The 56,237-nt window shown below is 64.6% G+C and carries 54 protein-coding genes and 1 other RNA gene (2 of these 55 cut by a window edge); 17 read left to right on the top strand and 38 right to left on the bottom strand.

The window, feature by feature from the left end:
- The 9 genes from murD to rnpB all read right to left on the bottom strand — a co-directional run.
- Positions 1-1,120 carry the 5' portion of a UDP-N-acetylmuramoyl-L-alanine--D-glutamate ligase gene (gene murD, locus RBA40_RS21165; protein ID WP_306649721.1) on the bottom strand. Its footprint begins 431 nt before the window's first position, so 1,120 of the gene's 1,551 nt are visible here — the first part of the coding sequence; the start codon lies at positions 1,118-1,120; its stop codon lies off the left edge, out of view.
- Positions 1,120-2,289: a phospho-N-acetylmuramoyl-pentapeptide-transferase gene (mraY, locus tag RBA40_RS21170; protein ID WP_306649723.1), complete on the bottom strand. Its 1,170-nt coding sequence runs from the start codon at positions 2,287-2,289 to the stop codon at positions 1,120-1,122. Before mraY ends, murD begins: the two co-directional genes overlap by 1 nt.
- A gap of 1 nt (position 2,290) precedes the next feature.
- Complete coding sequence (locus RBA40_RS21175) at positions 2,291-3,676, bottom strand: UDP-N-acetylmuramoyl-tripeptide--D-alanyl-D-alanine ligase (RefSeq protein WP_306649724.1); 1,386 nt, start codon at positions 3,674-3,676, stop codon at positions 2,291-2,293.
- Entirely contained in the window at positions 3,676-5,217 is a 1,542-nt protein-coding gene (locus RBA40_RS21180; RefSeq protein WP_374710526.1) for a UDP-N-acetylmuramoyl-L-alanyl-D-glutamate--2,6-diaminopimelate ligase, read from the bottom strand. The genes RBA40_RS21175 and RBA40_RS21180 overlap by 1 nt, the downstream gene beginning before the upstream one ends.
- On the bottom strand, positions 5,217-7,001 hold the full coding sequence (locus tag RBA40_RS21185) for a peptidoglycan D,D-transpeptidase FtsI family protein (protein ID WP_306649725.1): 1,785 nt from the start codon (positions 6,999-7,001) through the stop codon (positions 5,217-5,219). Before RBA40_RS21185 ends, RBA40_RS21180 begins: the two co-directional genes overlap by 1 nt.
- The gene (ftsL, locus tag RBA40_RS21190; RefSeq protein WP_099874440.1) at positions 6,998-7,270 is read right to left on the bottom strand and encodes a cell division protein FtsL; all 273 of its coding nucleotides are present in this window, start codon (positions 7,268-7,270) and stop codon (positions 6,998-7,000) included. The genes RBA40_RS21185 and ftsL overlap by 4 nt, the downstream gene beginning before the upstream one ends.
- Entirely contained in the window at positions 7,267-8,229 is a 963-nt protein-coding gene (gene rsmH, locus RBA40_RS21195) for a 16S rRNA (cytosine(1402)-N(4))-methyltransferase RsmH (protein WP_306649809.1), read from the bottom strand. Before rsmH ends, ftsL begins: the two co-directional genes overlap by 4 nt.
- A gap of 12 nt (positions 8,230-8,241) precedes the next feature.
- Positions 8,242-8,670 (bottom strand): division/cell wall cluster transcriptional repressor MraZ, encoded by a 429-nt coding sequence (gene mraZ, locus RBA40_RS21200; RefSeq protein WP_054266448.1) that lies wholly within the window; start codon positions 8,668-8,670, stop codon positions 8,242-8,244.
- Positions 8,671-9,421: 751 nt separating this feature from the next.
- Positions 9,422-9,774: RNase P RNA component class A (gene rnpB, locus RBA40_RS21205), an RNA gene on the bottom strand.
- Between the two features lie 166 nt (positions 9,775-9,940).
- On the opposite strand from rnpB, the gene RBA40_RS21210 reads away from it, so the two are divergent.
- On the top strand, positions 9,941-11,377 hold the full coding sequence (locus RBA40_RS21210) for a pectate lyase family protein (protein WP_306649726.1): 1,437 nt from the start codon (positions 9,941-9,943) through the stop codon (positions 11,375-11,377).
- 58 nt (positions 11,378-11,435) lie between these two features.
- Here RBA40_RS21210 and RBA40_RS21215 read toward each other — a convergent pair whose 3' ends face one another.
- Positions 11,436-12,761: a hemolysin family protein gene (locus RBA40_RS21215; RefSeq protein WP_306649727.1), complete on the bottom strand. Its 1,326-nt coding sequence runs from the start codon at positions 12,759-12,761 to the stop codon at positions 11,436-11,438.
- A gap of 191 nt (positions 12,762-12,952) precedes the next feature.
- On the opposite strand from RBA40_RS21215, the gene RBA40_RS21220 reads away from it, so the two are divergent.
- Positions 12,953-14,656: a thiamine pyrophosphate-binding protein gene (locus tag RBA40_RS21220; RefSeq protein WP_306649728.1), complete on the top strand. Its 1,704-nt coding sequence runs from the start codon at positions 12,953-12,955 to the stop codon at positions 14,654-14,656.
- Between the two features lie 107 nt (positions 14,657-14,763).
- Here the strand turns inward: RBA40_RS21220 and RBA40_RS21225 are convergent, their stop codons facing one another.
- From RBA40_RS21225 to RBA40_RS21265, 9 genes are all read right to left on the bottom strand, one after another.
- Positions 14,764-14,991: a hypothetical protein gene (locus tag RBA40_RS21225; protein ID WP_099874436.1), complete on the bottom strand. Its 228-nt coding sequence runs from the start codon at positions 14,989-14,991 to the stop codon at positions 14,764-14,766.
- Positions 14,992-15,093: 102 nt separating this feature from the next.
- Entirely contained in the window at positions 15,094-15,528 is a 435-nt protein-coding gene (locus tag RBA40_RS21230; RefSeq protein ID WP_306649729.1) for a nuclear transport factor 2 family protein, read from the bottom strand.
- Positions 15,525-16,292, bottom strand: a complete 768-nt coding sequence (locus tag RBA40_RS21235; RefSeq protein WP_306649730.1) for an SDR family NAD(P)-dependent oxidoreductase — start codon at positions 16,290-16,292, stop codon at positions 15,525-15,527. The genes RBA40_RS21230 and RBA40_RS21235 overlap by 4 nt, the downstream gene beginning before the upstream one ends.
- A complete protein-coding gene (locus RBA40_RS21240; RefSeq protein WP_306649731.1) occupies positions 16,289-16,843 on the bottom strand; it encodes a DUF3833 domain-containing protein in 555 nt (184 codons plus the stop codon). Before RBA40_RS21240 ends, RBA40_RS21235 begins: the two co-directional genes overlap by 4 nt.
- Positions 16,844-16,861: 18 nt before the next feature.
- On the bottom strand, positions 16,862-18,097 hold the full coding sequence (locus tag RBA40_RS21245; protein ID WP_306649732.1) for an MFS transporter: 1,236 nt from the start codon (positions 18,095-18,097) through the stop codon (positions 16,862-16,864).
- On the bottom strand, positions 18,094-18,618 hold the full coding sequence (locus tag RBA40_RS21250; protein ID WP_306649733.1) for a chalcone isomerase family protein: 525 nt from the start codon (positions 18,616-18,618) through the stop codon (positions 18,094-18,096). Before RBA40_RS21250 ends, RBA40_RS21245 begins: the two co-directional genes overlap by 4 nt.
- Positions 18,619-18,631: 13 nt before the next feature.
- Positions 18,632-19,864, bottom strand: a complete 1,233-nt coding sequence (locus tag RBA40_RS21255) for an SAM-dependent methyltransferase (protein ID WP_306649734.1) — start codon at positions 19,862-19,864, stop codon at positions 18,632-18,634.
- Entirely contained in the window at positions 19,861-20,667 is an 807-nt protein-coding gene (locus RBA40_RS21260; protein WP_306649735.1) for a DUF1365 domain-containing protein, read from the bottom strand. The genes RBA40_RS21255 and RBA40_RS21260 overlap by 4 nt, the downstream gene beginning before the upstream one ends.
- On the bottom strand, positions 20,654-21,952 hold the full coding sequence (locus tag RBA40_RS21265; protein ID WP_306649736.1) for an NAD(P)/FAD-dependent oxidoreductase: 1,299 nt from the start codon (positions 21,950-21,952) through the stop codon (positions 20,654-20,656). The genes RBA40_RS21260 and RBA40_RS21265 overlap by 14 nt, the downstream gene beginning before the upstream one ends.
- Positions 21,953-22,255: 303 nt before the next feature.
- Here RBA40_RS21265 and RBA40_RS21270 point away from each other — a divergent pair, with 303 nt between their 5' ends.
- From RBA40_RS21270 to ftsX, 4 genes are all read left to right on the top strand, one after another.
- A complete protein-coding gene (locus tag RBA40_RS21270) occupies positions 22,256-23,197 on the top strand; it encodes a MerR family transcriptional regulator (RefSeq protein WP_306649737.1) in 942 nt (313 codons plus the stop codon).
- 134 nt (positions 23,198-23,331) lie between these two features.
- On the top strand, positions 23,332-24,495 hold the full coding sequence (ftsY, locus tag RBA40_RS21275; protein ID WP_306649738.1) for a signal recognition particle-docking protein FtsY: 1,164 nt from the start codon (positions 23,332-23,334) through the stop codon (positions 24,493-24,495).
- Positions 24,496-24,501: 6 nt separating this feature from the next.
- On the top strand, positions 24,502-25,176 hold the full coding sequence (locus RBA40_RS21280) for a cell division ATP-binding protein FtsE (protein ID WP_306649740.1): 675 nt from the start codon (positions 24,502-24,504) through the stop codon (positions 25,174-25,176).
- Positions 25,173-26,093, top strand: a complete 921-nt coding sequence (gene ftsX / locus RBA40_RS21285) for a permease-like cell division protein FtsX (RefSeq protein ID WP_306649741.1) — start codon at positions 25,173-25,175, stop codon at positions 26,091-26,093. The genes RBA40_RS21280 and ftsX overlap by 4 nt, the downstream gene beginning before the upstream one ends.
- 47 nt (positions 26,094-26,140) lie before the next feature.
- Here the strand turns inward: ftsX and RBA40_RS21290 are convergent, their stop codons facing one another.
- Entirely contained in the window at positions 26,141-26,758 is a 618-nt protein-coding gene (locus tag RBA40_RS21290) for a hypothetical protein (RefSeq protein WP_306649742.1), read from the bottom strand.
- A 604-nt stretch (positions 26,759-27,362) separates the two neighbouring features.
- On the opposite strand from RBA40_RS21290, the gene rpoH reads away from it, so the two are divergent.
- The 5 genes from rpoH to ggt all read left to right on the top strand — a co-directional run bounded on the left by rpoH (position 27,363) and on the right by ggt (position 32,239).
- Positions 27,363-28,262: an RNA polymerase sigma factor RpoH gene (rpoH, locus tag RBA40_RS21295; protein WP_306649743.1), complete on the top strand. Its 900-nt coding sequence runs from the start codon at positions 27,363-27,365 to the stop codon at positions 28,260-28,262.
- A 245-nt stretch (positions 28,263-28,507) separates the two neighbouring features.
- A complete protein-coding gene (locus RBA40_RS21300; RefSeq protein ID WP_306649744.1) occupies positions 28,508-29,002 on the top strand; it encodes a PEP-CTERM sorting domain-containing protein in 495 nt (164 codons plus the stop codon).
- 179 nt (positions 29,003-29,181) lie between these two features.
- Positions 29,182-29,916: a PEP-CTERM sorting domain-containing protein gene (locus RBA40_RS21305; RefSeq protein ID WP_306649745.1), complete on the top strand. Its 735-nt coding sequence runs from the start codon at positions 29,182-29,184 to the stop codon at positions 29,914-29,916.
- A 142-nt stretch (positions 29,917-30,058) separates the two neighbouring features.
- Positions 30,059-30,484, top strand: coding sequence for a hypothetical protein (locus tag RBA40_RS21310; RefSeq protein WP_306649746.1), 426 nt, complete (start codon positions 30,059-30,061; stop codon positions 30,482-30,484).
- Positions 30,485-30,490: 6 nt separating this feature from the next.
- Positions 30,491-32,239 carry a gamma-glutamyltransferase gene (gene ggt / locus RBA40_RS21315; protein WP_306649747.1) on the top strand — a complete coding sequence of 583 codons (1,749 nt, stop codon included), beginning with the start codon at positions 30,491-30,493 and terminating at the stop codon, positions 32,237-32,239.
- A 46-nt stretch (positions 32,240-32,285) separates the two neighbouring features.
- On the opposite strand, the gene RBA40_RS21320 is transcribed toward ggt, so the two are convergent.
- From RBA40_RS21320 to RBA40_RS21340, 5 genes are all read right to left on the bottom strand, one after another.
- Positions 32,286-37,445 carry a RecQ family ATP-dependent DNA helicase gene (locus RBA40_RS21320; protein ID WP_306649748.1) on the bottom strand — a complete coding sequence of 1,720 codons (5,160 nt, stop codon included), beginning with the start codon at positions 37,443-37,445 and terminating at the stop codon, positions 32,286-32,288.
- A gap of 244 nt (positions 37,446-37,689) precedes the next feature.
- On the bottom strand, positions 37,690-38,271 hold the full coding sequence (locus RBA40_RS21325; protein WP_306649749.1) for a TerD family protein: 582 nt from the start codon (positions 38,269-38,271) through the stop codon (positions 37,690-37,692).
- 17 nt (positions 38,272-38,288) lie between these two features.
- Positions 38,289-38,984 (bottom strand): TIGR00266 family protein, encoded by a 696-nt coding sequence (locus tag RBA40_RS21330; protein WP_099874417.1) that lies wholly within the window; start codon positions 38,982-38,984, stop codon positions 38,289-38,291.
- Between the two features lie 54 nt (positions 38,985-39,038).
- Positions 39,039-39,614 carry a TerD family protein gene (locus tag RBA40_RS21335; protein WP_099874416.1) on the bottom strand — a complete coding sequence of 192 codons (576 nt, stop codon included), beginning with the start codon at positions 39,612-39,614 and terminating at the stop codon, positions 39,039-39,041.
- Between the two features lie 107 nt (positions 39,615-39,721).
- Positions 39,722-40,762: a DUF475 domain-containing protein gene (locus tag RBA40_RS21340; protein ID WP_306649750.1), complete on the bottom strand. Its 1,041-nt coding sequence runs from the start codon at positions 40,760-40,762 to the stop codon at positions 39,722-39,724.
- 106 nt (positions 40,763-40,868) lie between these two features.
- On the opposite strand from RBA40_RS21340, the gene RBA40_RS21345 reads away from it, so the two are divergent.
- Positions 40,869-41,777 (top strand): LysR family transcriptional regulator, encoded by a 909-nt coding sequence (locus RBA40_RS21345; RefSeq protein ID WP_099874414.1) that lies wholly within the window; start codon positions 40,869-40,871, stop codon positions 41,775-41,777.
- A gap of 58 nt (positions 41,778-41,835) precedes the next feature.
- The gene (locus RBA40_RS21350; RefSeq protein ID WP_306649751.1) at positions 41,836-43,176 is read left to right on the top strand and encodes a hemolysin family protein; all 1,341 of its coding nucleotides are present in this window, start codon (positions 41,836-41,838) and stop codon (positions 43,174-43,176) included.
- Positions 43,177-43,301: 125 nt separating this feature from the next.
- On the opposite strand, the gene RBA40_RS21355 is transcribed toward RBA40_RS21350, so the two are convergent.
- Genes RBA40_RS21355 through RBA40_RS21380 form a run of 6 tightly spaced genes read right to left on the bottom strand, consistent with a single transcriptional unit; the run spans position 43,302 to position 48,313 of the window.
- Positions 43,302-44,363, bottom strand: a complete 1,062-nt coding sequence (locus RBA40_RS21355) for an AI-2E family transporter (protein ID WP_306649752.1) — start codon at positions 44,361-44,363, stop codon at positions 43,302-43,304.
- A 27-nt stretch (positions 44,364-44,390) separates the two neighbouring features.
- Positions 44,391-44,978, bottom strand: a complete 588-nt coding sequence (locus RBA40_RS21360; RefSeq protein ID WP_306649753.1) for an SCO family protein — start codon at positions 44,976-44,978, stop codon at positions 44,391-44,393.
- Entirely contained in the window at positions 44,975-45,868 is an 894-nt protein-coding gene (gene cyoE, locus RBA40_RS21365; protein WP_306649754.1) for a heme o synthase, read from the bottom strand. The genes RBA40_RS21360 and cyoE overlap by 4 nt, the downstream gene beginning before the upstream one ends.
- Positions 45,865-46,998: a COX15/CtaA family protein gene (locus tag RBA40_RS21370; RefSeq protein ID WP_306649755.1), complete on the bottom strand. Its 1,134-nt coding sequence runs from the start codon at positions 46,996-46,998 to the stop codon at positions 45,865-45,867. The genes cyoE and RBA40_RS21370 overlap by 4 nt, the downstream gene beginning before the upstream one ends.
- Before the next feature lie 3 nt (positions 46,999-47,001).
- Complete coding sequence (locus RBA40_RS21375) at positions 47,002-47,607, bottom strand: SCO family protein (protein WP_374710527.1); 606 nt, start codon at positions 47,605-47,607, stop codon at positions 47,002-47,004.
- Positions 47,585-48,313 (bottom strand): SURF1 family protein, encoded by a 729-nt coding sequence (locus tag RBA40_RS21380; protein WP_306649756.1) that lies wholly within the window; start codon positions 48,311-48,313, stop codon positions 47,585-47,587. Before RBA40_RS21380 ends, RBA40_RS21375 begins: the two co-directional genes overlap by 23 nt.
- Positions 48,314-48,349: 36 nt before the next feature.
- Between RBA40_RS21380 and RBA40_RS21385 the strand changes: the two genes are divergently transcribed.
- On the top strand, positions 48,350-48,550 hold the full coding sequence (locus tag RBA40_RS21385) for a twin transmembrane helix small protein (RefSeq protein ID WP_167088374.1): 201 nt from the start codon (positions 48,350-48,352) through the stop codon (positions 48,548-48,550).
- A gap of 136 nt (positions 48,551-48,686) precedes the next feature.
- Here the strand turns inward: RBA40_RS21385 and RBA40_RS21390 are convergent, their stop codons facing one another.
- The 7 genes from RBA40_RS21390 to RBA40_RS21420 all read right to left on the bottom strand — a co-directional run bounded on the left by RBA40_RS21390 (position 48,687) and on the right by RBA40_RS21420 (position 54,734).
- Positions 48,687-49,547 carry a cytochrome c oxidase subunit 3 gene (locus RBA40_RS21390; protein WP_306649757.1) on the bottom strand — a complete coding sequence of 287 codons (861 nt, stop codon included), beginning with the start codon at positions 49,545-49,547 and terminating at the stop codon, positions 48,687-48,689.
- Between the two features lie 73 nt (positions 49,548-49,620).
- A complete protein-coding gene (locus RBA40_RS21395; protein ID WP_306649759.1) occupies positions 49,621-49,845 on the bottom strand; it encodes a DUF2970 domain-containing protein in 225 nt (74 codons plus the stop codon).
- 9 nt (positions 49,846-49,854) lie between these two features.
- Complete coding sequence (locus RBA40_RS21400) at positions 49,855-50,409, bottom strand: cytochrome c oxidase assembly protein (protein ID WP_306649761.1); 555 nt, start codon at positions 50,407-50,409, stop codon at positions 49,855-49,857.
- Positions 50,410-50,415: 6 nt separating this feature from the next.
- The gene (locus tag RBA40_RS21405; protein ID WP_229413311.1) at positions 50,416-50,520 is read right to left on the bottom strand and encodes a cytochrome oxidase small assembly protein; all 105 of its coding nucleotides are present in this window, start codon (positions 50,518-50,520) and stop codon (positions 50,416-50,418) included.
- A gap of 69 nt (positions 50,521-50,589) precedes the next feature.
- The gene (gene ctaD, locus RBA40_RS21410; protein WP_099874403.1) at positions 50,590-52,185 is read right to left on the bottom strand and encodes a cytochrome c oxidase subunit I; all 1,596 of its coding nucleotides are present in this window, start codon (positions 52,183-52,185) and stop codon (positions 50,590-50,592) included.
- A 13-nt stretch (positions 52,186-52,198) separates the two neighbouring features.
- Positions 52,199-53,383 carry a cytochrome c oxidase subunit II gene (coxB, locus tag RBA40_RS21415; RefSeq protein WP_306649762.1) on the bottom strand — a complete coding sequence of 395 codons (1,185 nt, stop codon included), beginning with the start codon at positions 53,381-53,383 and terminating at the stop codon, positions 52,199-52,201.
- A gap of 415 nt (positions 53,384-53,798) precedes the next feature.
- Positions 53,799-54,734, bottom strand: coding sequence for a methyltransferase domain-containing protein (locus tag RBA40_RS21420; protein ID WP_306649763.1), 936 nt, complete (start codon positions 54,732-54,734; stop codon positions 53,799-53,801).
- A 94-nt stretch (positions 54,735-54,828) separates the two neighbouring features.
- On the opposite strand from RBA40_RS21420, the gene RBA40_RS21425 reads away from it, so the two are divergent.
- From RBA40_RS21425 to RBA40_RS21435, 3 genes are all read left to right on the top strand, one after another.
- Positions 54,829-55,563: a ComF family protein gene (locus RBA40_RS21425; RefSeq protein WP_306649765.1), complete on the top strand. Its 735-nt coding sequence runs from the start codon at positions 54,829-54,831 to the stop codon at positions 55,561-55,563.
- Positions 55,564-55,583: 20 nt separating this feature from the next.
- Positions 55,584-56,054 (top strand): tRNA (uridine(34)/cytosine(34)/5-carboxymethylaminomethyluridine(34)-2'-O)-methyltransferase TrmL, encoded by a 471-nt coding sequence (gene trmL / locus RBA40_RS21430; RefSeq protein WP_099874399.1) that lies wholly within the window; start codon positions 55,584-55,586, stop codon positions 56,052-56,054.
- Between the two features lie 87 nt (positions 56,055-56,141).
- On the top strand, positions 56,142-56,237 hold the 5' portion of the coding sequence (locus RBA40_RS21435) for a hypothetical protein (RefSeq protein WP_306649767.1). Its footprint extends 204 nt past the window's final position; the window shows 96 of its 300 coding nt (coding positions 1-96); its start codon is at positions 56,142-56,144; its stop codon lies off the right edge, out of view.

Genomic DNA, 56,237 nt, shown 5'->3' on the forward strand with positions numbered 1-56,237 from the left:
CGATGGCGGCCACCAGTTCGACCCGGTGCGGCTCGCCCTGGTAGTCGCGCAGGCCGTGCAGCAGCGGCGCGAACGGCAGGCCGATGGCGCGGCACAGGGCCAGCGCGGCCAGCGCGTTGGTGGCGTTGTGCAGGCCGCGGATGCGCAGCGCGTCGACCGGCATCAGGCGGCTGATCGTGCACGGCACGACTTCGGCCGGTTCATTCTTCTTGCGCTTCTTCTCGCTCTCTTCGCCGGCCACGGCCACGGTCAGCCACAGCACGCCGCGTTCGTTGTGCAGGCCGAAGCTGTCGGCTTCTTTCGGTTCGCCCGTGCCGAAGGTGCACACGTCGGCGCCCGGCGCGGCCATGCGCGCGACCAGCGCGTCGTCGCGATTGAGCACGCGCACCGTCGATGGTCCGAAGATGCGTTCCTTGTCGGCGCCGTAGGCGGCCATGTCGCCATGCCAGTCCAGGTGATCCTGGGTGATGTTCAGTACCGTGGCGGCATCGGCGCGCAGGCTGAAGGTCGAATGCAGCTGGAAGCTCGACAGCTCCAGGATCCAGGCTTGCGGCAGCAGGGTCTGATCGAACACTTCGTCCGCGCCCTCGGCCTGATCGAGCATTTCGCGCAGCACGTCGAGCGCCGCCGGGCTGATATTGCCGGCCACGCGGGTCGACAGGCCGGCGCGCTGGCACAGCAAACCGGTCAGGCTGGTGACGGTGGTCTTGCCGTTGGTGCCGGTAATGGCGATGACTTTCGGCGCATAGGCGCGTTCTTCCTTGAGCGCGGCCAGGCCCTGGGCAAACAGTTCGATCTCGCCCCACACCGGAATGGCGCGCGTGGCGGCGGCCGGCACGATGGCGGCCAGTTCGCGCGCGGGCGCCAGGCCCGGGCTGACGGCGACGAAGTCGATGGTGTCGAGCAGGGTCTCGCTAAATTCCGCATCGAGTCCGCCGCCGATGAATTCGGCGCCCGGCAACGCGTCGCGCAGCGCCTGCAGGCGTTGCGGCGCTTCGCGCGTGTCGGCCACGCGCACGCGCGCGCCGCAGCGCGCCAGCCACTGGGCCATCGCCAGGCCGGATTCGCCCAGTCCGAGGACCAGGGCGTGCTTGCCGGCGTATTGTTCGAGGTGGTTCATCAGCGCAGCTTCAGGGTGGACAGGCCGACCAGCACCAGCATCATCGTGATAATCCAGAAACGCACGACGACCTGGGTCTCTTTCCAGCCTTTTTGTTCAAAGTGGTGGTGCAAGGGCGCCATCAGGAAAACGCGGCGCCCGGTGCCGTAACGCTTCTTGGTGTACTTGAACCAGCTGACCTGGATGATCACCGAGACCGTTTCGGCCACGAACACGCCGCCCATGATGAACAGGACGATTTCCTGGCGCACGATCACGGCGATGGTGCCGAGCGCGCCGCCCAGCGCCAGCGCGCCGACGTCGCCCATGAACATCTGGGCCGGATGCGCGTTATACCAGAGGAAGGCCAGGCCCGCGCCGGCCATCGCACCGCAGAAGATCAGCAGTTCGCCCGCGCCCGGAATGTGCGGAATCAGCAGGTATTTCGAGTAGGTGGCGCTGCCGGTCAGGTAGGCGAACAGGCCCAGGGCCGAGCCGACCATCACGGTCGGCATGATCGCCAGGCCATCGAGGCCGTCGGTGAAGTTGACCGCGTTGCTGGTGCCGACGATGACGCAGTAGGTCAGCGCGATGAAGCCCCACACGCCGAGCGGATAGCTGATGGTTTTCACGAACGGCACGATCAGGTCGGCCTTGGGCGGCAGGTCGAGCGAAAAGCCGGACTGCACCCACGCATAGAACAGGTCCCAGACCTTGCCCGGGGTCGGCGCCGACACCGAGAACGCCAGGTACAGCGACGCGGCGATGCCGATCAGGGACATCCAGAAGTATTTTTCGCCCGAGCGCATGCCTTCCGGATCCTGGTACACCACCTTGCGGTAGTCGTCGGCCCAGCCGATGGCGCCGAAACCGAGGGTCACGACCAGCACCGGCCACACCAGGCGGTTCGACAGGTCGCACCACAGCAGGGTCGACACGCCAATGGCGATCAGGATCAGCACACCGCCCATGGTCGGCGTGCCGTGTTTTTTCAGGTGCGTCTGCGGACCGTCCTGGCGCACTGCCTGGCCGACCTTGAGCGAGGTAAGTTTGCGGATCACGGCGGGACCGGCGACAAGGCCGATCAGCACCGCCGTGATTGTGGCGAACACCGCACGAAACGTGATGAAGTTGAAGATTCGCAGAGGACCGAGTTGGTCCTGGAACATTTGTGCGAGCCAGAGCAGCATGTTAGTGGGCTTCCTTACTTGTGTTGATTGATCCGACCAGATGCTGGACGACCCGTTCCATCTTCATGAAACGCGAGCCCTTCACCAGTACAGTTGCGTCAGATGTGCTGCCCAATTGAGTATCGAGTGCTGCCAATAATTCGTCGAACTGCGTGTAATGCCGTGCGCCCGCGGCGGCCATGTGGCGCGTCAGTTCGCCGGTGACGAGCACCGTGTCGATGCCGCGCGCCGCCGCGTAGGCGCCGATTTCTTCGTGAAACTCGCGCCCCTGCGTGCCCACTTCGCCCATGTCGCCCAGTACCAGGATGCGCGGCGCGTGCGCCTGCGCCAGCACGTCGATGGCGGCGCGCACCGAATCCGGATTGGCGTTGTAGGTGTCGTCGATGACGGTGGCGCCGCCGGTAGCCTGTTTGCGCTGCAGGCGGCCGCTCACCGGTTCGAACGCGGCCAGGCCGCGCGCGACGATGTCGGGATTGACGCCGGCGGCCATGGTGCAGGCGATCGCGGCGAGCGCATTGCGCACATTGTGCAGCCCGGCCGCGGCCAGCCTGACGACGAACATGCGCAGCGCAGTGCCGTCAAGGCGCACGGTCACATCGAGTTCGCTGCCGAAATCGGCGACGCGGTGCACGCAGCTCACGTTCGATGCGGCGTCAAGGCCGAAGGTGACCGTGCGGCGGCCGGCGGCGATGCCCTGCCACAGCGGCGTGTACTCGTCGTCGCCCGGGAACACGGCCACGCCGTCTTGCGCCAGGCCGGCCAGCACGGCCCCGTTTTCGCGCGCGACCGCTTCGACCGTGTGCATGAATTCCTGGTGCTCGCGCTGGGCGTTGTTGACCAGGCCAATGGTCGGCGCGGCGATGGCGGTGAGGCGCGCGATTTCGCCCGGGTGGTTCATCCCCAGCTCGACCACGGCTGCCTTGTGCGCGGCGGTCAGGCGCATGAGCGTGAGCGGCACGCCGATTTCGTTATTCAGGTTGCCGCGCGTGGCCAGGCGCGTCTCGTCGGACAGGCCGGCCGCCAGGATCGCGGCGATCATTTCCTTGACGGTGGTCTTGCCGTTGCTGCCGGTGACGCCGATCACGGGAATGGCGTATTGCGCGCGCCAGTGATGGGCGATGCGGCCCAATGCGGCCAGTGTGTCGGGCACCACGATGGCCGGAAGCGTCCAGCCCTCCGGCAAACTCTCCACCACCACCGCGGCGGCGCCGCTGGCGGCCACCTGCTCCAGGAAATCGTGGGCATCGAAGGTCTCGCCGCGCAGGGCGACAAACAGCGCGCCGGCGCCGGCGCTGCGGCTGTCGGTCGAGACGCTCTCGAAGGAAGCGTCGGCCGTCATGCGCGCGCCGGGAATGGCCGCGACCAGTTGTGCGAGCGAGCCGCGCATCAGTTAGTCCTCATCATGGTCACGCGCGCGGCCAGCGCCAGCGCGGCGTGGTCGGCGTCGGAAAACGGCATCTTGCGGCCCTTGATTTCCTGGTACGGCTCGTGGCCTTTACCGGCCAGCAGGATCACATCCGGCTTGGCCGCGTGCTTGATGGCCGACAGGATCGCGGCGGCGCGGTCTTCGATCGCCTGGAAGCGCGATGTCGGATGGGCCGCATCCATGCCCGCGACGATCTGGGCGATGATGGCGGCCGGTTCTTCGCTGCGCGGATTGTCGCTGGTGACCAGCACGTGTTCGGCGATCTGCGCGATGGCGCCCATTTGCGGGCGCTTGCCCGGATCGCGGTCGCCGCCGCAGCCGAACACGCACCACAGCTGGCCGCCGCGTTCGTGCGCGACCTGGCGCAGCGCGCCCAGCGTCTGCTCGAGCGCGTCCGGCGTGTGGGCATAATCGATGACCACCATCGGCGCGTCCTGGCCGCCGATCTGCTGCATGCGGCCAGGGGCCGGAGTCAGTGCTTCGATGGCGTCGAGCGCAGGGCGCAGGACCACGCCCTTGGCCAGCAGCGCGCCCAGTACCGCCAGCGCGTTGCTGATGTTGAAGTGGCCCACCAGGCGCGTCTTGACCTGGGCGCTGCCGAGCGGCGAATCGAGATGGAATTCGGTGCCCGCATGGCGGCTGCGGAACTGCGAGGCGCGCAGCATGGTGACGCCGGCGATGTCGGGCTGGGCCGCAACGCCGCGCAGAGTGTAGCCAGTCACGGAAGGTGCGCCGCCAGGCTGGGAAATCAATTGGTTGACCAGGCGCTGTCCAGCCGGGTCGTCGAGGTTAAGCACTGCTGTTTTCAATCCTGGCCACGCGAACAGCTTGGCCTTCGCCGCTTCGTAGCATTCCATGGTGCCGTGATAATCGAGGTGGTCGCGCGTCAGGTTGGTAAACAGCGCAACGTCAAAATGCATGCCCAGGGTACGGCCTTGCCCGAGCCCGATGGAGCTTACCTCAATCGCGAGCGCGGTGGCGCCCGCGTCGCGCACGGCAGCGAGTTTTTCGGCCAGCAGCACCGCGTCCGGGGTGGTGTAGCCGGTGACGTCGTACTCGACCTCGCCGCGGCCGTTGAACAGGCCCACGCCCAGGGTGCCGATGACGGCGGCGGTCTGGCCCAGGCGCGCAAAGGCCTGGCCGAGCCAGACCGCGCACGAGGTCTTGCCGTTGGTGCCGGTCACGCCGACGGTGAACATGGCGGAGTCGGGCATCTGGTAGCAAGCGTGGGCGATCGGACCGGCGTTCGCCTTCAGGTCGGCCACGGCCAGGTGCGGCACGTTCCAGGCCGGGGTCCAGGCGAAATCGTGCTCGTCGTAGACAACGGCGGCGGCACCCTGCGCGATGGCCTTGCCGATGTAGGCACGGCCGTCGGCGGCATCGCCCGGATAGGCGAAAAACACATCACCCGCCTTGACGCGGCGCGAGTCGGAGACCACCCTGGCGCCCGGCGCCGCCTGGGCGATCCAGGCGCAGATTTCCTGTGGATTCATAGGCAGCATTACATGACCTCCCCGGAGCCATCGTACGGCGCGACGATTTCGGTCACGTCCGAATCGGGCGGAATATTAAGCGCGCGCAGCGCGTTGGCGGCCAGCGCGGCGAAAGTGGGCGCCGCCACGATGCCGCCGAAGTGGCCGAGCGCGGTCGGTTCGTCGATCATGACGGCGATGATGAAGCGCGGATTCGACATCGGCACCATGCCCACGAAACTGCCGATGTACTTGCGCGGCATCGCGTACTTGCCGTTTTCGACCTTATAGGCGGTGCCGGTCTTGCCGCCCACGCGGTAGCCGGCGATCTGCGCCTGCTTGGCGGTACCGTGCTGGCCCGAGACCGCGCGTTCGAGCATCTCGCGCATGTCGCGCGCGGTTTTCGGCTTGATGATCTGGCGCCCAACTGGCAGCTCGGTCACCTTCTGGAACGACAGCGGAATGGTGTCGCCATCGCGGGCGAACATCATGTAGCCGCGCGCCAGCTGCAGCAGCGAGACCGAGATGCCGTTCCCGTAGCTCATGGTGGCCTGTTCGACCGGACGCCACGATTTGTACGGACGCACGCGCCCCGCCACCGCGCCGGGAAAACCGAACTTGGGCTGCTGGCCGAAACCGACTTCGGTAAACATCTCCCACATTTCGCGCGGCGGCATGGAGAGCGCAATCTTGGAGGTGCCGATATTGGACGACATTTCGATGATTTCGGCGACCGAGATCACGCCGTGCGGCTTGGTGTCGGAAATCGGCGCGCCGTTGATCACCAGGCGTCCGGCGCCGGTATCGATGCGGGTGTTGGGCGTGACGCGCCCGGTGTCGAGCGCCAGCGCCACGGTGAATGGCTTGAGGGTCGATCCCGGCTCGAAAGTGTCGGTGATGACGCGGTTGCGCAGCTGCGCGCCGGTCAGTCCCTTGCGGTCGTTCGGGTCGTACGTCGGCCAGTTGGCCAGCGCCAGCACTTCGCCGGTTTTCACGTCCAGCACCACGGCGGCGCCGGCCTTGGCCTTGAACTTGGCCACGGCTTCCTTCACCTGCGTGAAGGCGATGTACTGCAGCTTGCTGTCGACCGACAGGGTCAGGTCGCGGCCGTCGTGCGGCTCTTTCGACAAGCCCACGTCTTCGACGATCTGGCCGAGGCGGTCCTTGATCACGCGGCGGCTGCCGGTGGTGCCGACGAGGGTCTTTTGCTGCGCCAGTTCCATGCTTTCCTGGCCGGCGTCTTCGACGTTGGTGAACCCGACCAGGTGGGTCGCGATTTCGCCCTGCGGGTAGAAGCGCTTGTATTCCTTGCGCGTGTCCAGGCCCTTGATGTCCAGTTTGGCGATCTGGTCGATCACCGGCATTTCCACCTGGCGCTTGAGGTAGACGAAGGTGCGGTCGGAATCGAGTTTTTTGCGCAGCTCGGCGTCGCTCATCTTGAGCAGCGCGGCCAGGGCGCGCAGTTTTTCCGGCGGCGAGGCCAGCACGTCTTCGGGGATGGCCCATACCGCCTTGACCGGCACCGAGGATGCCAGCACCTGGCCGTTGCGGTCGAGGATGCGCCCGCGCGTGGCGGGCAGTTCGATGGTGCGCTCGTAGCGCTGCTTGCCGTAGCTGATCAGGACCTCGTCGGTCACGGTTTGCAGCCACACGGCACGGCCGGCCAGCGCGACAAAGGCCGCGAACAGCACGAACAGCACGACGCGCGAACGCCAGGTCGGCAGGCTGACCGCCAGGACCGGGCTTTTCGAGAACGATACGCCTTTCGAGGCCGCTACTCGCGCGCCTGCCGCACCATTGCTACCGCGTTTCATTGCGCCCCTTCCGTCAGGTACTGCGTACGCGCCGGGGTCAGCGGCGTCATGTCGAGCTTGTCGCGCGCGATCTGTTCGATGCGCGCGTTGGTGCCCAGGGTCGACTGGTCCAGCTGCAGCTGCGACCAGTCGATGTCGAGCTGGCGCGCCTGCTGTTCCAGCTTGCCCAGTTCGATGAACAGGTTACGCGCCTGGTACTGGGCATTGACCAGCGACAGGGCGCAGCCGACCAGCAGCGCGGCCAGCACGATGTTGATCTTGCCGTTCACGGCGCGCTCCGGGCGGGCAGGCGTTCGGCTACCCGCATCACGGCCGAACGGGCGCGCGGATTGCCGTCGATTTCCAGGTCGGACGGCTTCATCTTGGTTACCAGCTTCATCAGCGGCTGCGGCAGGTCGACCGCGCGGATCGGCAGGCGGCGGTCGGGCTGCTCGACCTTGACCTTGCTCGCCAGGAACTGCTTGACCATGCGGTCTTCCAGCGAGTGGAAGCTGATCACGGCCATGCGCGCGCCGGGCGCGAGCATGGCGTAGGCGGCGCTCAAGCCTGTTTCAAGGTCTTCAAGCTCTTTATTGATGAAAATCCGGATAGCCTGAAAGGTCCGGGTGGCCGGATCCTTGCCCTTCTCCCGAGTTTTGACCGCGTTTGCCACGATGCCGGCAAGCTGTCGTGTGCTTGAAATTGGTTCGACTGCCCGGCGAGCAACAATCGCCTTTGCAATCTGAAAAGCAAACCGTTCTTCCCCATAATCGCGAATGACCCTTTCCAATTGTTGTTCTGTCTCGCTGGCCAGCCATGCGGCGGCGGAAACGCCGCGCGTGGTGTCCATGCGCATGTCGAGCGGACCATCGTTGCGGAAACTGAAACCGCGCGCGGCGTCGTCCACCTGCGGCGAGGAAATACCCAAGTCGAGCAGGATGCCGTCGACCTGCGCCACGCCGCGCGCGGCCAGCGCCTGCTGCATGGTGGCGAAACTGTCGTGCACGATCTCGAAGCGCGGGTCGTCGATCTGTCCCGCCGTGGCGATGGCCTGCAAATCCTTGTCGAAGGCAAACAGGCGCCCTTTCGGGCCCAGGCGCGACAGGATCAGGCGGCTGTGTCCACCGCGACCGAAGGTCCCGTCTATATAAGTGCCATCGGCACGCGCACCCGTCAGATCGAGCGCATCGACCGCTTCGTCCAGCAACACCGTCCGGTGCTGAAATTCCGGCACCGCCACCACGTTCATCATCGGCGCGCCTTAGAAAGAAAAATTAGATAACACATCGGGCATGCCACCGGCGACGGCGGCTTGCTCGTCTTCGGCCAGCTTGGCGGCATCCCAGATCTCGAAATGGCTGCCCATGCCCAGCAGCATGACTTCGCGGGTCAGGCCGACGGCACTGCGCAGCTCGGGGGAAATGAGGATGCGGCCGGCGGAGTCGAGCTCGACATCGCAAGCGTTGCCGAGGAAAATACGCTGCCACGCGCGGGCCGACATCGGCCAGGCGGCAATTTGCTCGCGGTGCGATTCCCACACCGGACGCGGAAAAAACAGCAGGCACCCGTGCGGGTGGCGGGTAAGCGTGAGGCGGCCTTCGCACTGGACTGCGAGTGCGTCGCGATGCTTGGCGGGAATGGACATCCTGCCTTTCGCATCGAGATTGATTGCGGACGCGCCTTGAAACACGAGTTACCTACTTGGAAAAGTTATTATGAAGTCGGTGTTTTGGCGCCAGGAGCATCATTTTTCTCCCACAAAACTACACTTTTTCACACAGTTGCCCACTTTAGATGAAGCCATCTGGACGGTCAAGCGCTTTCAATCGTGCTAAAAGGGAATTTTGTTAATGAAGTCAAGGACTTAGCGCATTACCTTGAAGGATCTTCAAAGTAAAATATGTCGAAAAATTAGAGACTTAGACAAGACACTGAATGTTCAACCTCATCTATACACATGGGTTTGCGAGACACAACAAAGCTTAAAATAATTACATCTGCTTACTTTTACGCAACGGATGAGTGATTTGTCCGATACGCGGGCCGGACTGTGGTAGACAGGCTGCGCGGGAGGTAAAACGCGGCCTTGCGCGGCCCGGCTGGACGCGACGCGCGCTGACGCGGCCCCGCCTGGCCTGGCCCAAGTGGCGCGGCCTGACGTGGCCCGGCCTGACGTGGCCCGGCCTGACGTGGCGCGGCCTGACGTGGCGCGGCCTGACGTGGCCCGGCCTGACGTGGCGCGGCCTGACGTGGCCCGGCCTGACGTGGCCCGGCCTGACGTGGCCGGGCCTGACGTAATTACGCTGCTGCGCGAAAACGCGCTCAGTAGCGCAAGGATCGGAATATGCGGGAAATGATTGCAGCCTACCGCCACTGGGGTGCGCGCGCCCTGACAGCGGGCGCGGCATGATTGCGTCGGCGCATTGCGCGCCGGATGTTCAATGTGAAGCAGGCCGATAGGCCGGATTTTGTTACGGCGACTACCCTTGCAGGCATTCGCTATGACAGCCATTCCTCTAGGCGCCGAATTACTCCGGCGCTCAAGCTCCCTACCCGCACGCTCCGCGAGCCGCCTCAACGCGTGCCTATTTGGGATTGCTCCAGGTGGAGGTTACCGCGTTTCACCGTAACTTAATACGCTCGTCTCTGTGGCCCTATTCCTCGCCTTATACTCCCCGGCTTGCGCCGGTCGGCTTTCAGCGGACGGCCATTAACCGTCACCCTGCTCTATGGAGTCCGGACCTTCCTCCCGCCGACGCATTACGCGCCAGCCAGCGACTGTCTGGCCTGCTTCACCCCTCCATTGTACCGCGCCCCGCCCATCACGGCCAAGTTTCCGGCGATCATCGCGCCACTGATACCGATTTCGATATCAATCCTGTAAAAAATGTGATCGCAGCCGAGTTACCCACCGTACATACATACAATTACAATATCGAAAATTTATAAAAAGGAAACAAATGAAATTATTGCCCCTCGTCGCACTGATCAGCACCACCCTGTTCGCCAGCGCCACCGCCCATGCTGCGGACTGGCCGGAAGGTTTCTCGAAATGCGCCGCCCAGGGCGGAACTTGTGACGTCGGCGCCAGCAAACGCAAGGTGTCATTCGGCATCAAAAACAAATGGGTCGTCAAATCGCTCAGCGGCAAAGTTGCCTGCACCGTCGCCACGTTCGGCAGCGATCCTTATCCGAGCCTCGACAAGAAATGCGCGCTAGGCCCGCTCGATGGCGGCACCACGCCGCCGACCACCCCGCCAACGACGCCGCCAACAACGCCGCCGACCACCCCGCCAGCGGACACCGATCCGGTGACGCAAGCAGCCCCGCCAACCGGATGGGCCAGCCACGGCACTGGCACCCGCGGCGGCGCGGCGGCGGCACAGAAGGATGTCTTCCTGGTCAGCACGCCATCGCAACTGCTGGCCGCACTCAAGACCGAGGGCGGCAAACCGGTGCAGATCAAGGTCTACGGCACCATCGACATGGCCGCCGACGGTCCGTTCAAGAGTGTCGCCGACCAGGGCGTGCGCAGCCTGATTTCGCTGCCGTCGAACAGCACCCTGATCGGCGTGGGTCCGAATGCGGGCATCGTCAACGGCCGCATCATGATCAAGGGCGTGGATAACGTCATCGTGCGCAACCTGACCATCGCCAACCCATGCGACATCGCCCCGGTATGGGACCCGAAAGATACCAGTACCGGCAACTGGAACTCGCGCTATGACGGCATGAACGTCGACAAGTCGACCCACGTCTGGATCGACCACAACACCTTCACCGATGCGCCGCGCACCGACGACCAGTTCCCGAAAGAGAATGGCAAACTCAAGCAATGCCACGATGGCTCGCTCGACATCAAGAACGGCGCCGACTACGTGACCGTGTCCAACAATGTGTTCAAGCTGCACGAGAAAAACACCCTGGTCGGCTCGTCCGACGACACCACCACCGACGATGGCCACCTGACGGTGACTTTCCACGGCAATCATTATCTGGACATCACCGGCCGTTCGCCGCGCGTGCGTTTCGGTAAGGTTCACATCTACAACAACTACTTCCAGGGCGACCGCGATGCCAAGCTGTACCCGCACAACTACAGCATCGGCGTGGGTTACAAGGCCAAGATCGTGTCGCAGCACAATGCCTTCGACGTCATCGGCGCCAAGGAATGCGGCGATGTGGTCCAAGCTTCGGGTTCGTCCAGCAAAACCGGTGCCATCGTCGACAGCGGCTCCCAGCTGAACGGCGCGGCACTGGGCATGGGCGGCGAAAGCTGCAAGTTCAGCAACGCGATCGGCTGGACCCTGCCGTACACCCCGGCCGTGATCGATGCGTCGAAAGTGCGCGAATCGGTCCTGCGTAACGCAGGCGCCGGCAAGCTCAGCGTCAGGTAATCCCCGCAATGCCGCGGCCCGCCCCCGGCCGCGGCGTTGTGAACATGAGCCTCGCGCGCTAGCGCGGCTGGGCCGGCGCAGCGCCGCCGGCCTCCCCCAGCTCAGACACCAGCACCCGGTCGATCCGGTGCCGGTCCATATCCACCACCTCGAAACGATAGCGTTCCCACACAAAACGGTCGGACGCAGCGGGCACATGCCCAAGTTGCTCCAGCACAAACCCGGCCAGGGTCTGATAGGCCCCGCTCGCTTCGCCGGGCAGCGCTGGGCCAATTGCGAGCAGCTCGCGCAGGCGCGCCAGCGGCAGGTCGCCATCGAGCAGCCAGCTGCCATCGTCGCGCCGCACGGCGTCCGGTTCGCGCGCCTCGTTCCCGGGCAGCACGCCGATCAGCGCCGCCATCAGGTCGTTCAGGGTGACCATGCCCTTGAGCTGGCCGTGCTCGTCGACCACCAGCGCCAGCTCGGCGTGCTGCTGGCGCAACTGTTCCAGCAAGCCGCGCGCGCTGACCGTGGCCGGCACCAGCAGCGCCGGATGCATGGCAGCGCCGATATCGATGGCGTCGAGCGCCCGCTGCCGGATCGCCTGGGCGAACAGCTCGCCCGCGTCGACCACCCCCAGCACGTGCGACGGGTCGCCGCGCACCACCGGAAAGCGGCTGAACGGGCTGGCCGCGATGCGCGCCAGGTTGTCGCCGCGGTCGCCATCGAGGTCGATCAGCTGCAGATCGGCGCGCGGGGTCATCAGCGCATCGAGACGCTGGTCGTCCAGGCGCAGGGCGCGCTCGGCGATGTCCGATTCGGTCTTGTCGAGCACGCCGGCGTCCGCGCTTTCCCTGAGCATGCCGCTGATTTCATCGGCGGTCGGGGCGCTGTCGGGCGCTCGTCCCATGCCCAGAACGCGCATGATCAGGTCGCTCAAGGCCGACAACAGGCGCACCAAGGGCGCCATCGCCCGCGACAGCGCGTGCAGGGGCGGCGCGATGACGGAGGCCACGAATTCGGGATACTGGATCGCGATGCGCTTGGGGACCAGCTCGCCGAGCAGGATCGAGACCAGCGTGATGCCGGCCACCACCACGGCCAGCGCCAGCGGACGTGCATACGGCGCCAGCACCGGCACCGCGGCCAGTTGCGGCGCCAGGCGTTCGGTCAGCGAGGCTTCGCCGAAGGCGCCGTTAAAGATGGAAATGACGGTAATGCCGATCTGGACCGTGGAGAGGAAGGCGCTGGGATCGTCGGCCAGCTGCATCGCCGCGCGCGCGCCGCCGCGCCCCTCCCCGGCCATTTTCTCGAGCCGCACCCGCTTGGCCGACACCAGCGCCAGCTCGGACATGGAAAACACGCCATTGAGCAAGATGAGGACGAGGATGATCAGCAATTCCATGGAAGGTAGCTTGCGCGGACGGTGAATCCATCCAAGTTAGCCCTGCCATATCGCCGGGGTTTGAGGCAGGCCAATGTCGCGCGCCCTTCGCCCGGGATAGTAATTCTGATATTTAATGTCGTAATTTCAAAAGCTTGCGAGAATCGGCTCGCATAGAATGGCGCATACTCAACCATCAAGGCAGAGACGACATGACGCACCCTTCCCGCAGTGGCGGCCAGATCCTGGTCGATGCGCTCAACATTCACGGCGTCGACACCGCCTTCGGGGTTCCCGGCGAAAGCTACCTCGATGTGCTCGACGCCCTGCACGATTCCGACATCCGTTTCATCATCAACCGCCAGGAAGGCGGCGCCGCGTTCATGGCCGAAGCCTACGGCAAGCTGACCGGCAAGCCCGGCATCTGCTTCGTCACGCGCGGCCCGGGCGCCACCAACGCCTCGATCGGCGTGCACACGGCCTACCAGGATTCGACCCCGATGATCCTGTTCATCGGCCAGGTCGGCAACGATTTCATCGACCGCGAAGCGTTCCAGGAGATCGACTACCGCCGCATGTACGGCCAGATGGCCAAGTGGGTCACCCAGATCGACCGCGCCGACCGCATTCCGGAATACATTGCGCGCGCCTTCCAGGTCGCCACCAGCGGCCGACCGGGTCCGGTGGTGCTGGCGCTGCCGGAAGACATGCTGATCGACACCGCCAGCGTGGCCGACACGCGCCGCTACCAGCCGGTGCAGGCGTCGCCGTCAAGCGAGCAGATCGCCTCCCTGCGCGAGATGCTGGCCGGGGCCAAAAGTCCGGTCGTGCTGCTTGGCGGCGCCAGCTGGAACGCCCAGGCCTGCGCCGACCTGCAACGCTTCGCCGCAGCCAACGCCCTGCCGGTCGGCTGCACCTTCCGCTTCCAGGACCTGCTCGACAACGCCCACCCCAACTATATAGGTGACGTAGGCATCGGCATCAATCCGAAACTGGCCGCGCGCGTGAAAAACGCCGACCTGGTGATCGCCATCGGCCCGCGCCTGGGCGAAATGACGACCGGCGGCTACACCCTGCTGGCCTCGCCTGTCCCGGCCCAGCGCCTGGTGCATTTCCATGCCGACGCCGAGGAACTGGGCAGCGTCTACCAGGCCGATCTGATGATCAACAGCGGCGCCGCGCAAGCCTGCGCCATGCTGGCCGCGATGGAACCGGTCGATGCGTCCGCCTGGCGCGCCAGCGTGGCCGAGGCGAAAGCCGAGCTGGCCGCCTACCAGGAACAGCCGCCGATCTTCAAGGATGGCAAGGCTCCGCTCGACCTGTGGCAAGTGGTGCAGGAATTGATGGCGCAAGTGCCGCGCGATACCATCATCACCAATGGCGCCGGTAATTACGCATCATGGGCGCACCGCTTTTACCGCTATGGCGGCATGCGTACCCAGCTGGCGCCGACGAATGGCGCGATGGGTTACAGCGTTCCATCGGGAATAGCCGCAAAGATTGTCGATCCGACACGTACTGTGGTGACCTTTGCCGGCGATGGCGAATTCATGATGAACGGCCAGGAGCTGGCCACGGCGGTGCAATACAAAGCCGGCGTGATTATCATCGTCTTTAATAATGGCATGTTCGGCACCATCCGCATGCACCAGGAGCGCGATTATCCGGGCCGGGTGTCGGGCACCAGCTTGCATAACCCGGACTTTGCCGAACTGGCCAAGGCTTACGGCGCCCATGGCGAGGTGGTCAATGCGACAGCGGAGTTTGGCCCGGCCCTGGCACGCGCGCTGGCGCACACGCGCGACAAGTCGCTGCCGGCGGTGATCGAACTGCGCTACGACGGGAATTTGATTACGCCGAATGCGACGCTGGAAACCATCAGGAAGACGGCTGAAGCTGCAAAGGCCGCCAAGTAAGGGAAGGTTAGCCCGCTAACGATACCAGTGGTATCGTTAGCGAGCACAAGAAGGAGCGCATGCCGGACAGGCCATGCGCTTTGTCTTGAAAATCGGGAAAGAACGAGTTACTGCGGACTGAGCAGCTGCGCTTGCGGCAGCAGTTCAAGACCAAGCTCGGCTGGCATAGGCAGCGGCCGGTCGTAGGCGCTTGGCGCTTCGGTCACGGGCGCCGTAAAGAAACAAGCCACCGTGGCGATAAACGCCAATCCGATGACGTTGCGTATCCACATCGACCCCGCCACATGAATCGTCTCCGGCGAAATCAACAAGCTGAAATTGTCTGGGCTTTTCACACTGCCTCCTGTCATCGTTTTGTAATAATTTATACCCTTTTCCGATAAAAGCATAGCGAATCTTGAGTCGGATTGATGCATATGTGTGCCACTTCATACAGCCTAATTATTTGTCGCACGTTTGAGCCAGCGCATGACGTTTCCTATTAATGGCAGCTTTTCATATAACTCCTCGGCGGCATCCCAATAATCGCGATGTGTCATTACAGCCCCGCCCGCATCGAAGCGGATCCGGGTAGCGCCGCGGATGCATTGCGGCGCTTTGGAAAAGCGCTTCATCCGGAACAGAAACTCCCATGTCAGGAAGGCGTCGTCGCCCTGCAGCACGGTCGACGTCACCACGAAGCGCGGCTGCTCGACCTGTGCGAACATGTGCACGAAAATGTCGATGATCGGCTCAATTCCGCACACCTCATTGAACGGGTCCTTGAACTGCGCATCGGGCGCGTAAATCCGCGTCAGCTGCGCACGCATCGAGGCGCGCTCGATATTCTCGTAGAAGTGCACCAGCCGTGCCAGTTCAGGCGCGCGGTTCATAACCCCGTCACCTTGTGAATCAGCCAGAAATACAGGCGATACGGCAGCAGCCGCGCCAGGCGCATGCTGTTGGTGAAGCGCTTGGGGAAATGAATGTGGAAGTCCCCGCGCTCGATCCCCTCCACCATCGCATACGCGGCATCGGCGGCGCTCATCAGGGCCGGCATCTTGAAGTCGTTCTTCGCCGTCAGGGGCGTGTCGACGAAGCCCGGATTGATCTGGTACACCGCGATCCCGCGCGCACGCAAATCGAGGTACAGCGACTCGAACAGATTGATCAGCGCCGCCTTGGTCGGCCCGTACACCAGCGCCTTGGGCAGCCCGCCGTAGCCAGCCACCGACGCCACAATGCCGATTCCGCCCGCGCCCTGCTTGATCAGCAGCGGCAGCGCCACGTCGAGGCAATTGAAAGCGCCGCGCAGGTTCAGGTCGATCATCCGGTTGGCCGCCGCCAGGTCGATCGCATCGGCCCGCATTTCGTTGTAGCCGCCGGCCGCGATCAGCACCAGGTCGATGCCGCCCCACGCGGCCACGATGCGCTGGCAGGCCGCGTCGACGCTGGCACGGTCGGTCACGTCCAGCGCCAGCGCCAGCGCGTGCGGCTTGCCCGCCACCGTCAGTTCCAGCTTGTCGGCGCTGCGCGCGGAAAACGCCACGCGCGCACCCAGGTCGAGCAGCAGGTGCGCGGCCGCTTCGCCGATGCCGGTCGATGCGCCGATCATCCACACGCGCCGCCCGCGCCACTCTTTGATGCGCGGATTCATTGCGGCGCCACGCCCGTGGCGGGACGCTTGCTGAACGACAGGGTCACGCTGCCCAGGTTCACGCCGAACTTGCTCATCGCCGTGCGGTTCAGCATGACCTTGTCGTCGATCAGGAACATCCAGTCGTCCATGTCCATGTTGATCACCTTGCCGTCGACCGGCAGCGCCAGCACATACTGCCAGCGCAGCGCATTGCCCGACACCGTGCCGCGCGCGGTGCCGACGACGTCCGCCGCCGTGGCCGTGAAGGTTCCCGGCCCGGTTTTGGTCAGCGTCCAGACGCGCTTCTGGCGCGTGCCATCGGAGTACACGAAATCTTCATCGAGCACGCCCGTGTCGCCATTCCACTGGCAGCGCATCACCACCACGAAGCGTTTGATGACTTCACCGGAGCGGTCCTGGAACATGCCGTGCGCGTCCAGCGTGCCGTTGAAATACCGGGTGATGTCGAGGCTCGGCGACTGTTTCGCGTAGGTTTCGGGGGTGGGCGTGCTGCAGCCGGCGATGGCCAGCGCCAGGGCGCCGGCGGCGAAAATTTTTGAGAGTGTCATCGTTCAATCCTTTATAAGTTAACAGTGGCGCAGGGGCGCGCGCCACAACATGGCGGCGGCCAGCAATTTAAGTGCGCACGGCAGCAGCGCGTAGGCGGCCGCCAGCGCGGTGGTTCCGCCCCCGGCGCCGGGCACGTAGCCGAGCCACGCCAGCAGCGGCAAGGCGATGCCGGCGGCCAGCGCCAGCGTCATTTGCACGCCCCAGTTCCATACGCCGAAGTAGGCCGCTTCGCGCCCGCCGGCATGCCCGGCCGCGCCGATCACGCCGGCCAGCAGCGCCGGCGGCAGCGCCAGGTCGGCGCCCAGCGCCAGTCCGGACAACAGGCAGATCACGCCGAAGGCGATGCCCGACCCTGCGCCCAGCCCGAACGCCCAGACGAAAACGGCGGCCGCCAGCAGCATGCCGGCGGCCCAGGCGCGCGCCTCGCCGAAACGGGCGGCGGCGCCGATCCACAGCGGCATGGAGGCCGCCGCCGCGCCGAAGTACACAATCAGGAACAGGCCGGACATGGCGCCCAGCTGCAGCCGGTCGGCCGCAAAGAACAGGAACAGCGTGGCCGGAATCGCGGATGCGATGCCGTTGACGATCAGGACCGCGAACAGGGCCCGGAACGGCGCCTCCCGAAACGGCGCCGTCATGGCGCGCCAGCCGGGCCGCGCCGCGGGTGCCCCGCCGATGGTCGGACGCGCGGCCCTGGCCAGCAGCAACGCGCCGCCCACGGCCAGGGCGACGGCGAAGGCCACGCTCAGGGCGCCGTAGCCCGCCTGGCCCGTCACCGCCGCCGCCAGCACCACGCCCACCAGGCCGCAGGCTTCGCGCACGCCAGTCACGCGCGCGCGCTCAAGCGGGGCCTGGGTCAGCGCCGCGCCCCAGCTCTGGTGCGCAATGGTGGCGATGCTGAAACCGACGTACACCAGCATCAGCGCGCCGAGAAACCAGGCCATGGTCGCCAGGCTTCCCAGTGGCGGCGGGTGGAACAGCGCGACGAAGCCGGCCAGCAGTACCGGCAGCGACAGCGCCACATAGCGCGCGTAGGCGCCCTGCCCGCGCTCGATCCACCACCCGAGCAGCGGATCGATGAAGGCGGCGGCCACGCGCGCGGTCAGCAGCACGGCGCCGATCAGCGCCAGCGACAGCCCGGCGCGTCCGGCGTAGAACTGGGGCAGGTAAACATAGATCGGCAGCGCGACCATCGCCAGCGGCAGGCCGAACAGGCCGTACGACAGCAGCATCGGCAGCGACAGCCGGCTCATCGCGCGCCAGCGTGTTTGAGCAGCGCGGCCCGCAGCGAGCGTGCGCTGGTGGCCGGGTCGAGCCAGATGCCGAAAAAGGCGCGCGCGAACTCCGGGTCGGGCACCGAGGCCAGCGCCTTGCCATCGAGGTAAAAACGCGCGCCCCCACCGGGCACGAACACCCCGCTGATGCGGGTGCCTTCTTTCACATCGGGGAAGATGGTCTTCATCTTGTCCAGCCACTGGGCGCGCTGGACCGCGCTACCGGCGCCGATTTTTTCCATCTGGTCGGCGCTGGCCTCGGCGATCTTGACGCCATCGAGCTTGCGCGCATAGCGCAGCTCCAGCGCGAACGGCAGGTCGGTGCGGTAGCCTTTGTCGCCCACCCACAGTTCGGCTTCATAGATCGCCAGCCCGAACCAGGTGTAGGTGCCCTTGCCTGCCAGGCGCGCCTGCGACAGGTTTTCTTCGATGTGGGCCGGGGCGGCGCCGGCTGCCCCGAAGGCCGGCATCGACAGCAGCGCGAACACTGACAACAGCATGCGGCGCCGCATCTCAGGCTTTCGTCAGGGTGAAGTGCATGACGTCGGTATTCTTTTCGCGGAACGCGGCCTCGCAGTAGCACAGGTAAAACTCCCAGGTGCGGATGAAGCGCTCGTCGAAGCCCTGCGCGCGTACCTCGTCCAGGCGCGCGTGGAACGCCTTGCGCCATTCGACCAGGGTGTCGGCGTAATCGATGCCGAAGCGGTGCTGGTGCGTCACCGTGAGGCCGTATTCAAAAGCCATGCGTTCGAACACCGATGGCGACGGCAGCATCCCGCCCGGGAAAATGAACTGCTGGATGAAGTCCGTGCCCTTGCGATAGCGCTCGAACAATTCGTCGGCGATGACGATGGTCTGGATGCAGGCGCGCCCGCCCGATTTGAGGTTGCGCGCGATGCACTCGAAGTAGCTGGGCCAGTAGCTCTCGCCCACCGCCTCGAACATCTCGATCGAGGCAATCGCATCGTACTGGCCGGCGCTGTCGCGGTAGTCGCACAGGCGCAGGTCGGTCTGGTCGAGCAGGCCGGCTTGTTCCAGGCGGTTCTTGGCGTAGGCCAGCTGCTGCTCCGACAGGGTCAGTCCCGTCACATGCACCTCGCCCTCGCGCGCCGCCAGTTCGGCGAATCCGCCCCAGCCGCAGCCGATTTCAAGCACCTTCTGGCCGGGTGAAACCTCCAGCTGGCGCAGGATGCTGCGGTACTTTGCCTTCTGCGCCTGTTCCAGGTCGCGCCCGCTGGCTTCGGTGTACAGGGCGCTCGAATACGTCATCGACGGATCGAGCCACAACTTATAGAACGCGTTGCCGATGTCGTAGTGGGCGTGGATGTTCTTGCGGCTGCCGGCCTTGCTGTTGCGGTTCAGGAGGTGCTTGATGCGGTAGGCCAGGCTGCCCCACCAGCTGCCGTAGACCAGCGTCTCGATGGCGGCGCGGTTGCGCGCCAGCAGGGCGATCAGGCCGGTCAGGTTGTTGGTGTTCCAGCCGCCGTCGATATAGGCTTGCGCAAAGCCGATGTCGCCCGAGCGCATGGCCGCGGAAAAGCAGTTCCAGTTGTTCAGCTCCAGGATGACGGGCACCGACTCGTCGCCGAAGTGACGCTGCGCGCCGTCCGGCGTGGTCAATGTCAGCGCGCCGTGTTTCAGGTTCTCGAGCAGCTTGACAATGAGCTTGGCGGACGAGGGCGCGGACGTGGCGGTGCGCAGGCTGGACGCGGCCGGTGCAAGCGATGGCAGGGATTGGGAGCTCATCGGGTTACCTTATGTTGGGGTGGAGTCGGTTTGGAAAAGAACGGGACGCGCCGCAGCCAGAGGCGCAGCGCCTGAATATGAATGCGCGCCACCACGCCGGCCGTCATCAGCGGAAAGCCGAAGAAGGCGCGCGCGGCGCTGCCTGAGGTGATCGGCGTGGCGCTGCCGGACAGGCTCGTTTGCAGCAGCGCGCCGTCGGCATCGTCGTAATCGATGCAGGCCAGGGTGCTGTCCTGCGGCAGGCCATCGTTCAAGCGCCGCACGTGCGTGAAGCGGAAGCGGTAGCCGCCCTGCACCTGGCAGAACGGCGACACGTGGAACACCTTGCGCGCATGCAGTTCCTGGCCGTTGGCGATGTCGGCGCCGCTGTCGAGCAGATAAAAGTGGCGTTCGCCGAAGGTATTGCGCACGTCGCACACCAGCGCGCGCAGGGCGCCGTCACGCCGGTGGCAAAACCAGAACGAGACCGGATTGAACACGAAGCCGAGCACCCGCGGCATGGTTTGCAGCCATACCTCGCCATCGGCGTCGAGAATGCCTTCCTTGTGCAGCAGCGCGTCGATCCAGTCGACCAGCGGGGCCTTGCCGTCGCCATGGTCGGCGTCGGAAAAGGACAGCAGATTGAAGCGGTTGCGCGAAAACAGCGCGCAGCCGAAACCCTGCGCACCCATCGCGCGCAGCGGCAGGCGCACGTAATAGGTGGCGTAGGCAAACGCATTGGCCACCGGGCGCAGGCGCGTATGGCGCACCTGGCCGAAGCACAGCTGCGCGCGCGCATCGACGGCGGGGTCAGGCCGCCGCATGCTGCGCGCCCTGCATCAGGCCCGTCAGCGCGGCGGCGGCGGCAAGGCCGGACTTGAGACCATCTTCATGGAAGCCGTAGCCGGTCCAGGCGCCTGCGAACCAGGTGTTCTGGTGGCCCTGGAATCCGGCCAGGCGCGTTTGCGCGGCTACGGCGGCGTCGTCGAACACCGGGTGCGCGTAGTCGAACGACGCCAGCACGCGGGCACGGTTCGGCTCATCGATCGGGTTGAGCGAGACGATCACCGGCGTTGTAAACGGCAGCGGCTGCAGCTCGTTGAGCAGGTAGTGCACGCATACCTGCGGCGTGACCGAGGCCGTGCTCTGGTAATTCCAGGCCGACCAGGCCTTGCGGCTGCGCGGCAGGCAGCTGGCGTCCGTATGCAGCACGGCGCGGTTGGGCTGGTAGCGCACCGCCGCCAGCACCGACCGCTCGTCGTCGCGCGCGTCTCCCAGCAGCGCCAGCGACTGGTCGCTGTGGCAAGCCATGACGACATGGTCGAACTGCTCGCTTTCGATGGCGGTATCGACGCGCACCGAGCGCGCGCCGCCGGCCGGGTTGCGCGTCACGCCGGTGACCGGGGACGCCAGGCGGCGCTGGGGAATGGCGGCGAGCAGTTTGTCGACATAGTTGCGCGAACCGCCGCGCACGGTGCGCCACTGGGGCCGGTCGCTCACCTGCAGCAAGCCGTGGTTGTGGCAGAAGCGGATGAAGGTCGCCACCGGGAAGGCCAGCATCTGGTCAGAGGGGCACGACCAGATGCAGGCCGCCATCGGCAGCAGGTACCAGGCGCGGAACTGGGCGCTATAGCCATGCTGGTCGAGGAAGTCGCCCAGCGACATGGCCGGCATGCGGTTGGCCACGGCCAGGCTGGTGGCGTGGCGGTTGAAGCGCAGGATGTCGCGCACCATGCCCAGGAAGCGCGGACGCAGCAGGTTGCCGCGCTGGGCGAACACGGTGTCGAGATTGCTGCCGGCCCATTCCAGCATGCGCGCGCCGCGCTCCGTCCCGAGCGGCAGCTTGACCGAGAACGACATGTCGCTGGGCGCCGTTTCCACGCCAAGTTCGGCGAACAGGGCGATCAGGTTCGGGTAGGTGCGCTCGTTGAACACCAAAAAGCCGGTGTCCACGCCATGCGTGATGCCATCGAGGGTCACGTCCACCGTGTTGCTGTGGCCACCGAAGTAAGCACCCGCTTCATACAGGGTCACGTCCGCCCCGCCCTGGACAAGCCGGTATGCGCACGACAAACCTGAAATCCCTGCCCCAATCACCGCTATCTTCATCGCTCCACCTGTTTTCTTTGTTTTGTCTAGGACAAACTTGCCACCTGACGGATAATCCGTGAAATAATGAAATATGTCAACAGTTTGTCCATGACAAACTGAACTGTCATTGATTTATACGTCGTGGGTGGGAAATTGGATTCAAGAAACACGATTTATTACCAAGCAGGAATATCAAGAGGCATGGCATCATGTGGCGCCGGCGGCGACCCGTGAGAAACAAGCTGATACAAAGAGTAGTTTTTTGTTTATTATTTCGACTTACAATCGGGACGATGTCCTGAACAAACGATGAATGCGACAATGAGCCAAGCACAGACCACTGCCGTCTTCAGCAGCATCAGCGACGTGGAACGGGATACCGGCATCCCCAAGGAAACGCTGCGCGTGTGGGAACGGCGCTATAACTTTCCGCAGCCGCAGCGCGACGCCAACGGCGAGCGCCTGTATCCGCTCGACCAGGTGGCGCGCCTGCGGGTGGTCAAGCGCCTGCTGGACATGGGTTACCGCCCCGGCAAGATCATGCATTTGGACACCGAAGAGCTGAGCAGCATGGCCAGCAAGTCCGGCACCGGCACCATTGCCGCCGACGCCGACGATCCGGTGCTGCGCCAGTGCCTGGTCATGATCAAGGCGCACCAGATGCACGAGCTGCGCCAGAAAATGGCCCAGTCGCTGCTGCAGCTGGGCTTGCGCCGCTTCGTGCTGGAACTGGTGGCGCCGCTGACCACGCTGGTGGGCGAAACCTGGGCCGCCGGCGGCCTGGCCATTTTTGAAGAACACCTGTTCGCCGAACTGCTGCAAAGCGTGATGCGCAACGCGATCTTCGCGGCCAACCAGCAGACCGGCCAGATCGACGCCGCCCCGCGCATCCTGCTTACCACCGTGCCCCAGGAACGCCACGGCCTGGGCCTGCTGATGGCCGAAGCGCTGTTCGCGCTGGAAGGGGCGCACTGCGTCTCGCTCGGCGTGCAGACGCCGTTGGCCGATATCGTCGAGGCGGCGCGGGTGCAGCGCGCCGATATCGTGGCGCTGTCGTTTTCGAGCGTGATGTCGCCGCGCGCGGCGGTCGACAATGTGGGGGAGCTGCAAAACCGGCTGGGCGAGAGCGTGCAGGTGTGGGCCGGCGGCAGCTGCGCCGCGCTGGCCCGGCGCCAGCTCGGGCCCAACCGCGTGCTCGACCTGCACGACATCGATGCGGCGGTGGCGCGCTGGCGGGCACAGAACAGCGCGCTTAGCGCTTAGGCGGGCGAGCAATCGACGCTGCCGGCCAGCCCGGCAGGGGAAACCCGGCCCTGCTCTGGTAAAATACGCGGCATCGATTTCGTCGTGCCCGGCGCCGCCGGGCATCAGCATGCTGCGCCCTCCAACACATTCCCATGTTTAGTTTTTTTAAGAAAAAACCGCCCGCTCCCGATCTTCCGCCGCCACCGCAGAGCGCTCCGCCTGTACCGGCCGTGCCTGTCCAGCCCATACCCGCACCAATCGTGCAACCCGCGGCCGCGCCGGACCTGCCTGCACCAGCGGCAACGCCGTCACGCCGTTACGGCACCACCTCGACCTTCGTCGCGCCAGCACCGCTGCCCGCCTTCGGCAGCGAGCTGATTCCGGAAACCGCCGAGCGCCTCGGCAATGATGCCGACAGCAAAAGCTCCTGGATGGCGCGCCTGAAAGCGGGCCTGTCGAAAACCTCGAACAATCTGAGCCTGCTGTTCGTGGGCGCGCGCATCGACGAAGACCTGTACGAAGAGCTGGAAGCGGCCCTGCTGATGTCCGACGCTGGCATGGACGCCACCGATTTCCTGCTCACCGAGCTGCGCCGCAAGGTAAAAGAAGACAAGCTGCTCGACGCGGCCGCCGTCAAGGCCGCGCTCAAGGTACTCATGACCGACATGCTGCGTCCCCTGGTCAAGCCGCTCGAACTGGGCCGCCACGAACCGCTGGTGATGATGATCGCGGGCGTGAACGGCGCCGGCAAGACCACCACCATCGGCAAGCTCGCCAAGCACATGCAGAAGTACGAGCAGTCGGTGCTGCTGGCCGCCGGCGACACCTTCCGCGCCGCCGCGCGCGAGCAATTGATGGTCTGGGGCCAGCGCAACAACGTCACCGTGATCGCCCAGGAATCGGGCGACCCGGCCGCCGTGGCCTTCGATGCCGTGCAATCGGGCAAAGCGCGCAAGATGGATGTGGTCATGGTCGACACGGCCGGCCGCCTGCCGACCCAGCTGCACCTGATGGAAGAATTGAAAAAGATCAAGCGCGTGATCGGCAAGGGCATGGATGGCGCCCCGCACGAAGTGCTGCTGGTCATCGACGGCAACACCGGTCAGAATGCCCTGGCCCAGGTCAAGGCCTTCGACGATGCGCTGCAGCTGACCGGCCTCGTGATCACCAAGCTGGACGGCACCGCCAAGGGCGGCGTGCTGGCCGCGATTGCCCGCACGCGCCCGATTCCCGTGTATTTCATCGGGGTCGGCGAAAAAATCGAAGACCTGCAACCGTTCAGCGCCGACGAATTCGTCGAGGCGCTGCTGGGATAAGCGTACATGATCGAATTCCGGTGTGTCTCCAAAACCTACTCGGCCGACGCCACCGCCCTGCGCGAAGTAACGCTCAACATCGCCCGCGGCGAACTGGTCTACCTGGCCGGCCCGTCCGGCGCCGGCAAGTCGACCCTGCTGAAGATGATCGCGGCCATGGAGCGCCCCACCTCGGGCAGCGTACTGGTCAACGAGCAGGATATCGGGCGCATGAAAAACGCCAGCCTGCCCTACCTGCGGCGCAACCTCGGCCTGATTTTCCAGCAGCAGCGCCTGCTGACCGACCGTTCGATCCTGGCCAACACCATGCTGCCCCTGCTGGTCACCGGGGCGTCGAAGGCCGAGGCCGAACTGCGGGCCCGCGCCGCGCTGGAAAAAGTCGGGCTGGAAGCACGCGCGCTGGCGCGGCCGCTCGAATTGTCGGGCGGCGAACAGCAGCGCGTGGCGATCGCCCGCGCCATCGTCAACCGGCCCCAGATTATTCTGGCCGACGAACCGACCGCCAATCTGGACCGCGCCAGCGCCGACAAGGTGCTCGACGCACTGCGCGCCTTTCATTCGGTGGGCGTGACCTGCCTGATCGCCACCCATGACGAACTGGTGCTGTACGACGCCGCGCGCCAGGGCAGCGCGCGCGTGATCCGGCTTGACCAGGGCAGCGTGGTGGGAGACGCCACATGAAGCGCTGGTTCCGCCAACACAGTTTCGCCATCGGCTCGGCGCTCGGCCAGCTGGGCAAGTCACCGCTCAGCTTCCTGTTCAATGTGATTGTGGTTGCCATCGCGCTCACCTTGCCGTTCGCCGGCCTGACCCTGCTCGACAATGTGCGTCCGATGTCGGAGCAGTTGTCGGTCGAGCCGGAAATCAGCGTCTTCACCAAGGCCGAGACCACGCGCGAGCAGGCGCAGGCGCTGGAACCGGCGATCCGCGCGATCCTGGCCGATCCCAAGTCGCGCATCGCGTTCGTCTCGCGCGAACAGGCGCTCGACAGCCTGAAAAACAAGAGCGGCCTGGCCGACGTCCTGACCACGCTGGGCGAAAATCCCCTGCCGGACGGGTATGTCTTGAAGCTCGACAGTTTCAGGAGCGTGAGCGAAGCGGGCAGCGTCGACGCCATCGCCGAGCGCCTGCGCGCGCTGCCGGGCGTGGACGCGGTGCAGGTCGATTCGGCCTGGGTCAAGCGCCTGGCCGCCCTGCTGCGCGTGATGCGCCTGATCCTGCTGCTGCTGGCCGTCACCCTCGGCATGGTAGTCATTGCGGTGGTGTTCAATACGATCCGCCTGCAGGTGCTGACCCAGCGCGACGAAATCGCCGTGAGCAAACTGATCGGCGCGACCGACGGCTTCATCCACCGTCCCTTCTATTACACCGGGGGCCTGCTGGGCTTGTGCGCCGGCGGCGTGGCGCTGGGCGCGGTGACCTTGTCGCTGCAGCCACTCAATACGGCCATCGGCGAGTTCGCGCGCCTGTACGGCTCGTCATTCCAGCTGGCGCCGCTCAATCCGGTGGCGATGGGCGTGCTGCTGGCCGTGAGCACCGCGCTCGGCCTGGCCGGGGCGGTACTGTCGGTGCGCAGGCACCTGGCGCGCCTGCGCTAGGGCGGCAATGTCGCCAATGAGTATCCGCCTGGACTGAATCACGCGCCTCATGGCGCGACCGCCGGCCTCTCTGATGACATAGTCGGATTACGTGGATGTCGCGCCATCGTCAAACACCGCCTGCACGCTGGGCGTACTGAGGCTGCGCTCGAACCACTGTTCAAGCTCTGCCTGAGTGGCCCGGGCGATGCGCTGCGCTGCCGGCGCCGGCAAATCGCCGAACCGGCTGCGCAACAGGCTGCCCAGCATCCGCGAAGTGCAATGACTTGCCCTTCCGCCTTGCCGTCTTCCTTGGCCTTCTCCGCCGACGCGAAGCCCTTTTGAATGCCGATCTCCGCGAGCTGCTCGGCCCACGTTGCAAGTTTGCCTCCCATGTCAGCATCCTCCTCCGCGCTATCAACCATAAACAATTCGGAATTGCCGGTTGCGCGTGCCAGCAAACCGTTTACCCACACCTGGACCGAGCGCCGCAGGCTGGCCTGGGGGGCTTCCTTGAACCATGTCGTCAGCGCAGGCAAGACGTTCGTTGAGACATCGGGAAAGAGTGAAAGGTCAAGCCGGAACAGCAGCGCCAGCAAGCTGGCGGGCGCTTGCATGAGGAGCCCGGCCAGCTCCGCGCTGGCGCTCCAGTACGGCGAGCCGTTGTAGAACACCAGCGGCAGCACCGGCCTAGTTCAAGAGGACAGGCCGGCGGTCGCGCCGCGCGGCGTATTGATTAAGGGGTGTCATTGCCTCCCTTTCCGGTCACCGCCTCCGACGCGGCCCCGCCATACAGATAGTTGTCCTTGTCGTCGCCATCCATGATGATGGGATTCATGCTGTCATTCGAACATGGAGGGAAATGATGTTTTAATTTAAAGATTGCATGTTATCAATGCGCGGCCCTGACGTGTTACGAGCGCATTGCGTGTGTAAACGAACAGAAGCGCCTGACATGATGGGCGACACTGGGACCGGACTCAAATACTGCGCTGGCGCAAATGCATGGCGATCCGGCGCACCGCTAATTTGAGCTGTATCAAGGGGCGAATGGTACCCTCCACTAGAGTGAAGCTTGCTAATTTATGGTTTCCTCGAAGTAATAACATTTCGCTATCACTGCCATAAATTCTCGGCATTGGCACTCAACACGAGAGAGTGCTAATATAGGGTCTTGCATGGCGGGGAATCCCCGAAGCCACCGCTGGCATCAGACCGCAACAGCCGCCCCGGAACCGCATCCGGCCCGGGCATTTGATGATGCAGCACAGACACTCTACGAGGAAATACATGATGACGTTGTCCGCACAATCCGCATTGGTTCCGACCGGCAATCGTGCTTTAGGACTCGGTTTCACCGGCAATCTGGGCAATATCGATGCCTATATCTCGGCGGTCAACCGCCTGCCGATGCTGACCCACGAGGAAGAGATTTCCCTGGCCCAGCGCCTGCAAAAGAATAACGATCTCGCCGCCGCGCAGGAGCTGGTGCTGTCGCACCTGCGCCTGGTGGTGTCGATCGCGCGCGGCTACCTCGGCTACGGCCTGCCGCACGCCGACTTGATTCAAGAAGGCAATATCGGCCTGATGAAGGCGGTCAAGCGTTTCGATCCGGACCAGGGCGTGCGCCTCGTGTCGTACGCCATGCACTGGATCAAGGCCGAAATGCATGAGTACATCCTGAAGAACTGGCGCCTGGTCAAGGTCGCCACGACCAAGGCCCAGCGCAAGCTGTTCTTCAACCTGCGCAGCAACAAGCAGGGCCTCGATGCCATGACCCCGACCCAGATCGATGCGCTGGCCAAGCTGCTCGACGTCAAGCGCGAGGAAGTGATCGAGATGGAAACGCGCCTGTCGGGCCGCGACATCGCGCTCGAAGCGCCGACCGACGACGAAGACGACAAGTTCTCACCGATCGCCTACCTGTCGTCGGACCTGTCCGAGCCGACCAGGGTGCTCGAAGCCGAACAGGTCACGCGCCTGCAGTCCGAAGGGCTGGAAACGGCGCTGGGCAAGCTCGACGCCCGTTCGCGCCGCATTGTCGAAGCGCGCTGGCTGGCCAACGACGACGGTTCCGGTGCCACCCTGCACGCGCTGGCGGACGAATTCGGCGTCTCCGCCGAGCGCATTCGCCAGATCGAAAGCGCTGCTCTGAAGAAAATGAAAGGCGCGCTGTCGGCTTATATCTGAGCCCGCGCACGCCTGGCGCCCCCGCGCCGATGCCGCCTGGTGTAGACTAGGCGGCATTTTTTTCGTCGGTACAAATCGTCAAGCTTGTACAAGCCAATACACTTGATTACATATTTATAATGCGAGTTTGACGTATCATGCATACCGTGCCGGTGTCTGAGCGCGGCAATAACATGGGCCCCGAGCGCTGCCCCGCGCGCCGTCACAGCCTTTTTCACAGCCAAACATGAATAGGTAGTCTGCACATGAAATACTTTACATGGACGCGAAGCCTGGCCGCCCTGCTGCTGGCGCCCGGCCTGGCCGGTGCCGCGCCGGCGCTGATCGAGTCCCCGACCCTGAATAATGTCAGCAAACGCTCTGCGTACCACGCCGGTATCGAACTGGCCGACAACCGCGTTCTCGGCCAGCTCGGCCTGGGCGACGTCAGCCGCGCCATGCACCTGCGCCCGGCCGACGCGCTGCTCGGCGATGTCGACCTGAGCGGCGCCATCAGCGCCTATGCCAACGGCAATGTGCCTTCATGGGGCGGAACGGACGCGCGCCACAGCTACCCGGAAGTGCGCGCCAGCTATGCCAAGCAGGCGCGCGCCAGCTTCAGCGCCGCCAATGCGCGCCCGAGCGTGGCCTCGCAGTCGGTCCCGGAACCGGAAACCTATGTCATGCTCGCCGTCGGCGTGGCCGTCATCGTCCTCACGCGCGGTACCCGCAAGCGCCTGCAGGACAGCCTCGACGCATAAACGGCCACGGCCGCCGCCCGCGCGGCTGGCGGCCGACGTTGCTGTTCCCTCACACTGTCGCTTCCAATATATTTCTTACAATGTTGTTCTATGTTCTCCGGCTTACCCTCGATTATGATGGCAAGCTTGGAAGCGCCGTTGCGGCGTTCGTCGATGTGATATGAAAAGGAATGGGACCAATGAACTTGTTTAAATTGCAGATGGGCGCCGCTGCGCTGGCTTTTGTATCCGCCACGGCATCGGCCGCGCCGACCGTGATCGAGGCTACCGGCTTCACTTTCACCAACCCTGATTCGACCGTGGCCGACGTGCTCGTGTCCGATGTGGCCGGCGCGACCACGATCCGCCTCAGCGATTTTGTCAGCAGCATGACCGGCAAAACCAGCGATGCCGCCGGCAACGCTTACTCCGCCGACATGACGTTTGCCGTGCGTTCCGGCTATCAGGTCACCGGTTATTCCTTCTCGGGCACCTTCGCCGGCACCCTCGACACCGCCGTGCCGCCGGGCGGCCTGGCAGGCGCCGGGACGACCAGCAACCGCGGCGCGGTCAGCCTGTTCGCCAGCGGCGCGAACGACTGGAGCGAGAACCACTTCAGCAGCGTCTACAGGCTCAACGGCAACGAATCCTTCGTGTTCAGCGCCGCCAACCTGTCGCTCAAGGACGTGCTGACCATGTCATTGAACAGCAGCATGACCATGTTCGCCTCCCCGGCAGTCTGGACCACGCCCGATGGCGTCGTCCACCGCCAGAATTCGTGGGCGAGCCTGAGCGTGCTCAACCCGACCCTGACCGTCTACACCTCGGCCGTGCCGGAACCGGAAACCTACGCCATGCTGGCGCTCGGCCTGGCCGTGATCGGCCTGACCCGCCGCACCCGCCGCCGCCTGCAAAACGGCGTGGCGCAAGCGTAATACCCGGGCCGGCCAGGCCGGCTCTTCCTTTTCCGACGGGCATGCACGGCGCCGCAGAGCGCCGGCTCGTCAATTGCGCGGCCACACAGTGGCGAAATTGATATGATCTATGATCGGCTTTCCCACTAATGAGGAGCCCATCATGCTCAAGCTGATTTTCGCGTTCGCCGCCGCCTGTGTATTTACCGGGTGCACCGCCGCGCCAATGAAGGAAACATCGATGCACCGCAAATACGACGGCACCATTTCCTTGCTGCCGCAGACCAGCACCACCGTGGCGCCCGACGCTACCCTGCGCTTCGACCGCATCGACGACAGCCGCTGCCCGCCCGACGTGCGGTGCATCACCGCCGGCAAGATCGTCTACCACTTCACCCTGATCTTTCCGGTCGGGGTCGAGCCATTCATGCTCGAACCGGCCGCGCCGGCCTACACATCGACGCAGCAGCCCGACCTGATCATCTCGCTGGCCACCGACCCGCCGGCTCCGCTGCCCACCAATGTGCCGCCGGGCCCGCCGCAAGCGGTCATCCTGAACGTCAGCCACCCTCCCGCCGAAAGCCGATAAAACGACATGACCCACGCCGCCCGCCGCCTCGCCCTCGCCTGTTCCATCGTCCTCGTCATACCCCTGGGCCAGGCCAGAACCCCGGTGGCCAGCGGCACCGGCGGCGCCGTTGCCACCATCAGCGAACAGGCCTCGCAGTCGGCCATGGCCATCCTCGACAAGGGCGGCAATGCGATCGACGCCGCCGTCGCCGCGGCCGCCACCCTGGGCGTGACCGATCCGTACAGCTGCGGCATCGGCGGCGGCGGCTTCATGATGATCTACCTGGCCAAGGACAAACGCGTGATCACGGTCGATCACCGCGAAACGGCGCCGGCCAGCGTCACCCCCACGGTGTTCCAGGAAAACGGCAAGGACAGCGACTTCGACGCCACCCTCGCCAGCGGCGCCTCGGTCGGCGTGCCCGGCACCGTGCGCGGCTGGCACGAAGCGCTCAGCCGCTACGGCACCATGTCGTTCAAGCAGGTGCTCGCGCCGGCCATCGGCGTGGCCACCAAGGGCTTCGAAGTGAGCGAGAATTTCCACCGCATGAGCGCCGAGAACCAGAAAAAGCTCCAGCTTTTCAGCAGCAGCAGCGCCCTGTTCCTGAAAAACGGCAAACCGCTGGCGGTCGGCACCGTACTGAAAAACCCCGGCATGGCCAAGGCCTACCGCGAAATCGGCGCCCAGGGCCATAAAGCCTTTTACCAGGGCCCGATCGCGCGCGCCATCGTCGACGCGGTGGGCAAGCCGCCGGTGGCCGCGGGCGTGCGCGTGCGCGCCGGCGCGATCACCCTGGCCGACCTGGCCAACTATGAAGCGCGCATCCGCCAGCCGGTGAAAACCACCTACCGCGGCTACGAGGTGTACGGCATGCCCCTGCCGAGCAGCGGCGGCATCGCCATCGGCGAAGCGCTCAACCTGCTCGAAGGCTACAACCTCAAGACGCTGCCGCGCGCCAGCGCCGAGCACCTGTACATGGAAGCGAGCCGCCTGGCCTTTGCCGACCGCAACGCCTACCTGGCCGATCCCGAATATGTCGATGCGCCGGTGGCCGGCCTGCTCAGCAAGGATTACGCGGCGCGCCGGCGCACCCAGATCAATGCCGAGCGCGCCGGACCGAAAGTGCTCGCGGGCGACCCGTATCCGTTCCAGAACGACCCCAGTGTGCCGCAGCGTCCGCAGGCCGCGCGCCTGCTGGCCGACAATGCCCACACCACCCATCTGACCGTCTCCGACAAGGACGGCAACGTGGTGGCCTACACCTTCACCATCGAATCGTGGGGCGGCAGCGGCATCGTGGTGCCGGGCTACGGCTTTTTGCTCAATAACGAAATGACCGATTTCGATTTCAGCGGCCCGCACCCGAACGTGCCGGAAGCGGGCAAGCGCCCGCGCAGCAGCATGGCGCCGACGATCGTGCTCAAAAGCGGCAAGCCGGCCTTCACGGTCGGCAGCCCGGGCGGCGCGACCATCATCACCACGGTGCTGCAAACCATCGTCAACCACGTCGACTTCGGCATGCCGATGGACAAGGCCATCAATGCTCCGCGCCTGAGCCAGCGCAACGATGCGGCCACCGACGCCGAGCCGGGCTTCGCCGGCAGCGCGCAGGCGCTGGCGCTCGAAAAACTCGGCTACAAGTGGCGCGCCAAGGCGGAAGAAATCGGCGCGGCGAACGCCATCGTGTTCAATGCCGACGGCACCGTGACGGCGGTCAGCGAAGGCAAGCGCCACGGCGTGGGCAGCGCGCTGGTGCAGAAAAGCGCCAACTGAGGATCATGCCGCCGATGGCGCGGCGGCGCGCGACTTGAATCCGGCATCAAACATCGAAGACCAGTTCGGGCAGCACCACTTCCCACTCGCCGCAACGGGCCAGGTGGCGGAACTCGGGATCGCCGTCTTGCGCCTGACGCACCAGGATGGCCGCCACGCGGCCCGCGATCCAGCGCAGATGGGCTGGCGGCTTGAACGCCCTGGCCAGTTGCCCCACCACCACGCCAGCGGGCGTGACCAGTTCCCACCTGGTTTTGCCAAGGCGCAGCTGCAGCGGGTCGTCGATGCGCAGCGCGGCAATGGCGCGGTGGACCGGGTCGCCCTGCGCCATCCGGCCGGCGAAGCCGATGTCGACATCCTGCAGCGTGAGCTGCAGATAGCGCCGCCGCAAGGCGCCCCGGGTGGCATCCATCGCCAGCGGCGCCCGGCGCAGCAGGCATGGCGCGTCGGGCAGTTGGTCGAGCAGGCTGGCCGGCCGGCCGCGCGAGGGCGCAAAGCGCGCCAGGACCAGCGTCCTGGCCGCCCGCGTCATGGCCACGTAGTACAGGCGGCGCGGCGCATCGGCGTCTTCACCGGGACCGAACGTGTCCCAGTGGCCGTCGGCCACGGCGACGTGGTCGAACTCGAGCCCCTTGGCGCGGTGCGCAGTCAGCAGCAGCAAACCGGTCTGGCGCCGGCGCGCTTCGCGGCCCCATTCGGCCAGCCATTCGATGAAGTGCGCCACCGGCAGTTCGGCGCCGCCCGTCTCCAGCGCGTACTCCTGGACCGCCTGGCGCAGGAGATTGATCCAGGTACCGGGCACCCGGGCGTCGAGCCAGGCCTCGATGGCGGCCGCATCGACCAGTGCCGCCTCGTCCCCGCGCAGCAAGCGCACCAGCGCCTGGGTTTCACGCAGGCGCCAGAACTGCGCGGTTTCTTCATTGGCCAACTGCACCGGGATGGCGTGCAGCATGCAGAAGGTGCGCACCGGCTCCAGGGTTTTCCACTCGCGCGCGATGACCGCCACGCCCGCCCAGTCCCAGTCCGGGTCCAGCGCGGCCAGGCGGCGCAGCTCGGCCATGATGGCCAGCGCCTGGCTGGCATCGTCGGCGCCGGCATCGATGATCCGCACGCGGCCCCGGCCGACCGGGTCGCGCTCCTGCCACGCGCCACCCGCGTCAAGCTTGGCGCGCGCGCGGTCGATGCTGATCGGGTGCGCGCTTTTCATGCGGCAGCTGGCCGCTGCGATCACCAGGTTGGAGGCGTCGATGATGTGCCGCGTCGAGCGGTAATTCTCGGTCAGGAACGCCGCTCTGGCGCTGTAGTCCTGTTCGAAGCGGCGGATGAAGTCGACCGAGGCGCCGTTGAAGGCGTAGATGTTCTGGTCGTCGTCGCCGACCGCTAGCAGGGAGAGCCGCGCATCCTCGTCGGCGCTGTTGCGCCCCGCCAGCGCCGCAATGAGCGCGTACTGGTCCGGCCCGATGTCCTGGTACTCGTCGACCAAGATCCAGCGGAAGGCGCCGAGCAGGCGGTCGCGCTGTTCGTCCGCTTCCTGCGGCGCGAGGCCGGTCCCGTTCAACAAGGCCACCGCCTGCGGAATGACTTGCTTGAGCAGCTCCTCGTCGGCGCCAAGGCGCTTGTCGAAGCTGATGCCGGCGAGCCGCATCGCCAGCGCGTGGCAGGTCAGCACGATCACGCCGCCGGCGTCGCGCCCGATCAGGGCGGCGAGCCGGCGCCGGATGTCGACCGCGGCGTGGCGGTTATAGGTCAGTACCAGGATCGCGCGCGGATTTTCGCGCCGCACCCGCACCAGATAAGCGATGCGGTGCACCAGCACGCGCGTCTTGCCCGATCCGGGACCGGCCAGCGCCAGCACATTGGTGCGTTCACGGTCGTCGGCCACGATGCGCTGCTGGGCGCTGTTGTCGAGGCTTTCGACAATCGCGCGCCACGAGGCCGGCGTGGTCTGGCGCTCCAGTTCCTTCTCGCGCGCGGGCAGCCATTGCGCGATGAACTGGTCGCGCTCCATGCTGAAGTAATCCATCGCCAGCTGCAGGGCGTCCGCCATCTTTTGCAGGCCACGCTGCACGTATTCGGCCATCACGTGAATCTGCACCACCTGTTCGCTGTAGTGCAGTTCCAGCGGCGCGAAGTCGGCCTTGTAGAAGCCGCGCCGCTCGGGCGCCAGGCGGATCGTCATGGCGGGGCGAAACACGGCCATCCCCTTGTTCAGGCGGATCACGCCCTGCTCGTGAAGCCACAGCAGGGCGCGGTCGACCAGCCTGGGACAGGATTTCACGCGGCCCGCCAGTTCCAGGTCACCCTCGATCGCGGCGAGCAGCTGGCCGAGGGTGGTACTGGCCAGCTGGTCGTTGCCGCGTACGCTGGCCGGCAAGCTGGCGACCAGGTGCCCGAGCAGCTTGGCGGCGCCGTCGCGCCGCAGGGCCGCGGTGCCGGCGATAAGGTTCCAGCTGCGCTGCAAGGTGACCTGCACGCTCTCGGCGTCGAGCTGGCGCAGGCTGAAGCTGCCCACGCCATCGTCGCCATGGCCGTCGTTGGCGATGCTGCGCACGATGCGCAGCAGCTTGTCGGGCAAGGCATGCGCCAGGCCGGCGTCTTTCAGGCGCTGGCTGGCGTGGCGCAGGTGCAGCACCGAGGCGCCGCCCTTGGCCAGGTCGGGCGCGCCTTCGCGCATGGCGTCGAGCAGCGCCACCTCGAGTGCGCAGGCTTGTTCGAGCAGGCGTTTCGACGACATCTCCACGGCCACGTGAACGAAGGCAGTCAGCGCCGTGTCGTTGCTGGCGATCTTGTACTGTTCCAGCTCATACAGCGCGGCGCGCACCTTCTCGGCCGACAGGCCGGAGGCGTTCATCAATTCGTCGGTGGAGATGCCTTGATCGGCATCGGCGCCGATCAGGGCGGCCACCAGCGCCAGCAAGGCGTCGCGTTTTTCCTTGAAGAGCGGGTATCCGGCCAGCTTTTTTTCGGCTTCTTCGAGGGTGGCCACACGTAGGGAGGACGGAAATATATGCACCTGGTTTTCCTCGCGCGTGAGCAGCCTGGCTTCTTCCAGCCAGGCGATGGCGGTGCGCACGCGGGTGTCGTCGGTGGTGGAGTCGCGCGCGAAGTCGCCGTCGGCGTCTTCGGTCAGGATTTCGCCGGCCGTGGCGATGATGTCGGCCTCGCCGTGTTTTTTGCGCTCCAGGCGCTTGATCGCCTTGAGCACCACCTGGATATCCTGTTGCGACAGGCGCGAGCGCGCCGACATGGCGAACTGGCGCTCCACATCCTCCACCGTGTAGAGCAGCACGCAGCGGGCGGCGCCGCAATCGCGCCCGGCGCGCCCGGCTTCCTGCAGGTAGTTTTCGAGCGAGCCGGGAATGTCGGCATGGATCACCAGGCGCACGTCCGGCTTGTCGATCCCCATGCCGAAGGCGTTCGTGGCGACGATGACCTTGAGCTCACCGGCGATGAAGGCGTGCTGGGTGTCTTTCTTGACCATGCCACGCAGGCCCGCATGGAAGTGCCCCGCGCTCACGTCTTTCTGGCGCAGGAAAGCGGCAATTTCCTCGGTCTGCTTTTTGGTGGCGCAGTAGACGATTGCGCCGCCGGGCGCGTGCGCGGGCAGTTCGGCTTCCAGCATCTGGTGGATGTGCGCGAATTTTTCGGCCGGGGTGGTCGGCACCACCGAGAACGACAGGTTGACCCGCCTGGCACCGCCATCGAGCACGGTCAGGTCGATGCCGACCTTGTCGCGGAAGTGCGCCAGCATGTCGGCCACCACATCCGGCTTGGCGGTCGCGGTCAGGCACAGCACCGGGGCAATGTCGCCCGCACCTGCCCCGTCCGCGGCGCGCTCGCGGATGAAACGGCCCACGTAGCGGTAGTCGGGACGGAAATCGTGGCCCCATTTCGAGATGCAATGCGCCTCATCGAGCACCCAGGCGCCAATCTCGCGCTGCTCCAGCACACGCCGCAAGGCGCGGCTGCGCAGCTGTTCGGGCGAGACGATGACAATGCCGGCCTCGCCCAGGCGCACCCGGTCCAGGGCGGCGGCCCGCTCCGGAATCGAGAGCAGGCCGTTGATCGCCACCGCGCAGCCGATACCACGCGCTTCCATCCCGCTCACCTGGTCGGCCATCAGCGCCACCAGCGGCGAAATGACGACCGTCAGCGCGCCGGTCTTGTCGTAGCGCGACAGGGCCGGGATCTGGTAGCACAGCGACTTGCCGGTACCGGTCGGGAGAATACCGAGAACGTGACGCCCGCGCATGGCCGCGTCGACAATCGCTTCCTGCAGCGGGCGCCCCTGCCCGTCGCACGGTTCGGGGCGGAAGGCATCGAAGCCGAACCAGCGCTTGAGTTCCTTGCGCGGGTCGTGGCGCTCGCCGCACCAGACGCAATGCGCAGCGCCGCAGGCGCTGTCGCGCAGGCGCCGCACCAGTTGCGCCGCCTGCGGGAACTGGTGGCGCACCCAGGGCGGCATGACCGAACTGGCGCCGGCGACCGAGAGCCACGCCAGCGCATACGCCAGCGCCCAGCCCAGCGCGGGCGCGTCGGCGGCGACGGCGCGCGCCTCGGTCACGCAAGCCTGGCCATCGAGGCGGCGCAGGATGGCGGCGCTGGCCTCGGCCTGGCCCGGGCGCGCGGCGCGCCTGACCATCATGAACACCGAGTTCAGTCCGGACAGGGTATCGGCGCCGGTGGTGAGCCAGTGCCAGGCCAGCAGAAGGTCTGGCGCGCTGTCGTGCATGTCGCGCAAGGCGGCCAGCTGGTCGGCGAACAGCTGCAGCGTCAGGCGCGCATCGTGTTCGGGGTCGTTCAGGCTGCCGCGCCGCAGCTGGCCTTCCTTGTAGTGCTTGACCAGGTGGTGGTACGGATGGCGCGGAAAGGCAAGCGGATTGAGACGCAGCGTATCGACCATCGGCAGCTTGAGCAGGCGCAGGTGCGGCGCCGCAGCGGCCAGGTGGGGAGCGTCGAATTCGATCAGGTTGTGGCCGAGCAGGAAGGCAACCGGGTCGGCGAAGTCGTCGAGTTGCGCCAGCGCCGCGTGACAGTTGCCTTCGGTGAAGACGAAGGCGGCGCCGGTATCGCCGCGCACGGCGGCGAACTGGTGAATGCGGCCATCCTTGCAGCCCACTTCCAGGTCGACCGACAGGGAGCGCGGCGTGATGCCGGCCGCTGGCGGTTCCGGCTGCGCGGGCACGCAGGTAAGGTCAAGGGTCATACAACGCTTTGCAATGAAGAGTGTCGCAGCGCGGGTTGGTCCTCGCTGGCTGTTCCGAGTGCGATTCTAGCAGCGCGCCCTTCACCAATGCACAAAAAAGAAGCGCCCCGCGCCAAAAACCCGCGTCGCATGGAAACGGGTAATGGTGCGGGGCGCTGGCCGCGCGAGGCGCCATGCCGGGTCATGCCCGGCCCGGCCAGGCCAGGCCAGGCCAGGCCAGGCCAGGCCCGGCCGGCGCGCAGGCTTACAGGTGCGGGGTGATCTTCGGCATCAGTTCGTCGAAGGTACGGCCGCTGCCGTTTTCGCCGATCGCATGCATCTTCCACTCGCCGTTGTGACGGTACAGCTTGGCCATGATCTGGGCCGTGTGATCGCCCTGCACGGACAAATTGAAGCGCGCCACTTCCTTCTGGTCGGCCCCGTTGATGATGCGGCAGTAGGCGTTTTCGACCTGCGAGAAGTTCTGGCCCGTGAAGCTGTTTACGGTAAACACCAGCGACTTGACGCTGGCCGGGATCTGGGTCAGGTCGACCAGGATCTGCTCGTCGTCGCCGTCGCCGGCGCCGGTGCGGTTGTCGCCCGTGTGCACGATGCTGCCATCCTTGCTCTTGAGCTGGCGGAACCAGACCACATCGATCGCCCGGTTGCTCTCGTCGAACAGCAGGCACGATGCGTCCAGGTCGACCGTCTGGCTCTTGCCGCCGAAGCCGAACAAGCCCTTGGTCTTGATGGCATCCCACCCCAGGCCCATGGTGATGCGGGTCAGGGTGCTGCCGGCTTCTTTATCCAGAGAAATTTTCTGGCCTTTTTGCAGATTGACTGACATGGTATGACTCCTTGGTTTTAGCGCGCGCTGCCTGCCGCCCAGGCTTGGAACGAGGCACGGTTGCGCGAACAAATATAAACTTTGCCATTGCCGGAGAAGCGTAGCACGATGCCTTCCCCGCTGGTCTGGCTGTTGATCAGATTGCCTAAAAAGCCGCCGCTGTTGCCGGTCGTGATCGACGGCGTGTAGTGCAGGCTGCTGTCCCAGGCGACCACGTGCGAATTGTCGATCGTGATGTCCTTGCCCTGCTCGACCACCAGCTCATTGAGGGCGCCGAAGCCGGACACGATCAGCTGGCCAGTGCCGCTGGTCTCGGTGACGAAAAAGCCGCCGCTGTCGGCGAACAGCGCATTGCCGAGGCTTTGCGTGCGCACCTTGAGCTCGACCTTGGAGCTGGCGGCGACAAAGGCGCCATCGCTGAGCATGTACTGGCGCTGGCCGACCTCGACGATCTGCATCGCGCCCGGCAGGGTTGGCGAAAGCAGGCAGTCGCCATCGCCGCGCACCGCTTCGATGTGCTGCTGGAAGAACGATTCGCCGTTGGCGAAGCGCCGCATCAGCGCGCTGCCGATGCCGCCCTGCATCTTGCCCTTGAGGTCAAGCGCGGCCTCCATCATGACCATCGCGCCCGATTCGCAGTAAATCGTCTCGCCGCGCGTCATCGACACGTGCAGGAACGGGTCGATATCGCCTGTGACTGTGAAAACTGGCATGTGTGCTCCTTTTGGCGGCCCGCGCGGGAAGTACCGCGCGGGCCGCAAAACACTTTAAACGTTGACGCCGTAGCTCGTTGCGAGGGGGCCCAGGCCGCCCTGGAAACCCTGGCCGATGGCGCGGAATTTCCAGTCCGCGCCGGCGCGGTAGACTTCGCCGAAGATCATGGCCGCTTCGGTCGAGCCGTCTTCCGACAGGTCGTAGCGGGCGATTTCGGCGTTGCCGGCGGCGTTGACGCAGCGGACGAACGCTTTCGACACCATACCGAAATTCTGGCGGCGTGTCTCGGCATCGTGAATCGTCACGGCCAGCACCACCTTGTCGATATCGGCCGGCACGTTGGCCAGGTCGATGGTGACGCTTTCATCGTCGCCGTCGCCGGCGCCGGTGGTGTTGTCGCCCGAGTGGGTGATCGAGCCGTCGGCCGATTTCAGGTTGTTGTAGAAGATGAAGTCGGCGTCGGAACGGACCTTGCCGCTGGCGTTCAACAGGAAGACCGCGCCGTCCAGGTCGAACGCGTTGCCGTCGGTGGCACGGGTGTCCCAGCCGAGGCCGACGATCATTTTCGTCAGGCCGGGTGCTTCTTTACTCAGGTTGACGTTACCGCCTTTTTGCAAGCTGACTGGCATTTTGATTCTCCAAAAGTTAGTAAGACAATGAACACCGGGTGAATGACGCGGCAAACTGGTGTTCCTCAGTCTGCCGCGTTTGTATTACGCAGGCCTTAGCAGGGTGATTACGCCGCCAGCTGCAGTTTCTTGTGACGCACCGACGACCACAGCGAGGCGACGATGAAGGCCACACCGATCAGGCCGGTAAAGATTTCAGGCACATGGAACTTCATGCTTGCCAACATAATCAGCGCCAGGATACCGATCGCATAGTGTGCGCCGTGCTCCAGGTAGACGAATTCGTCGAGCGTGCCCTTCTTGACCAGGAACACCGTCATCGAACGCACGAACATCGCGCCGATTGCCAGGCCCAGCATGATGATCACGACGTCGGTGGTGATCGCAAACGCGCCGATCACGCCGTCGAAGGAGAACGATGCATCAAGCACTTCCAGGTACAGGAAGCCGCCGATACCGCCGCGCTTGACCATGTCGCCGACATTGGCGCCGCTTTCATCTCCATCGTTTTCAAGCAGGCTGCTGACCGTGTCCACGCCCACGTAAATCAAGATACCCCACAGACCGGCCATCAGCACGACCATCTTTTGTGCTTCGGCGACCATCGTCATGCTGGCCATCAAGGTGCCCAGGGCAATCATCACCGAGATCGAGCCGACTTTACCAAGCGAACCGAGCTTTTCTTCCAGGCTACCGAGCCAGTGCGTTTCTTTTTCATCGTCGAGCAGGAAGTTCAGGAATACCAGCAACAGGAACATACCGCCGAAGGCCGCCACTTCCGCATGGTGGGCCGTCAGGTGCGCCGAGTAGGCCTTGGGATCGGACAATGCCAGGTTCCACACTTCGATAATGCCCAGGTCGGCAGCTTGCGCCACGATGACCAGCGGGAACAGCAAGCGCATACCGAACACGGCGATGATGATACCGACGCCGAGGAACAGCTTTTGCCAGTAATCGTCCCAGGTCTTGAGCACGGAGGCGTTCACGACCGCGTTATCGAACGACAGCGACACTTCCATGATACCGAGGATGGCCGCCACGCCCAGGGCCGTGAACATGCCGCTCACGCCGTGGTGCTGGTAGCCCCACCATCCGGCTACCGCAAGGCAGACGAAGGTGACGAGAAATGAAATTCTGAAATGCTTCATAAGCGGGTTTTCCCTTTACTGTTATTGTTGATGCATGCAGTGTATCCCTAAGCAACACTTTTAAAAATAGGAGATAATCTGACTATTACTTCTGAAAAACCGAAGCATGAAAAATACTGGAATGAATTTTCGCCACCTGTACTACTTCTGGGTGGTGGCCAAGGAAGGCGGCGTCACGCGCGCCGCCGAGCGCCTGGGACTGGCGATCCAGACCATCAGCACCCAGCTCACCCAGCTCGAGCAATCGATCGGCAAGGCCCTGTTCATGCAGCAGGGCCGTGGTCTGCAGCTGACCGAGGCGGGGCGCCTGGCGCTGGCCTACGCCGACCAGATCTTCCTGCTGGGCGAACAGTTGCAGGAAGCGCTGGGCGAAGCCGACAGCGGACGCACCCGGCTCACCGTCGGCATTTCCGATTCCCTGCCCAAGCTGACCGCTTTCCGCCTGCTGGAGGCGACCCTGCACCTGGCCACGCCGGTGCGCCTGGTGTGCTACGAAGACCAGTTCGAGGCCCTGCTGGCCGACCTGGCCCTGCACAAGCTGGACGTGGTGCTGACCGACCGCGCGGTGCGCTCGGGCACCACCTTGCGCGTGTTCAGCCACATGCTCTTCGAGAGCGACACCATCGTGGTCGGCACGCCGGCCCTGGCGGGGGCCTACGCCGAAGGCTTTCCGGGCAACCTGAACGGCGCACCGTTCCTGCTGCCGACCCGCAACAATGCCTTGCGCGGACGCATCGACGAATGGTTCGAGCTGCACAATGTGCGCCCCGATGTGGTCGGCGAATTCGAGGACAACGCCTTGCTCAACACTTTCGGACGGCGCGGCGCCGGCCTGTTTTTCGCGCCGGCGGCCCTGGCCACCGACCTGGCCGACCAGTTCGGGGCGGTGCTGGCCGGCCACGTGCCGCAGGTGCGCGAGCACGTCTACGCGATCTCGAACGAACGCAAGATCAAGCATCCCGCGGTCGAAGCGATCCTGTCGGCCGTGCATCAGGGTGTGTTCAGCACGCCATGAACGGTACAATGGCCATCCCGGTCCCCTGTGGCCAAGCGAAAAACTAACACCACTCTCTATGCAAAATGCCTTACTGGTCCTGCTCGCCCTGTTCCTGGTCGCGCTCAATGGCTTTTTCGTGGCCGCCGAATTCGGCATCGTCACACTCCGAAAAACCCGCGTGCGCGCCATCGCCAAGAGCCAGGGCCTGCGCGGGCGCCTGCTGGGCAAGGTCCACGGCCAGCTCGACGCCTACCTGTCGGCCTGCCAGCTGGGCATCACCCTCGCCTCGCTGGGCCTGGGCTGGGTGGGCGAACCGGCCTTTGCCAGTATCCTCGAACCCGTGTTCGGCATGATCGGCATCGATTCCGAGAAAATCATCCATACGGTATCGTTCGTGGTCGCCTTCAGCGTGATTTCCTTCCTGCACATCGTGGTCGGTGAGCTGGCGCCGAAATCGCTGGCGATCCGCAATCCGGAAGTGGTCGGCCTGTGGACCGCGCCGGCGCTGTACGTGTTCTACTGGTCGATGTACCCCGCCATTTACGTGCTCAACGGTAGCGCCAACATGGTGCTGCGCCTGGCGGGCCTGTCCGGTCCGGGCGGGCATGACGCGCACTATTCCACCGATGAGCTCAAGCTGATCCTGCGCACCAGCCAGCCCGGCGAAAAGTTCACCCGCGACGAGCGCCACATCCTGGCCCAGTCCCTCGACTTCAGCCAGCTGTCGGTGGCCGACCTGATGCGTCCGATCAATGAAGTCATCGCCCTGCACGCCAGCAAATCGCTGGAAGACAATTTGCAGACCGTGGTGAGGAACCGTTTCAGCCGCTATCCCTACTTCGATACCAATGGCGAAGACGTGCTCGGCGTGATTCACCTGAAGGATCTGTTTTTCGCCCAGCAGGCCGGGCGTCCGATCAAGGACCTGAACCAGTTCCTGCGGCCGGTCGAGACGATGTCGGCGCGCACCCCGGCGCAGCAAATGTTCCGCCGTTTCCGCGACGGTGCGCCGCACTTTGCGCTGATCGGTGAAAAGGGCAAGCGCCCGGTCGGCTTCATCACCCTCGACAACCTGCTCGGCGCCATGGTCGGTGAAATCCGCGATGAATTCCGCCTCAACGAAAACGACTGGCTGCGCCAGCCGGACGGTACCCTGATCGGCAAGGCCAGCCTGCCGATCTTCTCGCTCGAACGCATTCTCGGCATCGATATCGATAACGAGACGCTGGGACTGGATGAAGTGGAATCGGTGGGTGGTTTGCTGATGGTCAAGCTGGGCGACATTCCCAAGCAGGGCCAGCGGATCGAATTTCCGCACTTCGACATCGTGGTCAAGAAGATGAACGGTCCGCGCATCGTGCTCATCAAGGTGATCCCGCAGGTCGAGCGCACGCTCGACACGGACGAGCAGGACTAGGCACACGGCCCGCAGGAAAGTCCGGGGCGCGATACGATCCCGGCTTCAATAATCAATGACGGCAGTTGCGATTGTGTCGGCAGCGCCCGGTGTCCGGTCTGGCACCGGGTGGGATGGGATAGTGCCTAGACGTCGTTGACGACGGCCGGCTCGATGCCGGTCCATTCGCGCATCAGCGAGTAGCCCACCGCCAGCAGGGTCGGGCCGATGAACAGGCCGACAAAACCGAAGGCCAGTACCCCGCCCAATACCCCCAGCAACACCAGCAGGAATGGCAGGCTGCTGCCGCGGCTGATCAGCATCGGCTTGACCACGTTGTCGACGCCGCTGATGAGCACCAGGCCCCACACCACCATGAAGATGGCCCAGCCGGTCTGGCCCTGGTTGAACAGCCAGATCGCCGCCCCGCCCCAGATGATCGGCGGGCCGACCGGCACCAGCGACATGACGAAGGTGGCCACGGCCAGCAGCGGCACCGCCGGCACTCCGGCAATCACGAAGCCGATGGCGGCCACCAGGGCCTGCGCCAGTGCCGTTCCCAGCAAGCCGTACATGACGCCGCGCACGGTCTGGCTGACGGTGCTGGCGATCCTGGGCGCACGCTCGCCGATGATGCGGTCCATGGCCACGCCGATGGCGATGAGCAAAGTGTGGCCATCGCGGTACAGGAAAAAGCTGACGAAGGCGGCCAGGCTCATCTGCGCGACGCCGGCGCCCAGCACGATGCCGCCGCCCAGCAGGTAGTGGCGCGCCGGTTCCAGCAGGCGCTGGGCCAGTGCCATCATCTGTTCGCGGCTCGACACCAGGTTGCCCACATAGCTGTACAGCGTTTCGCCGACCACGGGAATCTGGCGCAGCCAGGCCGGCGGCTCGACGTGGCCGGTGGCCACCGCGGTTTTGAGCTGGTCGTAAAAGCGCCCGATATCGTCGGCCAGGTTGTACGCAACCAGCGCAATCGGCAGGATCACCAGGCACGTCAACGTCAAGGTCAACGTCAGCGCGGCCAGGGTACGGCGTCCGCGCATGCGCCCCAGCACGTACAGGTAGATCGGCCAGGAAGAGATAACGATGGCGGCGGCGAACAGGATCGCCGCCAGGAACGGGCGCAGCACGTACAGGCAGCCGATGGTGAGCAGCGCGATGGCGCCCATGTAAGCGTAATTCTTGCTGCCGCGTGCCTGTTCCATGGTCGTCCCGTCAGGTAAGTAGGTGGATCAGTCGAGCAATTGTTTGATGTCGTGCACGATCGGGCCCGGGCCCTTGCCATGACGCACGAACAGGCGAACCTTGCCGTTGCGGTCGAACACATAGCTGGCCGCGGTGTGGTCCATCGAATAGCTGCCCTCGGCCTTGCCGTCGACCCTGGCGTAGAACACCTTGAATTCCTTGGCTACCTTGGCGGTCGCTTCCGCATCGCCATACAGGCCGAGGAAGCGCGCATCGAACGCCGGCACATACTGGGCCAGCAACTCCCTGGTGTCGCGCGCGGGGTCGATGGTGACGAACAGCACCTGCACCTGGTCGGCCTTGGGACCGAGTTCCTTCATCACCGCCGCCATTTCGGCCATGGTGGTCGGGCACACGTCCGGACACTGGGTGAAGCCGAAAAACATCACCACCACCTTGCCCTTGAAGTCGGCCAGGGTGCGCGGCTTGCCGTTGTGGTCGGTCAGCGCGAATTCGCGCGCGTACGGCAGTCCGGTCAGGTCGGTGTTCTGGAAACTGAGTGGCTTGGCGGCCGGTTTGTCGCACCCGGCCAGCAGCAGGCCCAGCGCGCACAGAGCGAGCAATTTTTTGATCATATTTTGACGTAGTGGTCGAGCAGCAAGGCTGCAAACAGCAGCGACAGGTAAATGATGGACCAGGTGAACGCCTTGCGCGCCACCTGGTCGGAATAGTGGCGGTACACCTGCCAGCCATGCCACAGGAACACGGCATTGAGCACCACGGCCGAGGCCAGGTAGATGTGTCCGCTCATGCGCACCGCGTACGGCAGCAGCGTGGTGGCGGCCAGCGCGATCGAATACAGCCAGACGTGGAAACCGGTGAAATTCATGCCGTGCGTGACCGGCAGCATCGGCAGGCCCGAGCGCGCATAGTCGTCGCGCCGGTACATGGCCAGCGCCCAGAAGTGCGGCGGGGTCCACACGAAAATGATCAGCACCAGCAGCCAGGCTTGCATCGGCACGTCGTTGGCGACCGCGGCCCAGCCGAGCGCCGGCGGCATGGCGCCCGACAGGCCGCCGATGACGATGTTCTGCGGCGTGGCCGGTTTCAGGATCATGGTGTAGATGACGGCGTAGCCGACAAAGGTCACGAAGGTGAGCCACATGGTCAGCGCATTGACCATCGTGTACAGCACGGCCATGCCGGCGCCGCCGATGATGGCCGAAAAGATCAGGGTCTGGGTCTTGGTCAGTTCGCCCATGGCGGTGGCGCGGCGCGCGGTGCGCGCCATGCGCGCATCGATCTCGGCTTCGAGCAGGCAGTTGACGGCGAACGCGGCGCCGGCCAGCAGCCAGATGCCGACCGTAGCCGGCACCAGGATGCGCCAGCTGGGCACGCCTTCGGTGGCCAGCAGCATGCCGATCACCGCGCAGAACACGGCCAGCTGGGTTACTCTCGGTTTGGTCAGCGCCCAGTATTGGGCGGCGCGGTTGGCGGATTTGTGTGTTGCGGTCTGGGTTGTCATTGGTGGTGGCTTGCTTGCAGTACCGGGCCGGAGGGGTACTTGATCTTGTAGTTTAACATGGTCACCATCAGCACCAGCAGCGCGGCGCCGGCGTTATGCAGCACGGCGATGGTCAGCGGGAAGTTCAGGTAGACGGTGGCGATGCCGGTCGCGGCCTGGACGGCGAGCACGATGGCGATCCCGCGCGCGTGCCTGGCCACGCCCGGATGGGCGCGCGCGCGCCACGCCGCCAGGCCCAGCACGGCCAGCACGACGAAGGCGAAGTTGCGGTGCACCCAGTGGATCGCGGTCAGGGCGGAGAACGGCAGGTAGTGGCCGGCCGCGGTCTTGCCCAGCTCGCGCCACAGGGTAAAGCCATGCTCGAAGTCCATCTCGGGCACCACTTTGCCGTTGCAAAGAGGGAAATCGGCGCAGGCCAGGGTCGCGTAGTTGGTGCTGACCCAGCCGCCCAGGGCGATCTGGATCGTCAGCACCACGGCGGCGGCCAGCGCCAGGCGGCCCAGCATGCTGGGCGCGCCGGCGGCGGGCGCGGTAAAGCGCCCATGGGCCAGCGCGGCGGCGCGGTTCTGGCGCGCACCCAGCCACACCAGCATGGACAGCAAGCCCATGCCCAGCAGCAGGTGGATGGTGACGATGACCGGCTGCAGCTTGAGCGTCACGGTCCAGGCGCCAAAAGCGCCCTGGATCAGCACGAACACGAACAGCGCGGTCGGCAGGCCGGGCGCGAACTCGGCGCGGCGCGTCTTGCGCCACTGAACCCAGGCGGTTCCCATCAGCGCCACGATCAGCACACCAATGCCCATCGCCAGGTAGCGGTGGATCATTTCGATCCAGGCCTTGACCACGGTCACGGGGCCGGTCGGCATCAAGGTTTCGGCGGCGACGATCTCGGCATGCGCGAGGAACGGATTGGCGGCGCCATAGCAGCCCGGCCAATCCGGGCAGCCCAGGCCCGAATCGGTCAGGCGCGTAAAGGCGCCGAAGACGATCAGGTCGAACGTGAGGAACACCGTGACCCAGACCAGCTTGCGGTATTTGTTGGGGTCGGACGACATCCAGACCATCGCCAGCGGCAGGCAGGCCGCCAGCAGTCCGATCAACCCCAGTTGCACCATGGACGAGAATTGCATCGCTTAACCGATCGCGGACGCTTTGAGCAGCTTGTACATGTCCTTCTTCACCTTGGCCGGATCAGGCTGCTTGGGGAAGCGCATCATCAGATGCCCCATCGGGTCGATCAGGTACATGTGCTCGTCCACCTTGCCGCCCGGCTCGACCGGCAGCCAGGACGTCACGGCCGCGGCCGGGACGCGCAGCATGCGGGTGCCGTCGACCACACGCATGAGCATGGTGTCGATCGGGGTCGCGTCGGTGATCAGCCAGACGCGCTCGATGCGCTCCATTTCCTTGCCCTGCATCAGGCGCAGCTGGCGCATCGCGACCAGCTGGTCGCGGCAGGCTTGCGGGCACTCGCCCGGACCGACCTGCAGCATGATCCATTTGCCCTTCCAGGCGTCGAGCGCGATCGGCTTGCCGTCGAGCGTGGTAATGCCCATCGCCGGCGGGATCGGGTACTTTTGCGGCTCGATCAGGGTCCCGTAGTTGGTGCGCCCGGTCGGCTTGATCACGTAATAGGTCAGGTAGGAAAACAGCATCGGCGCCGCGCACACGAAGACCACGGCCAGCAGTTTCCAGCGGCCGCTCCATTGACTTGCTTTAGTCGTTTTGTTTTGTTCCACGTTGAAATCCTGTAATCACGAAAAAGAGCAGCGCCATGACCGCCAGCGCATACCATTGAAATGCATAACCCTGGTGTTTTTCCACGTTCAGGGAGGGTGCCGGCCAGTTGCGCACCAGCTTGTCGCCGGCCGGCGCCGGGCCGCTTTGCTCGATAAAGAAGGGCTGCACCGCCAGCTTGCTCGCTTGCGCGAACTCGGCCGGCGTCAGGTTTTGCAGGATCGCCTTGGGCGCGACCGGCGCCGCCGTTCCGAGCTGCATCACCTTGCCCATGCCTGCGCGCGCCAGGCCCGTGATGGTCACCGTGCCGGCCGGCGTATCGAACTGCGGCAAGCGGTCGTACTGGCCGGTGTAGCGCGGCAGCCAGCCGCGTGCCACCAGCACGTGCATATCAGTACCCTCGATGCGCAGCGGCATCAGCAGGTAAAAGCCGGCCTTGCCTTCCTGCGGACGGTTGTTCAGGAACAGCGGCCAGTCGCGCACGAAGGTGCCGGTCGCCGTCACCGGGCGCAACTCGACCTGGGCCGGCGTGAGCGCGGCCGCGCCGAGCACCACCGGGGCGGCGCCGGCGCGCGCCGTGATGGCCTGCTGCAGGCCGATTTTCTCGGCCGCGCGCCCATCCTGCCAGCGCCCCAGGGCGATGCCGAGCGCCACCAGCAGCACCGTAGCCACGAAGGGGATCGCCCGAAACCGGAAGCCGATACGCATTACAATGGTGCCTTACTCAAAAAATTCGAGCTCATTATGAAAATCCTCGTCGCTATTGCCTTCATGCTCATCATCGGAAGCCTGGGCTCTGCCCTGTTCTTCCTGATGCGCGACAAGGGCAAGAGCAACCGCACGGTGCACGCGCTGGCGATGCGCGTGGGCCTGTCGATTACCCTGTTCCTGGTGCTGCTGGGCAGCTACAAGATGGGCTGGATCGCGCCGACCGGCATTCGCTGACGCTGAGCGGCCCTCGGCCAATCAAGGTCATTCCCAACCGCAAAAAACCGGGGACAGGCCACCGCTTGGTGGACTGTCCCCGGTTTTTCTTGTTCTAAACCTGCCGGAGGGCGCACCCTCCGCTGCATGCCGCCATTTACAGCCAGTAGACGACGATGTACAGGCCGAGCCAGACCACGTCGACAAAGTGCCAGTACCAGGCGGCGCCTTCGAAGCCGAAGTGGTTCTCGGCGGTGAAGTGGCCCTTCATGACGCGGTACAGGATCACCGACAGCATGATCGCGCCGAGCGTCACGTGGAAACCGTGGAAACCGGTCAGCAGGTAAAAGATCGAACCGTAGATGCCCGAGGTCAGTTTCAGGTTCAGGTCGCTGTAAGCGTGCATGTACTCGTAGGCCTGGAAGCCCATGAACACGAAGCCGAGCAGGATGGTGGCGGCGAGCCAGAACGCGGTCTTGGCGCGGTGGCCGGCGCGCAGGGCGTGGTGCGAAATGGTCAGGGTCACGCCCGACAGCAGCAGCAGCGCGGTGTTGATGGTCGGGATCGGGAACGGACCCATGGTCGTGAAGTTGTCGATGGTGCCGGCCGGGCTGGCGCCGCCCCACTGGGCTGCGAAATCAGGCCAGATGATCTTGTGATCGAGGTCGCCCAGCCATGGCATGGTGATGGTGCGCGCATAGAACAGGGCGCCGAAGAATGCGCCGAAGAACATGATTTCGGAGAAGATGAACCAGCTCATCGACCAGCGGAACGACAGGTCGATGCGCTTACCGTACTGGCCCGCTTCGGATTCGCCGATGGCGTCGCCGAACCAGAAGTACAAGACCAGCAGCGTGGCCAGGATGCCGGCGATATTCATCGCCGGGCCCCACGATACGTCATTGACCCAGGCCGAAGCGCCGATCATCGTGACGAGCAGCGACAAGCCGGCGGCCATCGGCCATTTGGACGGGCCCGGCACAAAATAATACGGTGCGGCGGCGTGTGGTGAACTCATCTTCATCTCCTAAATCAAACTGTATGCGGTGAATTTATTGCTAATTTGTAAAAACTTAATCGGGCGGCCGATTTTACGACACGGCAAATTTCACCAATGCCACCAGCACGCCAATGAACAACATCACCCCAATCAATCCGGCAATTACCACATGCACCGGATTCAGGCTGGCCGAATCTTTTTCGTAATCGCTGCGCTTGCGGATGCCCAGGAAAGACCAGAACACCGCTTTCATCGTGGCGCCGAAAGACGCCTTGGCGCCGGTCGCGCTTTCCTCGCCCTGCTTTACATCGGTCATGGCGGCCCCTTACTTTGCTGCCTGGGTGCCGGCAATCTCGAAAAACGTGTACGACAAGGTCATCGTCTTCACGTTTTGCGGCAGGGCCGGATCGATGTAGAACACCACCGGCATCTGCCTGGCTTCATTCGCCTTCAAGGTCTGCTGCTTGAAGCAGAAGCACTCGACTTTTTTAAAGTGCTGCATCACCAGTTGCGGCGCGAAGCTCGGAATCGCTTGCGCCTGCACGGTCCGGTTCTGCGTATTGACCACCTCGTACACCACGGTGGTCAGTTCGCCCGGATGGACTTCGATTGAACTCGTGGTCGGGCGGAAACGCCACGGACCCTGCGAATTGCCATCGAACTCGATCGTGATCTTGCGCGAGGTGTCGATCTGGGTATTCTTGTCGTACTTCACCGTGCCATCGGACTGGGTCAGTACGTTGATTCCGAGCATTTCGCACAAGTGCTTGTACACGGGAATCAGGGCGTAGCCAAAACCGAACATGATCACCGCCACGACCAGCAGCTTGCCGAGCATGGTGCGATTGAGCTTGAGCTTTCCGGATTCTTCAGTTGCCACGTCAGCTCACAGCCAAATACGTTTGATAAATACCATGGCAAAGAAAAATGCCGCCAGCACGGCCAGAATCAGGCCGGTTCTTGCATTGTTCGGTTTTTTTGGATCAGACATCGCGTTCCACTTACAAGTTCAGTGGCGCGGGCAGCAATTCGCTGTCCGCGCCGCTGTATTACTTTACCGTTACTTTACCGTCGGCGGTGTTTCAAAGGTGTGGAACGGGGCCGGGCTCGGCACGGTCCACTCCAGGCCTTCAGCGCCATCCCATGGCTTGTCGGCCGCTTTGGCGCCGCCACGAATGGTCGGCAGGATCACGCAGAACAGGAAGTACACCTGCGACAGGCCGAAACCGAACGCGCCGATGGTGGCGATCGTGTTGAAGTCGGTGAACTGCGCCGGGTAATCCGCGTAGCGGCGCGGCATCCCCGCCAGACCCAGGAAGTGCATCGGGAAGAAGGTGATGTTAAACGTGATCAGCGACAGCCAGAAGTGCATCTTGCCGCGGAATTCGCTGTACATGTGGCCCGTCCACTTCGGCGACCAGTAGTAGAAACCGGCGAACAGGGCGAACAGGGAACCTGCTACCAGCACATAGTGGAAGTGAGCCACGACGTAGTAGGTGTCCTGCAGCTGGATGTCGATCGGGGTCACGGCCAGGATCAGGCCGGTGAAACCACCCATGGTGAACACGAAGATGAAGCCGACCGAGAACAGCATCGGGGTCTCGAACGTCATCGAACCCTTCCACATGGTGGCGATCCAGTTGAACACTTTCACGCCGGTCGGCACCGCGATCAGCATCGTTGCGTACATGAAGAACAGCTGGCTGGTCACTGGCATGCCGGTGGTGAACATGTGGTGAGCCCAGACGATGAACGACAGAATCGCGATCGACGCGGTCGCGTAGACCATCGAGGCATAGCCGAACAGTGGCTTGCGGGCAAACGCCGGCAGGATCTGCGACACGATACCGAACGCAGGCAGAATCATGATGTACACCTCGGGGTGACCGAAGAACCAGAAGATGTGCTGGTACATGACCGGGTCGCCGCCGCCGGCAGCGTTAAAGAACGAAGTGCCGAAGTGACGGTCGGTCAGGGTCATGGTGATCGCGCCAGCCAGCACAGGCATCACGGCGATCAGCAGGTAGGCGGTGATCAGCCAGGTCCAGCAGAACATCGGCATTTTCATCAGGGTCATGCCGGGAGCGCGCATGTTCAGGATGGTGACGATGATGTTAATCGAACCCATGATCGACGAGGCGCCCATCAGGTGCATCGCGAAAATCGCCATGTCCATGCCGGGGCCCATCTGGGTCGACAGCGGAGCGTACAGGGTCCAGCCGGCAGCGGTTGCGCCGCCAGGCACCAGGAACGAGGTCGCCAGCAGGATTGCCGCGGGCGGCAGCAGCCAGAACGAGAAGTTGTTCATCCGTGCGAACGCCATGTCGGAGGCGCCCACTTGCAGCGGGATCATCCAGTTGGCGAAGCCGACGAAGGCCGGCATGATCGCGCCGAACACCATCACCAGACCGTGCATCGTGGTCAGCTGGTTGAAGAACTCGGGCTGGAAGAATTGCAGGCCCGGCTTGAACAGTTCGGTACGGATCATCAGCGCCAGCACGCCGCCGGACAGCAACATGATGAGCGAGAACCACAGGTACAGGGTACCGATATCCTTGTGATTGGTGGCGAACAGCCAGCGGGTCATCCCCGTCGGGTGATCGTGGCTATGATCGTGATCATGGCCGTGTGCGTGATCTAGTGTGCTTGTGCTCATAACTTACTCCCGATTACTTGTTACGTGCAGCCAGGACTTCGGCTGGTTGAACGATATTTTCCGTTGCCTTGTTCGACCAGTTGTTGCGGGTGTAAGTAATCACCGCAGCAATATCAGAATCCGACAATTGTTTCCAGCCTGGCATTTCGGTCGGGTACTTGCCCGACTTCTGGCCGTGCAGCAGCACATTGATCTGTTCCGCTTTCGCGCCCAGCACGACCGGCGAGGCGTCGAGCGCGGCGAACGCGTTCGGCACTCCCTTGCCGTTAGCCTGGTGGCAGACCACGCAATTGGTGGTGTAGACTTTTTCGCCTTTGACTTTCAGTTCGTCGATGGTCCACACTTTCGATGGATCGTCGGCCAGGGCAGCCATTTTCTTCTTCTCGCCTTCGACCCACTTGGTGTAGTCGGCGTCGGAGACGACATTGACCACGATCGGCATGAAGGCGTGTTCTTTACCGCACAGCTCGGCGCACTGGCCGCGGTAGACACCGATCTGCTCGGCCTTGAACCAGGTGTCGCGCACGAAACCGGGAATCGCATCCTGCTTGACGCCGAAGGCCGGGATCATCCAGGCGTGAATGACGTCGTTGGCGGTCAGGACGATACGGATCTTCTTGTTGACCGGCACGTAGATTTCATTGTCGACTTCCATCAGGTAGTTGACGCCGCGCGCTTCGGTCGGCTCGACACCTGGCGAACCGACTTGCGAACGCGGGGTTTTCAGGTTCGACAGGAAGGAAATGCCCTCGCCCTCGCCCTTGAGGTAGTCGTAGCCCCATTTCCACTGCATGCCGGTGGCTTTGATGGTGATGTCGGCGTTGGAGGTATCTTTCATCGCTACCACGGTCTTGGTCGCTGGCAGCGCCATCACGATCACGATCAGGAAAGGGACGACGGTCCAGGCGATCTCGACAGCGGTCGATTCGTGGAAGGTGGCCGGCTTGTGGCCCAGCGAACGGCGGTGCTTGAAGACCGAATAGAACATCACGCCGAACACCGCGACGAAGATCACCATACAGACGATCATCATCCAGGTGTGCAGGTCGTTGATTTCCGACGCAATCTTCGTCACTGGCATTTGCAGGTTCAGCTGGTATTCCACCGGACGTCCCTCCACCGGTGCAGCCAGCGCAGGGATGCTGGCCGAAATTGCCAGACCGAACATCAAGGCCTGAAGTCGCTTTGCATATGTCATGTTTTCCCCAACCACCCAAAAATAAAAATATTTTTTCTACGCCGAGCATCCTGATCGGATCCCGGCGCTCCGAAACCATCGCACAAAAAGGGCCCATACCGTCCCGGCGCGCTCACGGCACGGCGGACCCGACTGGAACCCTGACATCGGCCATAGGTGAACAAAGCACACTGATGAACGCTGACTTGCTATCGCTTTCGACTGCTGCACCGCTTCACAAGCACCGACAATTTTCGGTATCGATCAGCACAGTCGACAAAATTAGTCGTTGATTATACTCAAGGATAGCCCCCCTCATCAAGGGAAAATCCTGCCGTAACGGGTCAGCCGTCGCCTGTTTGCCCCGCTTTGACGGCCCTTTTGTACCATGTCTGGTACAAGTGACAGGCCCGGACCTAAAACCCTTGACGGCGCATCAACGCCCCTTGCGCGGCTCAAAACGGATGATCGCCTCGCCGGCGGCGGTCACGCGCGGCGCCGGACGGAAGGCGTGGCCGTAGATCACCTCGAATGTCAATCCCAGTTTGCCGTCCGCACGGCGCTGCCGCTCCAGCGCCGCCAGCATGCGCTGCCAGGCCGCGCGCCCGAACAGGCCGCGCCGGCGCGTGGCGAGCGGATTGCCGCCCAGCGCGCGGGCGTCGGCCAAGAGGGCCGCGGCCGTGTCGTAGGTGACCGTGATGACTTCCATGTCCATGACAGGGGTGGAAAACCCGGCCTCCACCAGCTGGTCGCCGAAGTCGTGCATGTCGACGAAAGGCAGCACGTGCGGGCTGGGGGCGGACCCGGTTCCGGTCCCGGTGTCGGCCTCGGCGAACGCCGTGCGCAGCTCGCGCAGGGTATCCGGGCCGAAATTGGAAAACATCAGCAAGCCATCCTGGCGCAGCACCCGGCGCCACTCCGCGAACACGCGGTCGGGCTGGGGATGCCAGTGCAAGGCCAGGTTGGACCACACCAGGTCGACCGAGTTCGGTCCGAACGGCAAACTGCCGAAATCGCCGCACAGCAGATCGACCCCGGCCTTGCCCGGCAAGAGCCGGCTGAGCATCTGATTGAGCGATTTCAGGGCCGAGGCCGGCGTTTTGGCCGCCTCGATCATGGCGGCGGCCGCGTCGAGGCCGACGATGTGGGCGGCGGGATAATCTTTTTGCAACAACGCCAGGTCGGCACCGCTGCCGCAGCCGGCGTCGAGCACGCGCTTGGGCGCCACCTTGACCAGCATCAGGCGCTCATGCATGCGGGCGGCGATCTCGCGCCGCAGGAAATCGGACCGTTCCACGCGCTGCGGACGCGAGAACAGGGTACGCACGCGCGCCAGGTCGATCGGCGCGCTCAGGGTATCGGGGGTAGCCATGGAGGGTGAAATGAGCTGAGATGAGATAATGCCGGCAGTGTACCCGTTTGCCGTATTCCCGTTTGCCGCATTCCCATTTTGAAAGGGCAGTCCGATGAGCGCGTGGCCGCAGCGCGAAACCATGGCAGGCATGCTGCGCGCGCTGCTGCCCTCCACCTGCGCCTTGTGCGGGGGTGGCGCCGACGCCCCCGTGTGCGCGCCCTGCGCGCGCCAGTTCGTGGCCGCCGGCGGGGCGCGCTGCCGCTGCTGCGCCAATCCGCTCGGCGGCGCCGACGCCGGCCTGGCCTGCGGCGCCTGTCTGGCCGGCGCGCCGGCCTACGACGCCACCGTGGCCGCCAGCGACTACGCCAGTCCGCTCGACCAGCTGGTCCTGCGGCTCAAGTTCGGCGGCGCCCTCGCGCTGGCGCCCTGGTGCGCGCGCACGCTGCACGCGGCAGTGCTGGCCGCGCCCGGCTTTACGCTGCCCGAGCTTCTGTGTCCGGTGCCGCTGGGCCCGGCGCGGCTGAGCGAGCGCGGCTATAACCAGGCACTCGAAATTGCCCGGCCACTATCGGCGCTGCTGGGCATCGCCCTGCAGCCGCGGCTGACGCTGCGCCGGTTCGACACGCCGGCGCAATCGGGCGCGACGGCGGCCGAGCGCAAGAACAATATGCGCCATGCATTTCTGGTGGCGCCGGACATGCTGGCGCAGGTGCGCGGGCGCCACATCGGCGTGGTCGACGACGTCATGACCAGCGGACACACATTGAATGCGCTGGCGGCCACGCTCAAGCGCTTCGGCGCCGCGCGCGTGAGCAACCTGGTGTTTGCGCGCACGCCGCCGCACTGACTTTACAAAAGGAGAATGACTTGTTCCACGTCGTACTGGTAGAACCCGAAATCCCGCCGAATACCGGCAACATCATCCGCCTGTGCGCCAACACGGGGGCGCAGCTGCACCTGATCGAACCGCTGGGTTTCCCGCTCGACGATGCCAAGATGAAGCGCGCCGGGCTCGACTACCACGATTACGCCACCATGAAAGTCCACAAGAACTGGGAAGCGTACCTGAGCGATTGCCAGCCCGACCCGGCGCGCATGTTCGCGCTGACCACGCACGGCTCGTCGCCGTTCGCCGAAGCGAAGTTCCTGCCGGGCGACGTGTTCGTGTTCGGCGCCGAAACGCGCGGCCTGGCGCCCGCACTGCGCGAATCGTTCGCTCCAGCCCAACGCATCCGCCTGCCGATGCGCCCGGACAACCGCAGCCTGAATTTATCGAACACGGTGGCCGTGGTGGTGTTCGAGGCATGGCGCCAGAATGGCTACGCCGGCGGCGCCTGAGAAATTGCCGCACGATTGCATCAGTCCGGCAAAAATTCCCACGAAGCCTTACTATCATGACATCAGCGTTCCCCTGTCCGCTCCGTCATGATCAAGCTCCAGCTCCTGCTGCGCGATCCCGCCCGCGATCGCAGCGATGACCCCGCCCTGTGCGCCTTGCTCGAGGCGCACGGCATGCATGTG

Origin of the sequence: Massilia pseudoviolaceinigra (assembly GCF_030846505.1) — a bacterium.
In the GTDB taxonomy this organism is placed as follows: domain Bacteria; phylum Pseudomonadota; class Gammaproteobacteria; order Burkholderiales; family Burkholderiaceae_D; genus Telluria_A; species Telluria_A violaceinigra.

Excerpts from the sequence above, each read along its gene's own strand:
- RBA40_RS21245 (WP_306649732.1), bottom strand. The coding sequence starts at position 18,097 with ATGAGCCGGCTGTCGCTGCCGATGCTGCTGTCGTACGGCCTGTTCGGC.
- rsmH (WP_306649809.1), bottom strand. The coding sequence starts at position 8,229 with ATGAACGTGGTGGCGGTGCCGGAATTTCAGCACCGGACGGTGTTGCTG.
- RBA40_RS21320 (WP_306649748.1), bottom strand. The coding sequence starts at position 37,445 with ATGACCCTTGACCTTACCTGCGTGCCCGCGCAGCCGGAACCGCCAGCG.
- RBA40_RS21370 (WP_306649755.1), bottom strand. The coding sequence starts at position 46,998 with ATGCAATTCTCGTCCATGGTGCAACTGGGGTTGATCGGACTGCTGGCG.
- RBA40_RS21310 (WP_306649746.1), top strand. The coding sequence starts at position 30,059 with ATGCTCAAGCTGATTTTCGCGTTCGCCGCCGCCTGTGTATTTACCGGG.
- RBA40_RS21220 (WP_306649728.1), top strand. The coding sequence starts at position 12,953 with ATGACGCACCCTTCCCGCAGTGGCGGCCAGATCCTGGTCGATGCGCTC.
- RBA40_RS21180 (WP_374710526.1), bottom strand. The coding sequence starts at position 5,217 with ATGCTGCCTATGAATCCACAGGAAATCTGCGCCTGGATCGCCCAGGCG.
- ctaD (WP_099874403.1), bottom strand. The coding sequence starts at position 52,185 with ATGAGCACAAGCACACTAGATCACGCACACGGCCATGATCACGATCAT.
- RBA40_RS21360 (WP_306649753.1), bottom strand. The coding sequence starts at position 44,978 with ATGATCAAAAAATTGCTCGCTCTGTGCGCGCTGGGCCTGCTGCTGGCC.
- RBA40_RS21395 (WP_306649759.1), bottom strand. The coding sequence starts at position 49,845 with ATGACCGATGTAAAGCAGGGCGAGGAAAGCGCGACCGGCGCCAAGGCG.
- RBA40_RS21325 (WP_306649749.1), bottom strand. The coding sequence starts at position 38,271 with ATGTCAGTCAATCTGCAAAAAGGCCAGAAAATTTCTCTGGATAAAGAA.
- RBA40_RS21335 (WP_099874416.1), bottom strand. The coding sequence starts at position 39,614 with ATGCCAGTCAGCTTGCAAAAAGGCGGTAACGTCAACCTGAGTAAAGAA.
- coxB (WP_306649762.1), bottom strand. The coding sequence starts at position 53,383 with ATGACATATGCAAAGCGACTTCAGGCCTTGATGTTCGGTCTGGCAATT.
- RBA40_RS21235 (WP_306649730.1), bottom strand. The coding sequence starts at position 16,292 with ATGAATCCGCGCATCAAAGAGTGGCGCGGGCGGCGCGTGTGGATGATC.
- RBA40_RS21390 (WP_306649757.1), bottom strand. The coding sequence starts at position 49,547 with ATGAGTTCACCACACGCCGCCGCACCGTATTATTTTGTGCCGGGCCCG.
- RBA40_RS21405 (WP_229413311.1), bottom strand. The coding sequence starts at position 50,520 with ATGTCTGATCCAAAAAAACCGAACAATGCAAGAACCGGCCTGATTCTG.
- RBA40_RS21380 (WP_306649756.1), bottom strand. The coding sequence starts at position 48,313 with ATGCGTATCGGCTTCCGGTTTCGGGCGATCCCCTTCGTGGCTACGGTG.
- RBA40_RS21355 (WP_306649752.1), bottom strand. The coding sequence starts at position 44,363 with ATGGAACAGGCACGCGGCAGCAAGAATTACGCTTACATGGGCGCCATC.
- RBA40_RS21345 (WP_099874414.1), top strand. The coding sequence starts at position 40,869 with ATGAAAAATACTGGAATGAATTTTCGCCACCTGTACTACTTCTGGGTG.
- RBA40_RS21175 (WP_306649724.1), bottom strand. The coding sequence starts at position 3,676 with ATGCGCGGCTCGCTCGCACAACTGGTCGCGGCCATTCCCGGCGCGCGC.
- RBA40_RS21230 (WP_306649729.1), bottom strand. The coding sequence starts at position 15,528 with ATGAACCGCGCGCCTGAACTGGCACGGCTGGTGCACTTCTACGAGAAT.
- RBA40_RS21260 (WP_306649735.1), bottom strand. The coding sequence starts at position 20,667 with ATGCGGCGGCCTGACCCCGCCGTCGATGCGCGCGCGCAGCTGTGCTTC.
- RBA40_RS21300 (WP_306649744.1), top strand. The coding sequence starts at position 28,508 with ATGAAATACTTTACATGGACGCGAAGCCTGGCCGCCCTGCTGCTGGCG.
- RBA40_RS21255 (WP_306649734.1), bottom strand. The coding sequence starts at position 19,864 with ATGAGCTCCCAATCCCTGCCATCGCTTGCACCGGCCGCGTCCAGCCTG.
- RBA40_RS21385 (WP_167088374.1), top strand. The coding sequence starts at position 48,350 with ATGAAAATCCTCGTCGCTATTGCCTTCATGCTCATCATCGGAAGCCTG.
- RBA40_RS21425 (WP_306649765.1), top strand. The coding sequence starts at position 54,829 with ATGAGCGCGTGGCCGCAGCGCGAAACCATGGCAGGCATGCTGCGCGCG.
- RBA40_RS21270 (WP_306649737.1), top strand. The coding sequence starts at position 22,256 with ATGAGCCAAGCACAGACCACTGCCGTCTTCAGCAGCATCAGCGACGTG.
- RBA40_RS21420 (WP_306649763.1), bottom strand. The coding sequence starts at position 54,734 with ATGGCTACCCCCGATACCCTGAGCGCGCCGATCGACCTGGCGCGCGTG.
- rpoH (WP_306649743.1), top strand. The coding sequence starts at position 27,363 with ATGATGACGTTGTCCGCACAATCCGCATTGGTTCCGACCGGCAATCGT.
- RBA40_RS21350 (WP_306649751.1), top strand. The coding sequence starts at position 41,836 with ATGCAAAATGCCTTACTGGTCCTGCTCGCCCTGTTCCTGGTCGCGCTC.
- ftsY (WP_306649738.1), top strand. The coding sequence starts at position 23,332 with ATGTTTAGTTTTTTTAAGAAAAAACCGCCCGCTCCCGATCTTCCGCCG.
- RBA40_RS21210 (WP_306649726.1), top strand. The coding sequence starts at position 9,941 with ATGAAATTATTGCCCCTCGTCGCACTGATCAGCACCACCCTGTTCGCC.
- RBA40_RS21250 (WP_306649733.1), bottom strand. The coding sequence starts at position 18,618 with ATGCTGTTGTCAGTGTTCGCGCTGCTGTCGATGCCGGCCTTCGGGGCA.
- RBA40_RS21185 (WP_306649725.1), bottom strand. The coding sequence starts at position 7,001 with ATGAAACGCGGTAGCAATGGTGCGGCAGGCGCGCGAGTAGCGGCCTCG.
- ggt (WP_306649747.1), top strand. The coding sequence starts at position 30,491 with ATGACCCACGCCGCCCGCCGCCTCGCCCTCGCCTGTTCCATCGTCCTC.
- RBA40_RS21240 (WP_306649731.1), bottom strand. The coding sequence starts at position 16,843 with ATGACACTCTCAAAAATTTTCGCCGCCGGCGCCCTGGCGCTGGCCATC.
- cyoE (WP_306649754.1), bottom strand. The coding sequence starts at position 45,868 with ATGACAACCCAGACCGCAACACACAAATCCGCCAACCGCGCCGCCCAA.
- RBA40_RS21305 (WP_306649745.1), top strand. The coding sequence starts at position 29,182 with ATGAACTTGTTTAAATTGCAGATGGGCGCCGCTGCGCTGGCTTTTGTA.
- mraY (WP_306649723.1), bottom strand. The coding sequence starts at position 2,289 with ATGCTGCTCTGGCTCGCACAAATGTTCCAGGACCAACTCGGTCCTCTG.
- RBA40_RS21340 (WP_306649750.1), bottom strand. The coding sequence starts at position 40,762 with ATGAAGCATTTCAGAATTTCATTTCTCGTCACCTTCGTCTGCCTTGCG.
- RBA40_RS21265 (WP_306649736.1), bottom strand. The coding sequence starts at position 21,952 with ATGAAGATAGCGGTGATTGGGGCAGGGATTTCAGGTTTGTCGTGCGCA.
- RBA40_RS21215 (WP_306649727.1), bottom strand. The coding sequence starts at position 12,761 with ATGGAATTGCTGATCATCCTCGTCCTCATCTTGCTCAATGGCGTGTTT.
- ftsX (WP_306649741.1), top strand. The coding sequence starts at position 25,173 with ATGAAGCGCTGGTTCCGCCAACACAGTTTCGCCATCGGCTCGGCGCTC.
- RBA40_RS21330 (WP_099874417.1), bottom strand. The coding sequence starts at position 38,984 with ATGCCAGTTTTCACAGTCACAGGCGATATCGACCCGTTCCTGCACGTG.
- RBA40_RS21280 (WP_306649740.1), top strand. The coding sequence starts at position 24,502 with ATGATCGAATTCCGGTGTGTCTCCAAAACCTACTCGGCCGACGCCACC.